Origin of the sequence: Ureibacillus sp. 179-F W5.1 NHS (genome assembly GCF_045369345.1) — a bacterium.
Taxonomy (GTDB): Bacteria; Bacillota; Bacilli; order Bacillales_A; family Planococcaceae; genus Ureibacillus; species Ureibacillus halotolerans.
In genome coordinates this window covers 1-57,146 of sequence record NZ_JBIQFG010000014.1, presented here as the reverse complement: position 1 = coordinate 57,146, position 57,146 = coordinate 1, and the positions used below count along the sequence as shown (strand labels likewise).

The 57,146-nt window shown below is 34.8% G+C and carries 66 protein-coding genes, 1 other RNA gene, 1 pseudogene and 1 other annotated feature (1 of these 69 running past the window's edge); of the genes and pseudogenes, 53 read left to right on the top strand and 15 right to left on the bottom strand.

The annotated features are described in order from the left end of the window. Both ACH0B5_RS08790 and ACH0B5_RS08785 read left to right on the top strand, forming a co-directional pair. Positions 1 to 1,018 carry the 3' portion of an FAD-dependent monooxygenase gene (locus ACH0B5_RS08790; RefSeq protein ID WP_122972725.1) on the top strand. It extends 65 nt beyond the left edge of the window, so 1,018 of the gene's 1,083 nt are visible here — the last part of the coding sequence; its start codon lies off the left edge, out of view; the stop codon is at positions 1,016 to 1,018. A gap of 17 nt (positions 1,019 to 1,035) precedes the next feature. Then, positions 1,036 to 1,587 carry a 5' nucleotidase, NT5C type gene (locus ACH0B5_RS08785; protein ID WP_122972726.1) on the top strand — a complete coding sequence of 184 codons (552 nt, stop codon included), beginning with the start codon at positions 1,036 to 1,038 and terminating at the stop codon, positions 1,585 to 1,587. 75 nt (positions 1,588 to 1,662) lie between these two features. Here ACH0B5_RS08785 and ACH0B5_RS08780 read toward each other — a convergent pair whose 3' ends face one another. Continuing rightward, positions 1,663 to 2,211 carry a biotin transporter BioY gene (locus ACH0B5_RS08780; protein WP_122972727.1) on the bottom strand — a complete coding sequence of 183 codons (549 nt, stop codon included), beginning with the start codon at positions 2,209 to 2,211 and terminating at the stop codon, positions 1,663 to 1,665. A 375-nt stretch (positions 2,212 to 2,586) separates the two neighbouring features. Here ACH0B5_RS08780 and trhO point away from each other — a divergent pair, with 375 nt between their 5' ends. From trhO to ACH0B5_RS08760, 4 genes are all read left to right on the top strand, one after another. Then, entirely contained in the window at positions 2,587 to 3,540 is a 954-nt protein-coding gene (gene trhO / locus ACH0B5_RS08775) for an oxygen-dependent tRNA uridine(34) hydroxylase TrhO (RefSeq protein WP_341362220.1), read from the top strand. Between the two features lie 118 nt (positions 3,541 to 3,658). Then, positions 3,659 to 4,909: a DNA polymerase IV gene (locus ACH0B5_RS08770; protein WP_406927733.1), complete on the top strand. Its 1,251-nt coding sequence runs from the start codon at positions 3,659 to 3,661 to the stop codon at positions 4,907 to 4,909. Between the two features lie 39 nt (positions 4,910 to 4,948). Beyond that, positions 4,949 to 5,887, top strand: coding sequence for a ribonuclease Z (rnz, locus tag ACH0B5_RS08765; protein ID WP_341362218.1), 939 nt, complete (start codon positions 4,949 to 4,951; stop codon positions 5,885 to 5,887). Between the two features lie 83 nt (positions 5,888 to 5,970). Then, positions 5,971 to 6,201: an acyl-phosphate glycerol 3-phosphate acyltransferase gene (locus ACH0B5_RS08760; RefSeq protein ID WP_406927732.1), complete on the top strand. Its 231-nt coding sequence runs from the start codon at positions 5,971 to 5,973 to the stop codon at positions 6,199 to 6,201. A gap of 327 nt (positions 6,202 to 6,528) precedes the next feature. On the opposite strand, the gene proC is transcribed toward ACH0B5_RS08760, so the two are convergent. Next, the gene (gene proC, locus ACH0B5_RS08755; protein ID WP_122972732.1) at positions 6,529 to 7,335 is read right to left on the bottom strand and encodes a pyrroline-5-carboxylate reductase; all 807 of its coding nucleotides are present in this window, start codon (positions 7,333 to 7,335) and stop codon (positions 6,529 to 6,531) included. A gap of 130 nt (positions 7,336 to 7,465) precedes the next feature. Beyond that, positions 7,466 to 7,684, bottom strand: a binding site (T-box leader). A gap of 152 nt (positions 7,685 to 7,836) precedes the next feature. Between proC and ACH0B5_RS08750 the strand changes: the two genes are divergently transcribed. Continuing rightward, positions 7,837 to 8,784: an MBL fold metallo-hydrolase gene (locus ACH0B5_RS08750; RefSeq protein WP_341362216.1), complete on the top strand. Its 948-nt coding sequence runs from the start codon at positions 7,837 to 7,839 to the stop codon at positions 8,782 to 8,784. Positions 8,785 to 8,833: 49 nt separating this feature from the next. On the opposite strand, the gene hmpA is transcribed toward ACH0B5_RS08750, so the two are convergent. Continuing rightward, positions 8,834 to 10,006, bottom strand: a complete 1,173-nt coding sequence (hmpA, locus tag ACH0B5_RS08745; protein ID WP_122972734.1) for an NO-inducible flavohemoprotein — start codon at positions 10,004 to 10,006, stop codon at positions 8,834 to 8,836. A 185-nt stretch (positions 10,007 to 10,191) separates the two neighbouring features. Here hmpA and ACH0B5_RS08740 point away from each other — a divergent pair, with 185 nt between their 5' ends. The 6 genes from ACH0B5_RS08740 to ACH0B5_RS08715 all read left to right on the top strand — a co-directional run bounded on the left by ACH0B5_RS08740 (position 10,192) and on the right by ACH0B5_RS08715 (position 16,311). Next, positions 10,192 to 10,635: an RrF2 family transcriptional regulator gene (locus ACH0B5_RS08740; protein ID WP_122972735.1), complete on the top strand. Its 444-nt coding sequence runs from the start codon at positions 10,192 to 10,194 to the stop codon at positions 10,633 to 10,635. A 94-nt stretch (positions 10,636 to 10,729) separates the two neighbouring features. Then, entirely contained in the window at positions 10,730 to 11,479 is a 750-nt protein-coding gene (locus tag ACH0B5_RS08735; protein WP_406927731.1) for an SDR family NAD(P)-dependent oxidoreductase, read from the top strand. 174 nt (positions 11,480 to 11,653) lie between these two features. After that, on the top strand, positions 11,654 to 12,868 hold the full coding sequence (locus ACH0B5_RS08730) for an argininosuccinate synthase (protein ID WP_406927730.1): 1,215 nt from the start codon (positions 11,654 to 11,656) through the stop codon (positions 12,866 to 12,868). 53 nt (positions 12,869 to 12,921) lie between these two features. Next, complete coding sequence (gene argH, locus ACH0B5_RS08725; protein ID WP_341362215.1) at positions 12,922 to 14,313, top strand: argininosuccinate lyase; 1,392 nt, start codon at positions 12,922 to 12,924, stop codon at positions 14,311 to 14,313. Between the two features lie 367 nt (positions 14,314 to 14,680). Beyond that, complete coding sequence (locus ACH0B5_RS08720; protein ID WP_406927729.1) at positions 14,681 to 15,226, top strand: lysozyme family protein; 546 nt, start codon at positions 14,681 to 14,683, stop codon at positions 15,224 to 15,226. Then, on the top strand, positions 15,202 to 16,311 hold the full coding sequence (locus ACH0B5_RS08715; RefSeq protein ID WP_406927735.1) for an N-acetylmuramoyl-L-alanine amidase: 1,110 nt from the start codon (positions 15,202 to 15,204) through the stop codon (positions 16,309 to 16,311). Before ACH0B5_RS08720 ends, ACH0B5_RS08715 begins: the two co-directional genes overlap by 25 nt. A 53-nt stretch (positions 16,312 to 16,364) precedes the next feature. Here ACH0B5_RS08715 and ACH0B5_RS08710 read toward each other — a convergent pair whose 3' ends face one another. Beyond that, positions 16,365 to 17,822: an aldehyde dehydrogenase family protein gene (locus tag ACH0B5_RS08710; RefSeq protein WP_406927728.1), complete on the bottom strand. Its 1,458-nt coding sequence runs from the start codon at positions 17,820 to 17,822 to the stop codon at positions 16,365 to 16,367. Positions 17,823 to 17,995: 173 nt separating this feature from the next. On the opposite strand from ACH0B5_RS08710, the gene ACH0B5_RS08705 reads away from it, so the two are divergent. Beyond that, the gene (locus tag ACH0B5_RS08705; protein ID WP_241559348.1) at positions 17,996 to 18,346 is read left to right on the top strand and encodes a DUF3889 domain-containing protein; all 351 of its coding nucleotides are present in this window, start codon (positions 17,996 to 17,998) and stop codon (positions 18,344 to 18,346) included. Positions 18,347 to 18,374: 28 nt separating this feature from the next. Here the strand turns inward: ACH0B5_RS08705 and ACH0B5_RS08700 are convergent, their stop codons facing one another. Next, positions 18,375 to 18,863 (bottom strand): hypothetical protein, encoded by a 489-nt coding sequence (locus ACH0B5_RS08700; RefSeq protein ID WP_122972741.1) that lies wholly within the window; start codon positions 18,861 to 18,863, stop codon positions 18,375 to 18,377. Between the two features lie 129 nt (positions 18,864 to 18,992). Between ACH0B5_RS08700 and ACH0B5_RS08695 the strand changes: the two genes are divergently transcribed. Both ACH0B5_RS08695 and ACH0B5_RS08690 read left to right on the top strand, forming a co-directional pair. After that, positions 18,993 to 19,505 (top strand): RNA polymerase sigma factor, encoded by a 513-nt coding sequence (locus ACH0B5_RS08695; protein ID WP_341362211.1) that lies wholly within the window; start codon positions 18,993 to 18,995, stop codon positions 19,503 to 19,505. Further along, positions 19,495 to 20,457: a hypothetical protein gene (locus ACH0B5_RS08690; protein WP_406927727.1), complete on the top strand. Its 963-nt coding sequence runs from the start codon at positions 19,495 to 19,497 to the stop codon at positions 20,455 to 20,457. Before ACH0B5_RS08695 ends, ACH0B5_RS08690 begins: the two co-directional genes overlap by 11 nt. A 45-nt stretch (positions 20,458 to 20,502) precedes the next feature. Here ACH0B5_RS08690 and ACH0B5_RS08685 read toward each other — a convergent pair whose 3' ends face one another. The 3 genes from ACH0B5_RS08685 to ACH0B5_RS08675 all read right to left on the bottom strand — a co-directional run bounded on the left by ACH0B5_RS08685 (position 20,503) and on the right by ACH0B5_RS08675 (position 23,409). After that, positions 20,503 to 21,768 carry a glutamate-5-semialdehyde dehydrogenase gene (locus ACH0B5_RS08685; protein WP_406927726.1) on the bottom strand — a complete coding sequence of 422 codons (1,266 nt, stop codon included), beginning with the start codon at positions 21,766 to 21,768 and terminating at the stop codon, positions 20,503 to 20,505. Positions 21,769 to 21,804: 36 nt separating this feature from the next. Beyond that, positions 21,805 to 22,887, bottom strand: coding sequence for a glutamate 5-kinase (proB, locus tag ACH0B5_RS08680; RefSeq protein WP_122972744.1), 1,083 nt, complete (start codon positions 22,885 to 22,887; stop codon positions 21,805 to 21,807). Between the two features lie 384 nt (positions 22,888 to 23,271). Continuing rightward, on the bottom strand, positions 23,272 to 23,409 hold the full coding sequence (locus tag ACH0B5_RS08675) for a hypothetical protein (RefSeq protein ID WP_174232695.1): 138 nt from the start codon (positions 23,407 to 23,409) through the stop codon (positions 23,272 to 23,274). Between the two features lie 500 nt (positions 23,410 to 23,909). Between ACH0B5_RS08675 and ACH0B5_RS08670 the strand changes: the two genes are divergently transcribed. Beyond that, positions 23,910 to 24,323: an NUDIX hydrolase gene (locus ACH0B5_RS08670; RefSeq protein WP_122972745.1), complete on the top strand. Its 414-nt coding sequence runs from the start codon at positions 23,910 to 23,912 to the stop codon at positions 24,321 to 24,323. A gap of 122 nt (positions 24,324 to 24,445) precedes the next feature. Here the strand turns inward: ACH0B5_RS08670 and ACH0B5_RS08665 are convergent, their stop codons facing one another. Next, entirely contained in the window at positions 24,446 to 24,982 is a 537-nt protein-coding gene (locus ACH0B5_RS08665) for a GNAT family N-acetyltransferase (protein ID WP_341362206.1), read from the bottom strand. Between the two features lie 211 nt (positions 24,983 to 25,193). On the opposite strand from ACH0B5_RS08665, the gene ACH0B5_RS08660 reads away from it, so the two are divergent. The 10 genes from ACH0B5_RS08660 (at position 25,194) to fosM (ending at position 32,556) form a co-directional block, all read left to right on the top strand. Then, entirely contained in the window at positions 25,194 to 25,700 is a 507-nt protein-coding gene (locus ACH0B5_RS08660; RefSeq protein WP_406927725.1) for a MarR family winged helix-turn-helix transcriptional regulator, read from the top strand. A 14-nt stretch (positions 25,701 to 25,714) separates the two neighbouring features. Further along, a complete protein-coding gene (gene hslO, locus ACH0B5_RS08655; RefSeq protein ID WP_122972676.1) occupies positions 25,715 to 26,608 on the top strand; it encodes an Hsp33 family molecular chaperone HslO in 894 nt (297 codons plus the stop codon). Positions 26,609 to 26,792: 184 nt separating this feature from the next. Continuing rightward, positions 26,793 to 27,092: an ArsR/SmtB family transcription factor gene (locus tag ACH0B5_RS08650; RefSeq protein ID WP_122972675.1), complete on the top strand. Its 300-nt coding sequence runs from the start codon at positions 26,793 to 26,795 to the stop codon at positions 27,090 to 27,092. Between the two features lie 99 nt (positions 27,093 to 27,191). Further along, positions 27,192 to 28,283, top strand: a complete 1,092-nt coding sequence (locus ACH0B5_RS08645) for a PQQ-dependent sugar dehydrogenase (protein WP_406927724.1) — start codon at positions 27,192 to 27,194, stop codon at positions 28,281 to 28,283. A gap of 113 nt (positions 28,284 to 28,396) precedes the next feature. After that, entirely contained in the window at positions 28,397 to 28,861 is a 465-nt protein-coding gene (locus tag ACH0B5_RS08640; RefSeq protein WP_122972674.1) for an NUDIX hydrolase, read from the top strand. A 187-nt stretch (positions 28,862 to 29,048) separates the two neighbouring features. Next, positions 29,049 to 29,450 carry a MerR family transcriptional regulator gene (locus ACH0B5_RS08635; RefSeq protein ID WP_406927734.1) on the top strand — a complete coding sequence of 134 codons (402 nt, stop codon included), beginning with the start codon at positions 29,049 to 29,051 and terminating at the stop codon, positions 29,448 to 29,450. 35 nt (positions 29,451 to 29,485) lie between these two features. After that, positions 29,486 to 30,796 carry a hemolysin family protein gene (locus ACH0B5_RS08630; protein WP_122972672.1) on the top strand — a complete coding sequence of 437 codons (1,311 nt, stop codon included), beginning with the start codon at positions 29,486 to 29,488 and terminating at the stop codon, positions 30,794 to 30,796. 127 nt (positions 30,797 to 30,923) lie between these two features. Continuing rightward, entirely contained in the window at positions 30,924 to 31,232 is a 309-nt protein-coding gene (locus tag ACH0B5_RS08625; RefSeq protein ID WP_406927723.1) for a putative quinol monooxygenase, read from the top strand. A 49-nt stretch (positions 31,233 to 31,281) separates the two neighbouring features. Beyond that, entirely contained in the window at positions 31,282 to 32,109 is an 828-nt protein-coding gene (locus ACH0B5_RS08620; RefSeq protein ID WP_406927722.1) for an alpha/beta fold hydrolase, read from the top strand. Between the two features lie 24 nt (positions 32,110 to 32,133). After that, positions 32,134 to 32,556 (top strand): FosM family fosfomycin resistance protein, encoded by a 423-nt coding sequence (gene fosM / locus ACH0B5_RS08615; protein WP_406927721.1) that lies wholly within the window; start codon positions 32,134 to 32,136, stop codon positions 32,554 to 32,556. Positions 32,557 to 32,621: 65 nt separating this feature from the next. On the opposite strand, the gene ACH0B5_RS08610 is transcribed toward fosM, so the two are convergent. Continuing rightward, on the bottom strand, positions 32,622 to 33,083 hold the full coding sequence (locus tag ACH0B5_RS08610) for a DinB family protein (protein WP_406927720.1): 462 nt from the start codon (positions 33,081 to 33,083) through the stop codon (positions 32,622 to 32,624). Between the two features lie 168 nt (positions 33,084 to 33,251). Here ACH0B5_RS08610 and ACH0B5_RS08605 point away from each other — a divergent pair, with 168 nt between their 5' ends. Both ACH0B5_RS08605 and ACH0B5_RS08600 read left to right on the top strand, forming a co-directional pair. After that, entirely contained in the window at positions 33,252 to 33,785 is a 534-nt protein-coding gene (locus ACH0B5_RS08605; protein WP_406927719.1) for a GNAT family N-acetyltransferase, read from the top strand. 52 nt (positions 33,786 to 33,837) lie between these two features. Next, complete coding sequence (locus ACH0B5_RS08600; RefSeq protein WP_406927718.1) at positions 33,838 to 34,758, top strand: PhzF family phenazine biosynthesis isomerase; 921 nt, start codon at positions 33,838 to 33,840, stop codon at positions 34,756 to 34,758. 72 nt (positions 34,759 to 34,830) lie between these two features. Here ACH0B5_RS08600 and ACH0B5_RS08595 read toward each other — a convergent pair whose 3' ends face one another. Further along, positions 34,831 to 35,076 (bottom strand): YkuS family protein, encoded by a 246-nt coding sequence (locus ACH0B5_RS08595; RefSeq protein ID WP_122972666.1) that lies wholly within the window; start codon positions 35,074 to 35,076, stop codon positions 34,831 to 34,833. Positions 35,077 to 35,307: 231 nt separating this feature from the next. On the opposite strand from ACH0B5_RS08595, the gene ACH0B5_RS08590 reads away from it, so the two are divergent. Next, positions 35,308 to 36,075 (top strand): SDR family oxidoreductase, encoded by a 768-nt coding sequence (locus tag ACH0B5_RS08590; RefSeq protein WP_406927717.1) that lies wholly within the window; start codon positions 35,308 to 35,310, stop codon positions 36,073 to 36,075. A gap of 47 nt (positions 36,076 to 36,122) precedes the next feature. Here ACH0B5_RS08590 and ACH0B5_RS08585 read toward each other — a convergent pair whose 3' ends face one another. Further along, a complete protein-coding gene (locus ACH0B5_RS08585) occupies positions 36,123 to 36,899 on the bottom strand; it encodes a 3-hydroxybutyrate dehydrogenase (RefSeq protein ID WP_406927716.1) in 777 nt (258 codons plus the stop codon). A gap of 195 nt (positions 36,900 to 37,094) precedes the next feature. On the opposite strand from ACH0B5_RS08585, the gene ACH0B5_RS08580 reads away from it, so the two are divergent. From ACH0B5_RS08580 to ACH0B5_RS08570, 3 genes are all read left to right on the top strand, one after another. Beyond that, the gene (locus ACH0B5_RS08580; protein ID WP_122972663.1) at positions 37,095 to 37,442 is read left to right on the top strand and encodes a GNAT family N-acetyltransferase; all 348 of its coding nucleotides are present in this window, start codon (positions 37,095 to 37,097) and stop codon (positions 37,440 to 37,442) included. Between the two features lie 208 nt (positions 37,443 to 37,650). Further along, positions 37,651 to 38,430 (top strand): class I SAM-dependent methyltransferase, encoded by a 780-nt coding sequence (locus ACH0B5_RS08575; protein WP_122972662.1) that lies wholly within the window; start codon positions 37,651 to 37,653, stop codon positions 38,428 to 38,430. Positions 38,431 to 38,555: 125 nt separating this feature from the next. Further along, a complete protein-coding gene (locus tag ACH0B5_RS08570) occupies positions 38,556 to 39,371 on the top strand; it encodes a lipid II flippase Amj family protein (protein WP_406927715.1) in 816 nt (271 codons plus the stop codon). Between the two features lie 44 nt (positions 39,372 to 39,415). On the opposite strand, the gene ACH0B5_RS08565 is transcribed toward ACH0B5_RS08570, so the two are convergent. Continuing rightward, entirely contained in the window at positions 39,416 to 40,036 is a 621-nt protein-coding gene (locus tag ACH0B5_RS08565) for a flavin reductase family protein (protein ID WP_406927714.1), read from the bottom strand. Positions 40,037 to 40,132: 96 nt separating this feature from the next. Between ACH0B5_RS08565 and ACH0B5_RS08560 the strand changes: the two genes are divergently transcribed. The 7 genes from ACH0B5_RS08560 (at position 40,133) to ssrS (ending at position 42,874) form a co-directional block, all read left to right on the top strand. Then, positions 40,133 to 40,816 carry an ArsR/SmtB family transcription factor gene (locus ACH0B5_RS08560; RefSeq protein WP_341362195.1) on the top strand — a complete coding sequence of 228 codons (684 nt, stop codon included), beginning with the start codon at positions 40,133 to 40,135 and terminating at the stop codon, positions 40,814 to 40,816. Between the two features lie 43 nt (positions 40,817 to 40,859). Further along, the gene (locus tag ACH0B5_RS08555; RefSeq protein WP_406927713.1) at positions 40,860 to 41,234 is read left to right on the top strand and encodes an HIT family protein; all 375 of its coding nucleotides are present in this window, start codon (positions 40,860 to 40,862) and stop codon (positions 41,232 to 41,234) included. A 21-nt stretch (positions 41,235 to 41,255) separates the two neighbouring features. Next, positions 41,256 to 41,390 carry a hypothetical protein gene (locus ACH0B5_RS08550; protein ID WP_406927712.1) on the top strand — a complete coding sequence of 45 codons (135 nt, stop codon included), beginning with the start codon at positions 41,256 to 41,258 and terminating at the stop codon, positions 41,388 to 41,390. A gap of 24 nt (positions 41,391 to 41,414) precedes the next feature. Then, on the top strand, positions 41,415 to 41,729 hold the full coding sequence (locus tag ACH0B5_RS08545) for a hypothetical protein (RefSeq protein WP_122972657.1): 315 nt from the start codon (positions 41,415 to 41,417) through the stop codon (positions 41,727 to 41,729). Positions 41,730 to 41,791: 62 nt separating this feature from the next. Further along, positions 41,792 to 42,241: an NUDIX domain-containing protein gene (locus ACH0B5_RS08540; protein WP_241559341.1), complete on the top strand. Its 450-nt coding sequence runs from the start codon at positions 41,792 to 41,794 to the stop codon at positions 42,239 to 42,241. A 136-nt stretch (positions 42,242 to 42,377) separates the two neighbouring features. Continuing rightward, entirely contained in the window at positions 42,378 to 42,527 is a 150-nt protein-coding gene (locus tag ACH0B5_RS08535) for a YfhE family protein (protein WP_122972655.1), read from the top strand. 157 nt (positions 42,528 to 42,684) lie between these two features. Then, positions 42,685 to 42,874, top strand: a non-coding RNA gene (ssrS, locus tag ACH0B5_RS08530) — 6S RNA. A gap of 208 nt (positions 42,875 to 43,082) precedes the next feature. On the opposite strand, the gene pdxR is transcribed toward ssrS, so the two are convergent. Beyond that, complete coding sequence (pdxR, locus tag ACH0B5_RS08525) at positions 43,083 to 44,474, bottom strand: MocR-like pyridoxine biosynthesis transcription factor PdxR (RefSeq protein ID WP_341362194.1); 1,392 nt, start codon at positions 44,472 to 44,474, stop codon at positions 43,083 to 43,085. 105 nt (positions 44,475 to 44,579) lie between these two features. Between pdxR and ACH0B5_RS08520 the strand changes: the two genes are divergently transcribed. The 3 genes from ACH0B5_RS08520 to ACH0B5_RS08510 all read left to right on the top strand — a co-directional run bounded on the left by ACH0B5_RS08520 (position 44,580) and on the right by ACH0B5_RS08510 (position 47,414). Continuing rightward, on the top strand, positions 44,580 to 45,122 hold the full coding sequence (locus ACH0B5_RS08520) for a pyridoxamine 5'-phosphate oxidase family protein (RefSeq protein ID WP_122972653.1): 543 nt from the start codon (positions 44,580 to 44,582) through the stop codon (positions 45,120 to 45,122). Between the two features lie 77 nt (positions 45,123 to 45,199). Next, a complete protein-coding gene (locus tag ACH0B5_RS08515; RefSeq protein ID WP_406927711.1) occupies positions 45,200 to 45,892 on the top strand; it encodes an AIM24 family protein in 693 nt (230 codons plus the stop codon). Positions 45,893 to 46,487: 595 nt separating this feature from the next. Beyond that, positions 46,488 to 47,414: a DUF1835 domain-containing protein gene (locus ACH0B5_RS08510; RefSeq protein ID WP_406927710.1), complete on the top strand. Its 927-nt coding sequence runs from the start codon at positions 46,488 to 46,490 to the stop codon at positions 47,412 to 47,414. 71 nt (positions 47,415 to 47,485) lie between these two features. Here ACH0B5_RS08510 and ACH0B5_RS08505 read toward each other — a convergent pair whose 3' ends face one another. After that, positions 47,486 to 48,094: a LysE/ArgO family amino acid transporter gene (locus ACH0B5_RS08505; RefSeq protein ID WP_122972647.1), complete on the bottom strand. Its 609-nt coding sequence runs from the start codon at positions 48,092 to 48,094 to the stop codon at positions 47,486 to 47,488. Between the two features lie 98 nt (positions 48,095 to 48,192). On the opposite strand from ACH0B5_RS08505, the gene ACH0B5_RS08500 reads away from it, so the two are divergent. The 10 genes and pseudogenes from ACH0B5_RS08500 to ACH0B5_RS08455 all read left to right on the top strand — a co-directional run bounded on the left by ACH0B5_RS08500 (position 48,193) and on the right by ACH0B5_RS08455 (position 56,998). Then, positions 48,193 to 49,620 (top strand): aminotransferase-like domain-containing protein, encoded by a 1,428-nt coding sequence (locus tag ACH0B5_RS08500; protein WP_341362192.1) that lies wholly within the window; start codon positions 48,193 to 48,195, stop codon positions 49,618 to 49,620. A gap of 458 nt (positions 49,621 to 50,078) precedes the next feature. Next, positions 50,079 to 50,939, top strand: coding sequence for a RhaT/GlcU family sugar-proton symporter (locus tag ACH0B5_RS08495; RefSeq protein ID WP_122972645.1), 861 nt, complete (start codon positions 50,079 to 50,081; stop codon positions 50,937 to 50,939). 18 nt (positions 50,940 to 50,957) lie between these two features. After that, the gene (locus ACH0B5_RS08490; RefSeq protein WP_122972644.1) at positions 50,958 to 51,743 is read left to right on the top strand and encodes a glucose 1-dehydrogenase; all 786 of its coding nucleotides are present in this window, start codon (positions 50,958 to 50,960) and stop codon (positions 51,741 to 51,743) included. Between the two features lie 157 nt (positions 51,744 to 51,900). After that, positions 51,901 to 52,338 (top strand): GNAT family N-acetyltransferase, encoded by a 438-nt coding sequence (locus ACH0B5_RS08485; protein WP_241559338.1) that lies wholly within the window; start codon positions 51,901 to 51,903, stop codon positions 52,336 to 52,338. Positions 52,339 to 52,366: 28 nt separating this feature from the next. Continuing rightward, positions 52,367 to 52,906 carry a DUF1572 family protein gene (locus ACH0B5_RS08480; protein ID WP_406927709.1) on the top strand — a complete coding sequence of 180 codons (540 nt, stop codon included), beginning with the start codon at positions 52,367 to 52,369 and terminating at the stop codon, positions 52,904 to 52,906. A gap of 266 nt (positions 52,907 to 53,172) precedes the next feature. Next, on the top strand, positions 53,173 to 53,586 hold the full coding sequence (locus ACH0B5_RS08475; RefSeq protein WP_122972642.1) for a hypothetical protein: 414 nt from the start codon (positions 53,173 to 53,175) through the stop codon (positions 53,584 to 53,586). A gap of 178 nt (positions 53,587 to 53,764) precedes the next feature. Further along, on the top strand, positions 53,765 to 54,166 hold the full coding sequence (locus ACH0B5_RS08470; RefSeq protein WP_122972641.1) for a retropepsin-like aspartic protease: 402 nt from the start codon (positions 53,765 to 53,767) through the stop codon (positions 54,164 to 54,166). A gap of 26 nt (positions 54,167 to 54,192) precedes the next feature. Further along, positions 54,193 to 55,049 (top strand): annotated as a pseudogene (locus ACH0B5_RS08465) (alpha/beta fold hydrolase). A 46-nt stretch (positions 55,050 to 55,095) separates the two neighbouring features. Beyond that, positions 55,096 to 55,767, top strand: a complete 672-nt coding sequence (locus ACH0B5_RS08460; protein WP_341362191.1) for a GNAT family N-acetyltransferase — start codon at positions 55,096 to 55,098, stop codon at positions 55,765 to 55,767. A 166-nt stretch (positions 55,768 to 55,933) separates the two neighbouring features. Further along, positions 55,934 to 56,998 (top strand): branched-chain amino acid aminotransferase, encoded by a 1,065-nt coding sequence (locus ACH0B5_RS08455; protein ID WP_341362190.1) that lies wholly within the window; start codon positions 55,934 to 55,936, stop codon positions 56,996 to 56,998. Positions 56,999 to 57,146: the final 148 nt, after the last annotated feature.

Here is a 57,146-nt window from a genome sequence, read left to right as displayed (position 1 = left end):
ATTGGCCAAACAAAATATATCTGTCATTCTTTTAGAACGTTTTAAAGAAATAGCAAAGGAATTTCGCGGGGAACATTTAAATGAAGAAGGCGAAGAAATACTAAAAAAGTACGGTTTATTTGAGAAAGTGGAAGAACTTGGGATGCTCCGAATGGAAAGATTGGAATATTGGGAAGATGGCAAACTGTTTAAAACGGTATTGCCTGATCCGACTATTGGACATTTAGGTATCCATGTTCCACAATCTAACCTTCTAACGGTGCTTATCAATGAAGCGAAAACATTTGAGCAATTTTCATTAATGACTAGTACAACAGTAATCGATTTAATAAAAGATGAAGAAGGCGCCATTAAAGGAGTAAAAGCAAATCAGAATGGCAAAGAGATTTTAATCGAAAGTAACCTCGTAATTGGGGCAGATGGACGTTATTCAATCGTTCGCAAAAAGGCGGGCATTGATGTTACAGTTCGAAAGCATGGTTATGATTTATTATGGGCAAAAATTCCAGCACCTACCAATTGGGAGCCTACTATTAAAATGGCTTTAATCGATGGAATGCAGCTTTCTCTTTTTACCCAGACAAATGGTTTTATCCAAATCGGCTGGAACATCCAACAAGGTTCGTTTCCAATGCTAAGAAAACAACCCTTTACTCCATTTATCGAAAAATTAATCAAAGCATTCCCCCAATTAGAAAGGACTGTTCGGAGTCATATTCAATCGTGGAGCGATTTTGTATTACTTGATGTGTATAGTAATTATGCAGAACAGTGGGGAAAAAAGGGTGTTGCGTTAATTGGAGATGCGGTCCATACGATGACACCAACAGGGGCCTTTGGATTAAATAGTGCTATGAAAGATGCGGATACGTTAGCATCGATACTAACCGAGGAAACGATGTCTGAATTAGAATTAATCCAATGTTCAAAACAACGAAAAAAAGAAGTAGCGAGACTTCAAGAAATTCAAATTGAAAAAGAACAAACATTTGCGAAGCAATTTGTTATTTATTCATAAGGAAAGTAGGAGCTTTTGTGAGATTTGGTTTTGATATAGATGATACACTGATTAATTTAAGGGAACATGCCTTTCATATTTATAATAGAAAATTAAATGTAAATGTTGGATTGGAAGTGTTCCGTGAATTAAAAACTGTAGAAATACACGAAGCCTTTGGTTTAGATAAAGAAACAGGCAGCCAAATGTGGGGGAGTCTTTTAGAAGAAATCTATTTTACCGATTGCCCTGCTTTTGAAGGTGCCATTGAATTATTAAATCAACTTGAACAAGAAGGGCATGAAATATTTTATATTACTTCTCGTCCGAAAGAATTTTGTTCCAGAACAAGACAGTGGGTCAAAGCAAAGGGATTCCCTGTACATGATGAAAATTTCTTCTGCGGCATGCAAGATCAAGAGAAAATTGACATTATAAAAGAATTGAACCTGGATTATTATTTTGATGATAAGCCAGCTGTACTTGACACATTAAAGGATATTTCCACTAAAGTATTTGTAAAGGATCAATCTTACAATCAACATGTTAATATTCCAAGAGTTACAACATGGAAGGGATTTTCTTATTAAGCAAATAAAAAGTCGAGCTATTCGTCTATATGCGAATAGCTCGTTTTAAATAAAAAGAAGCGATTTTATAAAATGTTATGTAAGCTGTGGTAGAAGATGGGCACTTTCTAAACGTTTACGAACTAGTACCCCAAGCCAAGCTGCCATCAATGCTTTTATAATCCCTACAATGATAAATGGAGCTGCTCCTCCCATAAATGCTGCAGTCCAAGATAAATCACCGACAAATTTTAACCAAGAAGTACCGAAAGCTAACGTTATAACCATCCCAATAATATTCGAAATAATTGCATGAAGATAGGATGTTCTAAATTTGTCCATATATATTCCCATGATATAGGCTTGAACTAAGAAACCAATAATATAGCCTCCTGTAGGGCCTACTAAAACGCCAAATCCACCGGAAAAACCTGAAAAAACAGGTAAACCGATTGCACCAAGTAAAATATATAATAATACGGATAGAGTGCCATATTTAGTACCTAGTATGGTCACAATCAGACCGACGGCTAGAGTTTGTCCTGTAATTGGAATAAGAGGCAGTGGAATTGTGATTTGAGCTAATACGGCAATAATTGCTGCACCAAATGCGGTGATAACGTAAGAATAGGTTTTTGATTTCAAATGGATACCCCCTTTTTGTGTTAACTTATTTTTAATTTTAGTTTACACAAAGAGATTAGTATACTATGCGATAAATGTCAACATAGTTCGTTTAAAAAAACTGAAAATAATAAACCTTAAGTTTGTGTAGACTTTCGTATGAGTTGAGAATATCACAATTCAGACTTATGTATGAGGAAGTAACCATTACTTTTATGGTATATTATAAATTATGTGATTAATTAATCATTTTTTACTTTATAAAAATCTTCTTTAGCGTTTTTGTATGTTATAATCCGCCTAAAGATGCAAGTTTAAAATGTTAACTGATTACTTAAACGAAAAAGATATACTATCAATATATCTTGCAAATATACATGATAGGTGGAAAAAAAGATGGATTACAGAGTATTACTTTATTATTATTACACAACGATTGAGGATCCAGCAGCATTTGCCGCTGAGCATTTGGCCGCTTGTAAAGAATTAAATTTAAAAGGTCGTATTTTAGTAGCAAATGAAGGAATTAACGGTACTGTTTCAGGTACTGTTGAAGATACGAATGCGTATATGGAAATGATGCAAAATTCTCCTTTATTTAAAGATATCGTCTTTAAAATTGATGAAGCAGAAGGTCATGTATTCAAAAAAATGCATGTACGCCCTCGTCCAGAGCTTGTAAATTTAAGCTTAGAAGACGATATAAACCCAAAAGAAATTACTGGTCGCTATCTTTCACCTGCTGAATTTATGGAAGAAATGCAACGGGAAGATACGGTTGTGTTAGATGTGCGTAACACTTATGAATACGATGTCGGTCATTTCCGTGGGGCGATTCGTCCTGAAGTCGAAACATTCCGGGACACTCCAGCATGGGTACGGGCAAATAAAGAATTATTCGAAGGAAAACGGGTATTAACTTATTGTACAGGCGGTATCCGTTGTGAAAAATTCTCCGGCTGGTTAAAACGAGAAGGAATCGGGGAAGATGTTGGTCAATTACATGGTGGTGTTGCAACATATAGTAAAGACCCTGTTGCAAAAGGCCAACTTTGGGACGGACAAATGTACGTTTTCGATGAACGTTTAACAGTTCCAATTAACCAAGTTGAACACAATATCGTTGGTAAAGACCATTTTGACGGAACACCATGTGAACGTTACATTAACTGTTCAAATCCAGAATGTAATAAACAAATTTTATGTTCAGAAGAAAATGAATTAAAACATTTAGGTGGTTGTACACTAGAATGTTCTAAACATGAACGTAATCGTTTTATTGAAAAACATGGATTGTCTGAAGAATTCGTTCAACAACAATTAAAATGGCTTGAAGAAATGTATGCATAATAATGAATTGGGAGAAGGAATAAATCATCCTTCTCCTTTTTTATTGCACTAAATAGGATAGAACAGTAAGAATATGATAATATTTTAATGAATTGATTTTATTGATGGAGGTGAGAGTATGACGAAGGGTAGAATTATTTTACATGTTGATATGAATAGTTTTTATGCATCGGTAGAACAGTCCCATCGACCAGAATTGAAGGGGAAAGCGATAGCTATTGCAGGAAATCCAAAAGAACGTCGTGGAATAATTGTCACAAGCTCTTATGAAGCGCGGGCAAAGGGTATTTATACAACGATGAATGTTGGGGAAGCCATGAGAAAATGTCCTGAGTTGATACTCTTACCGCCTGATTTTCCAAAATATCGAAATGCATCGAAGGCAATGTTTACAATTTTACGAAGTTATACATCACTAGTAGAACCAGTATCGATTGATGAAGGATATATAGATATAACTGAAATTTCTTCTGAACGGCATCCTTTGGAAATCGCTCAAGAAATACAAATGAGAATTTATAATGAACTGGATTTACCTTGTTCCATTGGTGTTGCCCCGAATAAATTTTTAGCAAAGACGGCATCGGATATGAAAAAACCGATGGGAATCACGATACTTAGAAAAAGAGATGTCTCTTCCAAACTATGGCCTCTGCCAGTCATTGAAATGCATGGTGTGGGGGAAAGTACGGCGAAAAAACTGGAATCGTTGAAAATATATACGATTGGTGACTTAGCCCATGTTGAAGAATATATGATTCGACAAGCTCTTGGTAAAAATGGAGTACGTTTAAGGGCACGTGCGAATGGGGAAGATGGTCGAAAGGTAGACCCAAATTCAATATATGAGACGAAGAGTGTAGGGAATTCCACAACTTTACCGACAGATGAAACGGATATTCAAGCTTTGGAAAAAACCTTTGAGACTATATGTGGAAAAGTGGCGGAACGTTTGGATGCGAAAAAATTATGTGGATCAACTTTAAGTATACAAATACGGGATGCAGATTGGCATAATCATTCAAAAAGTAAAACCTTCCAAAATCCAATCTATAATAAAAACGTGATTTATGAAGAAGCAATCAAATTATTTCATCAATTATGGGATGGTACACCAATTCGACTTCTTGGAGTGACCGTTTCCAATGTGTTTGATCGAAAACAATCGGTGGAACAGCTATCTATTTTTAATTTTGAACAATACGCAAAACAAGAACCGATTTATGAATTAATTGATAATATTGAACGGAAATTCGGTAAAGGAGCCATTCAAAAAGGGATGGAAGTGGGTAAACAAACCTACGCCTCCAAAACGAGTTTTAGTAAAGATTTTTTGGAAGATTTAAAGGATATCGACTCCGTCGAGTAAAATGTCCCTGTAAATAAATAGGAAAAATGGAGGCTAGAAATGGAACTGCAATTTTTAGGAACTGGGGCAGGAATGCCTTCTAAGGAAAGAAATACTAGTTCCCTGGCATTAAAACTTTTAGAGGAGCGTGGAACAATCTGGCTTTTTGATTGCGGTGAGGCGACACAGCATCAAATTTTACATACAACAATTCGCCCTAGAAAAGTCGAAAAAATTTTTATTACCCATTTACACGGTGACCATATATTTGGGTTACCTGGGTTTTTAAGTTCGCGATCCTTTTTAGGTGGTGAAGATACATTAACGATTTACGGTCCTAAAGGTTTAAAGGAATGGATTAATAGTAGCTTTGAAGTTTCAAAAACCCACTTAACCTATCCGATTGAATTTGTTGAGGTAGAAGAAGGAGTCATATTTGAGGACGATCAATTCATAGTAACTGCAAAATTGTTGGAGCATGTTATACCTTGCTATGGTTTTCGTATTGAGCAAAAACCGTTGTTAGGAGAATTGTTAATGGAAAAAGCAAACCGATTAGGAGTTCCAAAAGGTCCTTTGTTAGGGAAACTAAAAAATGGTGAAGATGTAACATTAAATGATGGAACAACAGTTTTCAGTAAAGATGTAACGGCGCCTCCGAAAAAAGGTTTTATTGTTACCATTTTAGGCGATACAAAGTATTGTGAAAACGCAAAAATACTTAGTCAAGAGGCGGATATTATTGTGCATGAAGCAACCTTTGATCATACAACGGGACATTTAGCAGCAAGTTATGGCCACTCGACTAATGTGGAAGCTGCAAAAATTGCCCGAGAATCAAAGGGGAAAAATTTAATTTTGAATCATATAAGTGCTCGATTTTTACCCTATGATTTACAAAAAATATTAAGTGAAGCAAAAGAGATCTTTCCTAATGTATCTATAGCAAACGATTTTACCTTATACCAATGGAGAAACAATCAATTAACGTTGGAGTAAATCAGGAGACTAATTCTACTAAAATAAGAAAAAAGTAGAATAATCGAGATGATTTATGTATCATAGAGCGAGGAGGGGATGTTATGAATCAAACTAAAATTAATCCTGCTGTATTACGTTTACTTGTCATATTTCCAAACGTATTAAGCTACATGTTACTTTTAGGGGTCATTATTTACATCATTACAAATTTCGCAGCATTAAAAGCAGCAAATGGGTTAACATTTTGGCTCATTCTCGTTATAATCCTTGGCCCTATGGCGATTTATACAACGTATTCCATTGTTAAAAGAATAAAAGCAGGAGTTTTATAAAAAACGCGTACGCAAATTTCAACAATTGCGAACGCGTTTTTTCTCGAAATACATAAAGAATTGTAATAATATGATGAAGGAAATAGGAAAAATGGCACCTTTCGACAAATAGGAAATAGTAAAAAACAACATTTCCTAGGAAATATTACGATTAAAACAGGAATTTTTTAATAAATATTTACTATATACATTGGTAAAACTACTAAACGTTGATCTATTCAAAATGGAAAAAGGTAGAATTAAGATTATGTTATATTTCAAATGAGGTAATGAAGCTTTTCAAGAATTGGTGTGTAACATATTTTCAATAACGATCAAATAGAAGAATTAATCGCCTTTTGCTAATTCTCTAGAGCGGGCTTCTGCGCTTTTTATGCAGGCAAAAATTGCGTCATGAAAGTGAAAATTTTCGAGGGCGCGAATGCCTGCTTCCGTAGTCCCCCCTGGACTAGTAACTTTTTTCCGAAGTGTGTTTGGTTCTTCTTTTACAGATTGTAGCATTGCAGCTGAACCAGCAATAGTTTGTACCATGAGTTTACGAACTACTTCCTTTGATAATCCAAACTCAGTCCCCACATTTTCCCATGCCTCTAATAAATAATAAAGGTAGGCTGGACCGCTGCCGGAAAGCGCTGTAACTGCATGTAATTTATCTTCTTCTACTTCAATCACAATACCAACGGCTTCTAACAATTGTAAGTATATCGTTTTTTGCACTTCGGACACTTCCTTATTAAAGGCAATGCCACTGGCAGACATTCCGATTGTAGCAGAAGTATTTGGCATAACCCGAGCAATAGGACGACTTCCCAAGCCATCTTCGATTGTTTGAATAGATATGCCAGCTAATACTGAAAGAATGGCAGTAGTTGGAGCAATGAATGGTTGGAATTGTTCAATAACCGAATAGACATCCTTTGGTTTAGTGGCAAGTATAATTAAATCCATTTCTTTAATTTTCTCAGTATTTGTCAAAATTTGAACGCCATATTTTTTTTCTAATTCTTCCAAACGTTCATAATTTGAACGATTGGTGATATACAAAGAATCATTTGTTACAACGTTTTGCGTTATCCAACCGTGAATAAGGGCTTCTGACATCGAACCTGCACCGATAAATAGTATTTTTTGCATAAGTATCCCTCCATTTAATGATATTTATGTGAAAATAATGCTATTATTCAAAATACGAGTTGAAAACCATTAATTTGTTCTTCTAGTGAACCGTGAAGCTCATCGAAAATAAAAAAACGTTTTCGCCCTTATGAAGGACGAAAACGCTTGAATGCTTTTCCGCGGTACCACCTTAGTTTGTCTATAGACTAGACACAGCTTGAATCCCCATTATCGCAGAGGCTACGGTCATGTTTGCATGACTGCTCCGAAGTAGGTTCGATGAACATAGTGGGTTATGCTACTTGCACCGAATGTAGCACTCTCTTAAACCATAAATTCATCTACTTGTCTTCATCATCACATTTGATAATTTTAAATTATGAAAATTATAGGCACACTTTTAAAATATGTCAACTTACTTACGTGACGAAAAAGAAAAAAAGAGATAAAATGGGTGAATAGTGATTCATTATAGGGAGAAAATAATTTTGCTTGTAATGAGGTTAGAGGGGGATTTCCATGAACATACATAAGATTGTTATTCCAACACCATATCCAGAAGGCGATGTGAATGCTTTTTTAGTGAAGGGCGATGCATTAACCCTTTTTGATGCCGGACCAAAGACGAAAGAAGCATATGAAGCATTAAAATCGGGAATCCATGAAGCAGGGTATGAAATGAATGAAGTAGAACAAGTCGTGTTAACCCATCATCATCCTGATCATTGCGGGTGGGTTGATGCATTCCCAGAAGCAGAAATTATAGCTCATGAATATGTAGACCATTGGTTGAGAAAAACGGATGAATTTTTATCCTATCGCAGTGATTTCTATAGAGAGCAATTACAATTGCAAGGGGTTCCTGAAAGTTATATTGATAACATAGTTCGTAATAAAGGGGAGATGGAGTTATTCGGTTCAAGGCCGTTAACCCAATTGATTAATGATGGTGATGAGGTGCCAGGTCATCCGAATTTAAAAGCTTACTATACCCCGGGCCATGCTCAAAGTCATTTAATTTTTGTTGAGGAAAAAACAAAAGAAGTAATAGGCGGAGATTTATTATTAGAAAAAATCACTCCTAATCCATTAGTGGAACCTCCAATTGATTTATCCAATATTCGACCAAAATCATTAATTCAACAGCAACAATCATTAAAATTATTACGTGAATTAAATGTAGAGAAAGTATTTTCTGGTCATGGCCATGATATTGTAAAGGTAAACGAATTAATTGATATTCGTTTAGAAAAAGATCAAATGCGTATGGAACAGCTATTACAATTAATGGATGGCCAACAAGCCGTAATTGAATTAACGATGCGCTTATATCCAACGGTTTATCAAAAACAAATGGGATTAACGTTATCAAAAACATTAGGCTATTTAGATTGTTTAGTTCGCGATGGATTAGTTCAAGTGGAATTAGTAAATGGTGTGCATTTTTATTCCCTTAAAACAAAGTAAATAAATCCCCCAAACAAAGGAAATCTTTCTCCTAATTTGGGGGATTTTTTTAATTTGCGTTTGCTAACGCTTCCAAAGACATAGCAGGACCAAAGAATTCAAAATGAATTTGTTCCCCAGGAACTCCTAAGTCTCGAGCAATGGAAATAACTGTTTCCATAAACGGTGCAGGACCACAAATATAAATTTCTGTATCTTTATTAATAAACGGTGCTAAATCTTCTTTTTTAACGTATCCAGTTTCTTCTGAATATAGGACACGATAAGAACCATTTAATTCTTCAACTTTTTTCTCAATTTTTTCTTTAAATGCAACCGATTGTTCGTTACGGGCACATTGTACAAAGGATACTTGTCGTCCGAGTTCCATCGTTTGTAGCATTGTATTTAATGGTGTTACACCAATACCACCACTCACAAATAACACTGGGTTGCCGCTTTCTTCTAAAGTAAATAAGCCAGCAGGAGCACTTACTTCAATTGTATCGCCTACGTTCACTTGCTTATGCAGATAATTCGAAACAACACCTTTTGGATCACATTCATCTTCTACTTTCACAGAAATACGGAATTCATTATTGTTAGAAGGCTGTGAAAGGGTATAATGACGATTTGATGTATATTCATCACCAGGAACTTTTACACGAACTGTAATATATTGACCTGGTTGAAACTCAGGCAGTTGTTCACCATCAACAGGTTCTAGATAAAATGAAGTAACAATGTCGTTTTCTGGCACTTTTTTTGCTACTATGAAGGTTTTAAATAAACGCCAACCTCCATCTTTTTCAGCTGCTTTATATAAATCTTCTTCTACGGAAATAAATACATCTGCAATTACACCATAGGCTTCTGCCCATGCATTAATAATGGCATCAGTTGCTGCATCACCTAATACTTCTTTAATAGCGGCCAATAAGTTTTCACCAACGATAGGGTAATGTTCAGGTAGAATTCCTAATCCACGGTGTTTGTGGGCAATTTGCATAACGGCAGGGACAATGGCTTGTAAATTATCAATATGGGCAGCCGCTGCATAAACAGTGTTTGCCAATGCTGTTTGTTGTCGTCCTCTTACTTGGTTTGCATGGTTAAAATAATTTAATAATTCAGGATGTTTTTCAAAAAGGTTTTTGTAAAAAGTTTTTGTAATGGTCACGCCATGTTGTTCTAATACTGGAACGGTTGATTTAATAATGTCAATTGTTTGTTGTGATAACATATTCTTCACGTCCTTTCAACGTCATCATACGCCTCGCCATATTTAAAAGCAATATATCAAATATATGTTTAACAAATTAGACACATATGATGTATATAGAATACATCTTTAATTTAGGCAAAATTTTCATTGTATATAAATTTATAATGGTATAATACAGAAAGAGAAAGAGTGGTGTATAAACAGTGCGCTTAACTTTATATACAGATTATTCTTTAAGAGTTTTATTATATCTAGGTATAAAAGGGAAGGATCGTTTATCAACAATACAAGAAATAGCGGACAATTATCATATTTCGAAGAATCATTTAATGAAAGTAACTTATGATTTAGGACAATTAGGATTGATCGAAACGATACGCGGCCGTGGAGGCGGTATTCGATTACATATTGATCCAAAGGACATTAATATTGGACAAGTAGTACGTCATACAGAAGAAGACTTCCATCTCGTTGAATGTTTTGATGAGGAGAATAATATGTGTAAAATTTCACCAGCATGTCAATTGAAATTCGCTTTAAGAGAAGCGCTTAATGCTTACCTGGAAGTATTAGATAAATATACGTTAGCGGATTTTCTCCTATCGAAAGACGAAATGTATAGACTACTTGGAATCGATCAGTCTTAAAAGGGTATAGATGATGCATCTATACTCTTTTTAAATTTTCCTTCAATATACATTAAAGATAGTATGAGTTGATAGAAAGGAATTATACAAATTAATGAATAATAAAACGGTTTTTATTACTGGGGCAACAAGTGGAATTGGCCGACTTATTACAGAAAAATGTATAAAAAATGGATTTACAGTTTATGCAACCGGTCGGAATGAATCTTCCTTACAAACATTATTGGAACTTGGTGCAACTGTATTTCAAGCAGATATGACGAATCGACAAGATATTGAAAAAATATGTAGTCAATTACCTTCTATCGATATTGCGATTATAAATGCGGGGGTAGGTATATTTGACAACGTGTTTGATTTATCTGATGAACAGATCGATGACATGATTGATGTAAATGTAAAAGCTCCGATATATTTGACGAAAAGGCTTGCAAAACAAATGGTTCATCGTAAATCTGGGCACTTTATTTTTATTGGATCACAGGCAGGAAAAGTGGCGACTAAAAAAGCGAGTGTTTATGCTGCATCTAAACATGCTATTACAGGGCTTGCTAATGGCATAAGACTGGAACTTTCCCCATTTAATATACAAGTAACAGCTATTTTTCCTGGACCAATTGATACTCCCTTTTTACAAAAAGCTGATTCCACTAATAGTTATCGAAACTCTATTGAAAAGTATTTACTTAAGCCGGAGAAAGTAGCGATAGAAGTAATGAAAACGATAAATCGACCGGTTCGGGAAGTGAATTTGCCGCGTATTATGGCGTTAACGAGTAAACTTTATGCATTAGCTCCCACAATAGTGGAAAGATTGGGTAGTGGTTTTTTTAATAAAAAATAAGCTTAAATATAGAAAATGAGACGCCGAATGACTAGGCGTCTTTTTATTTCTATAAAAATATAAAAATTTATAAAAATACACTTGTATTTATTTTTATTCCGTGGTACCATTCGTGTATAAACTTTTATCTCAATGTATAAAAATACACAAATGAACTATCGGAGGCGCTAATTTATGGCAAATAAAAAAGTGGTTTTAGCTTATTCAGGTGGACTTGACACTTCTGTGGCAATTCCTTGGTTAAAGGAACAAGGTTGGGATGTCATCGCCGTTTGCATAGATGTTGGGGAAGGAAAGGACCTTGAATTTATAAAAAACAAAGCACTTCAAGTAGGTGCTATTGAATCATATATGGTCGATGCTAAGGATGAATTCGCAGAAGAATACGCCCTTATTTCATTACAAGCCCATACATGGTATGAACAAAAATATCCATTATTATCTGCGCTATCCCGTCCGCTTATTTCAAAAAAATTGGTTGAGATTGCTAATAGTACAGGAGCAGATGCTGTTGCTCATGGATGTACAGGGAAAGGAAATGACCAAGTACGATTTGAAGTTTCAATTAAAGCGTTAAATCCTAATCTTGAAGTTTTAGCTCCTGTCCGTGAATGGGGATGGAGCCGTGACGAGGAGATTGAATATGCACAAAAGCATGGGGTACCTGTACCAGCAACTATTGATTCACCATTTTCAATAGATCAAAACCTGTGGGGACGTGCTAATGAAGCTGGAGTTATGGAAGACCCTTGGGTAGCTCCACCGGAAGAAGCATATGGTTTAACGGTTTCAATTGAAAACGCACCGGATACACCAGAATACGTTGAAATTGAATTCGTAGAAGGAAAACCGGTTGCATTAAATGGTAAGGAAATGAAGTTAGCTGATTTAATACAGACGTTAAATAAAATTGCTGGAGCCCACGGTGTTGGTCGAATTGACCATGTGGAAAATCGACTTGTCGGCATAAAATCCCGTGAAGTTTATGAAATTCCAGGTGCGAAAGTGTTGCTAACTGCCCATAAGGAATTAGAAGATATAACCCTTGTAAAAGAAATGGCCCATTTTAAACCGGTCATCGAGAAAAAACTATCAGAAATCATTTATGACGGTTTATGGTTTAACCCAGTCCGTCCTGCTTTAGAAGCATTTTTAAAAGAAACTCAAAAATTTGTAAACGGTACTGTCCGTGTAAAATTATTTAAAGGTCACGCTATTGTAGAAGGACGTAAATCTCCAAATTCACTTTATAGTGAAAAACTTGCGACATACTCAAAAGCAGATCAGTTTAATCATGCTTCTGCTGTTGGATTCATTGAACTTTGGGGACTTCCCACAGTAGTAGCTGCTGAAGTAAATAAAGAAAAAGAAGCTGTATTGAAACAGTAATTTTGTAAATTCGTAAGCGTTCGTCAAACGGCTCTTACAAAGTAGGTGAAATGATGACGAAATTATGGGGTGGACGTTTCCAAAAGTCCGCAGAAAGTTGGGTTGACGAATTTGGAGCTTCCATAGGCTTTGACCAACAGTTAGTTATGGAGGATATCGAAGGTAGTATTGCGCACGTAACAATGTTAGGTGATCAGGGAATTTTAGACTCTAAAGATGTAGAGCAAATTCTAGGTGGCTTAGCAGAGTTAAAATCAAAGGCAGAGGCTGGAGAACTCGAGTTTACGGTTGCAAACGAAGATATTCATTTAAATTTAGAGAAAATGTTAACGGACTTAATTGGGCCTGTTGGAGGTAAACTGCATACAGGACGCAGTCGAAATGATCAAGTTGCGACAGATGTCCACTTGTTTTTGAAAAAAAGAGTAATAGAAGTTGTGGAGCTTATTGAAATTTTCCAAAAAACAATCGTCGAAAAAGCTGAAGAACATGTGGAAACAATAGCTCCGGGTTATACTCATTTACAACGGGCTCAACCTATAAGCTTTGCCCATCACTTAATGGCATATTTTTGGATGCTTGAGCGGGACAAAGAACGATTTACTGAATCGATGAAACGAATCGACATACTACCTTTAGGGGCAGGGGCGATGGCAGGAACTACTTTCCCAATTGACCGTGAAAAATCCGCTCAATTATTAGGCTTTAGTAATGTCTATGCCAATTCTATGGATGCGGTTAGCGATCGAGATTTTATAGTAGAGTTTTTAGCAAATGCCTCCTTATTAATGACCCACTTATCTCGTTTTGCTGAGGAGATTATTATATGGTCAACTGATGAATTTAAATTTATTGAATTAGATGATGCCTTTTCAACAGGTTCATCCATCATGCCTCAGAAGAAAAATCCTGATATGGCAGAACTTATACGAGGCAAGACAGGTCGTGTATATGGTAACCTAATCGGACTATTAACGGTGTTGAAGGGCACACCATTAACTTATAACAAAGATATGCAAGAAGATAAGGAAGGAATGTTTGACACAGTTCATACAATCCTTGGTGCATTGAAAATTTTCGAAGGTATGGTTCGCACAATGACTGTAAATACAGAAAGGCTTAATGCGGCAGTGCATAGTGATTTCTCCAATGCAACTGAATTGGCAGACTACTTGGCTACGAAGGGCATGCCATTCCGTGAAGCTCATGAAGTTACAGGAAAACTTGTCTTTACATGTATTCAAAAGGGAATATTTTTATTAGATTTACCTTTGGAAGAGATGAAATTAGAAAGCGATTTAATTGAAGAAGATGTTTATATCGTACTGAAGCCACACGCGGCAGTAAGTCGTCGTAACTCCCTTGGAGGTACTGGCTTTGACCAAGTTCGATTGCAACTTGAAAAGGCAAAAGCATGTTTAAATCATTTTTTCATGCAATCCTAATTTAAGGATTTAGCATATAGGTCTATTTATTAATGTTGTACAGAGATGCACAATAAATAGCCGACTTTTATCAAAGAAGCCAGAGGGCAACTTGATAGAAGGAAACTTTATAAGGAACGACTACTTTTATAAAGTAGGAGTGAACATATAAAGTTACATAAACCGTCTCGGAGTCGCGAGACGGTTTTTTTGTTCTTTTATAAGGACTTATTTCATAATTTGTAATTTTGTATTCGGTATTATTAAAGATTATGTTGAAAGTACAGGTATATAGCGCTGTTTTTATAAAAGAGGAAGGTCTATCTCTATCTTTTACAGAATACTATTTTCATTTTACCTTAATGAAAATAAGAGGAGGGGATAGAAAGTGCGCTTTTTCACTAGTAAAATTTTAAAAAGCGTGATCGGTTTTATTTCAATGGTAGCATTAATAGTGGGTTCTTTTGTTATTTTTCAATCGAACAATGAGCGAATTAGAGCTGCATCTAATTCAGAAGAACTTCAACAAGCTTTTAAAAAAGCTGCAGAAGAATTTGATGTTCCATTAGAAATTTTAATGGCAGTATCCTATCATCAATCCCGTTGGAATGAACATGATGGTCATAGTGAAGTCGGCGGCTACGGTGTTATGAATTTAATCGATTTGGATTTGAACAATGATGCAAAAGGAAAAAATGAGGCAAATTTACAATCTACAGCCGATCTCTCAAAGGACTCTTTAGGTATGGCAGCACAGTTGCTTGGTATTGATGAAAAAAAATTAAAAACGAATACCGAACAAAATATAAGGGGCGGAGCTGCTCTTTTGGCACAATATGCAACAGAAACAGTAGGGAAAATACCAGTTGAGATTGGTGATTGGTATGGTGCCGTTATGTTATTTAGTGGATCAAAAGACCTGACGATGGGTTAGATATTCGTTACATTATTATTCATGATATCGAAGGTAGCAGTGAATCGGCAATTAATCATTTCCAAGCCCAATCATATGTAAGTGCCCACTACGTACTTGATTCGGATGATGGAACGATTACCCAAATGGTTCGACCGAAAGATGTGGCTTGGCATGCAGGAAACTGGTATTTTAATGCCCATTCCATTGGGTTTGAGCATGAAGGTTTTGCTGTTGAAGGCGCGGATTGGTATAGTGAACAAATGTACCGATCATCTGCTAAATTAGTAAAATATTTAGCAGAGACATATAATATCCCCCTTGATAGACAACATATTATTGGTCATGATGATGTGCCAGGATTGACACCGGCAAGACAAGCGGCGATGCACTGGGATCCAGGAGCTTATTGGGATTGGTCCCATTTCTTTAATCTGTTAGGAGAACCAATTAATCCTTCAGATGGTGATCACAACAGCAATATGATAACGATTCGACCTAATTATCATACGAATAAGCCTATTTTTACTTACGGCTCTACTATTCTTGAACCGAAATCTTCTAGTTTGATCCCCCTTTATACGCAGCCTAGTTTTGAATCCCCCCTTGTAAAAGATCCTCTTTTAAGTAATGGGGGAACGAATCGGATTAATGATTGGGGAAATAAAGCGGCAATTGGTCAAACTTATTATAAGTTAGCTCAACAAAATGATTGGACTGCGATTTACTATGGAGGACAAGTCGCATGGTTTTATAATCCCCATGAAAAAAATTCGATACCGGGTAATGGAATTTTAATAACGCCTAAAGAAGGTAAAGAAAGTATCCCAGTATATGGAGCAGCATATCCAGAAGCTGCAGCATACGAAGGGACAGGGATTGGAGAAGGTTCAAGAGGAGTTACAACACCACTTTATCAATTACCAGCAGGAGATATGTACGTTGCAAGTGGTCCAATTGCATCTTCCTATTACTATGCGAAAGATTATAATGATCCAACATCTTATAAAGTAGTGATTGGAGAGGATAAATACTATCAAATTTACTTTAATCACCGTTTAGGTTTCGTAAAAAAAGAAGACGTTCAAATAGTTAATCTTCAGTAAATAGGAACAGCCACTAAAGAATGGAGAGCCATTCTAATAGTGGCTTTTTTTACTTAAAACGGATATTCCCTTGGTTTTGTTTGTACGGAGATCCATTTTGTTACAGTGAATTCATCGACAATCCACGGATTACCAAAGCGTCCTACACCACTGTCACGCATACCTCCAAAGGGTGCTCTCGGTTCATCGTTTACCGTTTGGTCATTTAAATGGGTCATCCCAAACTCGATATCAAGGGCATATTCTCGTGCCCGATCCAAATCTCCTGCAAAAATGGCAGAACTTAACCCATAAATGGTATGGTTCGCAAATTCAATTGCCTCATCATCGGAAGAAGCTTTAATAATGGGAACGATGGGACCAAATAATTCTGTTTGAGCAAGTTCACTATCATTTCGTACGTTTCCAAAAATAGTAGGTGTTAACACATTACCGATTAACTGGCCGTCTAAAAGAACTTCTGTACCTTGTGCCTTTGCTTTTTCGATATTTTGTAAAGAAAAATCGATTTGTTTTTTATTTATGATAGGTCCGATAATGACTTCATGGTCTCTTGGGTCCCCGTATTTTAAACTTTTTACCCGTTCTACAAATTTTTGTACAAATGCGTCATATAGTTTTTCGTGAACAATGATACGATTTGTAATCATACAAATTTGTCCTTGGTGAAGGAACTTTCCGAAAACTGCTGCCTTAACTGCCTGTTCTAAATCAGCATCTGATAAGACGACAAAGGGAGCATTACCGCCAAGTTCTAATGCTACCCGTTTAAATAAGCCACCTGCTACTGTACCTATATGCCTTCCTACTTCTGTAGACCCAGTAAAACTTACTAAACGAGCGACAGGGTGTTCCACCATTAAATCTCCAATGATTGAAGTTTTAGTAAGTACACTTTGAAAGACTCCTGAAGGAATACCACCTTCCTCAAACGCTTTTGCTATTAATGAGCCGGAAGACAAACTCACTTGTAAATCCGCTTTGTGTACGACTGCATTCCCTAATGCAAGGGCAGGAGCAATTGTACGCATAGATAAATAAAGGGGGAAATTGAAGGGAGCGATGGATGATACGACACCTAAAGGTAATCGGTGGATTTCATTTATTTTATTTGGTACTACAGATTGCTCTGTACGCACTTCATAAACTTTATCAATTGTTGTTAATGCTTCTTTCATTACTGAAACGGTACTCCCATATTCGACCGTTGCTTTAATAAAGCTACTGCCTGATTCTATGATTAGTAAATCAATAATGGCCTCTTTATTTTTTTCAAAAAACGAAATGGCTTTTTCAATTACTTTTCGCCGTAGTTCACGGTTTTTTCCCCATTTTCTTTGAGCTTTATGGGCATCATAAAAGGCAAGGTCGACTTGCTCCTTTGAAGCCATTTGGACAGTAGCTAACACTTCATCATCAAAGGGATTCGTAATATCAAAACTGCTTCCTGAATCCCCATCTACCCATTTGCCGTTTAAATAACTTTGATTTAATGTTGTAAATTGGTTCAATGAATATTCCTCCGTAATTTTGAACGTCTGGATCGTTCAAATTAATTTTTCCTGTTTATTTTGCACCAAAAATTAAAATGATATTATTGTGCACATTGCTAATTAATACATACAAATTATAGGAATATGTTCATTCGATTAGAAAAGACTAACGAAAAGGAGGCGAGGAGCAGTTGAAAACAAAAATTGCGATTTCGGTATTCGTAATACTAAGTACGATTGCAATCGGAAAGATTTTGACAGTACCTCCAAATGACAATATGACGAGCGCAGAAGAAATAGTTCCTTCTTATGCCAAATGGGGAAGAATAGCGATGCAAAAAGTAATGGAGAAATATCCTTCTGCGGATGTAATTGACTATTTGCATATAGGTAAAGAAGTCGGAACGGTTCATTCTGTAGAGAAATTTAAACTTTGGTTAAGGGCGGTAGATAATCGTGAATTTGGAGTATTTGTTGACATATCGATAAATAATGAAACAGAAGAAATAGTTGACATTCAATTTACAGAAACGGATCGATAAAAAACGCAAGGCTTTTATGCCTTGCGTTTTATTTTACCTCCATTTTAAAAATGTATGAGCTATCACCACTTGAGTTTCTATCATCTTTTTCCCAAACACCATAGTAAGTTACGACATATGTACCTCGTACAATTGGGGCTGAAAAGGTGTCTTTATCCAGTTTCAACTGTTCCGTTTGTCCCGAGCTATCTGTTACGGTAACGTTTTGGGAACTAGGTTTACGTTCGATGTGTAACATTATTTTTTCATTTCGTGAAACTTTTATACCCTTTATACTATCCATCATTTCAGTAGATGTGACCATATCTACACATTCGGATACTTTGTCTGTATTCCAACAGTAGGAGCCTTGGAAAGTTGGATAAATTTCATTATCGATTTCAATTTCAACTTTTGGAGGAGTAGTTAGTTTTGAACTGGATGTTGGCATCTCCAATTCGTATTCCGAATTCGAACAACCAATTAGAAAAAAGGGAAAAAGAAATATTAAAAAGGTAATATACTTTAAATTATTCAAAGCATTCCTCCATTACAAAGAAGTATATGTCTTACTATGTATATGGCAATTTTATGTTAATTATCATTTTTTTGTAGCCTACTGAGTCGTTTCACTATCATAATCGTCTATATAGGTGGAGGTGAGATTTTGACTTTCAATTTCGAAAAGGAATATGAGGTACATAGTGACCGTATTTATCAATACATATATTTTTTAGTCGGACATACCGAAACGGCTGAAGATTTAACGCAAGAAACCTTTATAAAAGCAATGCAATATTCTACTTCGTTTCGTCAAGAGGCTAGTACTTTCACTTGGTTAATGAAAATTGCGCGGAATTTAACTTATGACTATTTTCGTCGAAAACGTCTCATTCAGTTTTTACCTTTCCGAAAGGAGTATGACAATAGAGAAACTGTATTTACACCAGAAAAGTGGCTAGAAAATCATGAAGAATCCAAACGATTATACGAGGCATTACATCAATTGAAATTGGACTATCGAGAAGCCATTGTACTAAGAAAAATAGAAGGCTTTTCAATAAAGGAATCAGCAGAAATCCTTGGATGGAAAGAAGCGAAAGTTAAAAATTGTACAGAGCGAGGAATGAAGGCATTAAAACAAATTCTATTGAAAGGGGGAGAGGAGCATGAATCTTGATGATAAATTAAGGGAAATGGTTCGACCATATCGAGATGGGACAACGAAAGATAATTCAAAACAAGCTATTATGAAAAAAGTGAAAAAGGAAAGCATTCGAAATCGTTGGATATATCGATTGGTACTTGTCAGTACATGTGGGATTGCTATTTTATTATTTGCGTCATTCTTTGCTTCTACTTCGATTCAGCAAGGTGTAACGGCGCCCCCTTTTGGAAACGTTAATGAACATACAAAAATAGAAAAAGTGATTATTTTAGAAAATGAAAATCCACAGCGTCAGTTAAACTTAAAGTCCATTTTCTATCCTTTCAAGGAATCTATCACAACAAGTGAAGTTTTTGATGACATTATTCCTATTTTATTGTCAGCGAGGGAACGGGCAATACCATGGGATGGAACTTTTGAAGAAGAAGTCATTGAAGATATTCATTTTACTTTTTCGAATGGGGAAGAACTTTATTTAAAGCAGTCTTTTGAAGGGGAAGTTTCTGAACATGTTAATTTTTTGTACGATCCAAATGCGAACATGAAATATGCCTTATCCAATGAAGAGTGGAGAACAATTACTGCACTAACCGATGAAATTCATAGTCAACATCAATTCACAAGATGGACATTTATCTGGAAATTTTTATTGGTGATTATCATTATAGGAATATCCATTGTCATTAATAAAAAGGAACAAAAGAAATTTAAGATTGAGCCTAAAAAGAAACAATCTTCTATCGTAAATATTCTACTTACATTAGTAAGTGTTTATATAATTAATAAAATAATTAATTATTTTGGAACGATTCATTTCGGAGTGGGTATTTTAATACTAATTTCTGTTTTTATCATTGAGGAACTAATAAGTTATAGAAGAACAAAACAACCGATTCATTGGAAATTTTTAAGTTTAAATTTGTTCATTGCTTTGATATTTTTAATATTATTAACTTATTTTTAAATGAGAAGGTACTTTAAACCGTAGTAGTTTAAAGTACCTTTATGTTTATTCCCTTACTTGACCATTTCCATAAACAAAGTATTTAGCTGAAGTAAGGGCAGGTAAACCCATTGGTCCTCTGGCATGAAGTTTTTGAGTACTAATGCCGATTTCAGCGCCATAGCCAAATTCAAATCCATCTGTAAAACGGGTAGAAGCATTATGATAAACAGCAGCTGAGTCAACACTAGTTAAAAAGGTTTGTGCTGCTATTGGATCTTCCGTAATAATGGATTCGGAATGATTTGTGCTGTACGTATTGACATGATTAATGGCTTCATACAAATTTTCAACTACTTTGACACTTATAGTTAAGCTTAAATACTCCGTTGCGTAATCCTCTTCTGATGCAACGGTTGCATGTGGGAATACTTCACACACCTTTGAATCACCAATAATACGAATATTTGCTTCATGTAGATGTTGTAATAACTGTTTACCGTTTCGTTCAAACCAATCCTGTTGAATGAGTAAACTTTCTGCGGCATTACAAACAGAAGGGCGTTGGATTTTGGCATTTAGAATGATCTTTAATGCCATCGTATAATTAGCCGTCGTATCAACATACACATGACAATTACCAGCTCCTGTTTCTAAAACGGGAACAGTTGCTTCTTTCACAACTAAATCAATTAAATTTTTACCTCCACGCGGAATCAACACATCTAAATATTCCTTTAAATGGAATAGTTCCTTTGCAGTTTCGTGACGCGTATCTTCGATTAATTGTACAGCATCTAATGGAAGGGTGGTGTTATGTAATGCGCGGTGAATTGTATCCACAAGTACTTTATTTGAATGTTTAGCAGAAGAGCTTCCTCGTAATATAACGGCATTACCTGTTTTCAAACTAAGAGTGGCTGCATCAATTGTTACATTCGGACGAGCTTCATAAATCATGCCGATTACACCAAGGGGAACACGACGCTTTTCTATTAATAAACCATTTTCTTTCGTTGTTGATTCAAGAAGTTCACCAACTGGGTCATGTAATTGAACAAGGTCATGAATCGCTTTAGCCATTAGTTCGATACGACTTTCATTTAACATAATTCGATCTAATGTTGAGTCGGGAATATTATTTTGCTTTCCTACCACTAAATCTTGTTCATTTGCTGATAGGATGACATCTTTATCAATTAGTAGCTGTTCGGCGATTTTTAATAATGCTTCATTTTTTTCAGCAGTTGTTTTAACATTCATTATATAACTTGCCTTTTTAGCTAATTTCCCTTTTGCTTGAACTTCACTGTCAATTATCGCTTTTGTCATGAATACTCCTCCTTACAAATAATTTAGCTATGTCGATTATGCTTTGATCCATTTATCCCGGTGAATGACCTCAGTGGAAGTTACATCAATTTCATTCGTTCTTTTTCCAAGTGCTTGTAACAATTCTTCACTAGAATAAAGGACTTCACCTCGACCTAACAAATTCGATTCACCATATACTTCGACAACATCCCCTTTACAAAATTCGCCTTCAATTTTATATACACCTGCGGGTAAAAGACTTTTGCCGTTCATTAGAATAGCTTTTTCTGCCCCTTTATCAATAAACAACTTTCCAGATACCTCTGTAATGGATAACCATTGCTTTTGATTAGCTAGGACAGTCAAATCCTTTCCAATATAAGTACCATCACCATACCCATTTAAAATTTCGAGTAACTTTGTTGGACCTTTTCCAGTTCCAATAAAAACTTGAACACCTGCTTGTAAGGCAGTACGAGCTGCCATTAGTTTCGATTGCATCCCGCCAGTACCAACCTTCGAACCACTATCCGTTGCTAAAGTTAGCATGTCATCTGTAATTTCATTTAAGTGATGAATACGATTAGCATTTGGATTTTTAAAAGGATTGTCATCATAAAAACCGTTGATGTCCGTTAAGATAATAAGGTGATCCGCATGGACAAGCCCACTTACTAGAGCAGATAACATATCATTATCTCCAAAAGTTAGTTCTGTTATGGATACTGTATCATTTTCATTAATAATGGGAAGGACGCCTCGTTGAAGTAACTCCGTAAAGGTGGCATAGGCGTTTTTATATCGTTCTTTCTTTGAGAAATCTGTTCGTGTTAATAAAATTTGCGCTGCTGTTATTTGATGATCGTGGAATGATTCTGAGTAGTATTGGATAAGTAAACTTTGACCAACAGCAGCCGCTGCTTGTTTTCCTTTTAAAGTAACTGGTCGAGAAGGGTAGCCCAACTTACGAAATCCAGCAGCAACTGCACCTGAGGAAACGAGTAATACATCATGACCTTCCTGTTTTAAAATTGCTAGTGCTCCGATATGATCTTGTAGTTTTTCGTGGTCAATTTCTCCTTTCGCATTTGTAAGGGAGCTACTTCCAATTTTCACAACAATTCTTTTTTTCTTCATCGATATACCTCCTTATCCTTTTGTATCTTTCAATAATAAAAAGCCTTTTTCACCCTGAAAATTAGGGCGAAAAAGGCTACTTTTCCGTGGTACCACCTAGCTTGGATTGCCATTGCAAATCCCACTTTGTGCTCATAACGCTAGAGTCTGCGTCTAGTTTTCTAGAAGCTGGCGAAGTAGGTTCCGTGATCCTTTTTGTACGATGTTTTGCAGCCGGTGAACATCGCTCTCTTTCCAATAGGGTTTCACATACTAGTCTTCGTTACGCTGATTTTTCTTTTTGAATAAATATGCAACAATTTAAAATATTTGTCAATAACATTGTATCTTTGAATTGATGAAATGGATAATGTTTCGCTTAAGGATTTCGACTCGTGGTGTTATTTATGCAACTAAAGTTAAATTCGTATATGAAAGGATAGCTGGTGATTTCATTTTTCCAAGTACTTGAACGGCTTCTTCCTTTGTTTCAAATTCAAAGATTCGGTAAGTGTTTTGTTCAAAAATTGTTAGAACCCACATTTTAGGGTCGCCTCCTAGAATTTTAATTTTTTATCCAAAATCAGGAACTTTATTTTCACAAAATTGATCGAGTTACTTTGTAAAGGAAAGAATGGCGGATTGTTGTTCCTTTAGTACAAGTTTTGCTTCCAATTCATTTTCAAATTCAAACATTCGATACGAATTGTTTTCGAAGACTGTTAACACCCACATTCGAGGATCTCCTCCATTATGAAATTTTCTTGTTATAACACAATCCATTGACTTCTTGAATTATTGTTATACCAATTTGAGACCATTGTACATGGAAAATTAGTAAAAGAAAATGGATAGTGAACTATTTCACATATTGTTCATTTTGATTCCGGTTTCATAAAATTTTACAAAAATGTCATGCATATTTTAGTGACAATATATAAACTGAATGAAAGTTTTATATAATAAAAGAAATAGATTTTGTAATTTTCAATAATTATATTATGTAAACTAAATGTTATAAAGGGAAATTTGGAGGAGTAAAAATGGAAATTAAAAAGGCATACGGATATGTAATAAGAATGAAAGAAGGTGCCCCTCAAGTACTAGTATTTCAGCACATCAATTTGGAAGCGGGTATACAAATACCAAAAGGAACAGTTAATGCAAATGAAACACCCCTTGAAGGTGTAATTCGAGAAATGAAAGAAGAAACGGGTCTAACCGAATTTGTTGTTGATCGTATGGTAGCTGAAGATTTTTGGGAAAACGATGATGGGGTCATTCATCACCGATACTTTTATAAAATTTTAGTAGAAGATGCTCCTGATGAGTGGGACTATCAGCCAACTGGTGGGGGAACAGAAGAGGGACTCACTTTTCATTTTTTCTGGATAAATGATCAACAGGAAGTTGAGTTAGTTAGGGGCCACGGAGACTATTTAGATTATATTTTTTAATATCGAAATAAAACCATAATTTGAGAGTTCAGACATAAATAAAGCGTGACGGCTCTACGTAGTATGCTTAAAGCAACATACTAGTTAACTGTCACGCAAGTACTAGTTTTCAAATATAAATTTTAACTTCTATTTTCCCATTCTTCTCGAAGCATCCCCATTCGAATGGAGTCATAATATACTCCATTATATAAACGAACTTTACGAATACGGGCTTCTAATTGCATACCAAGTTTTTCACCAACTCGAATCATTCTTTCATTTCCAGACCATGTTGTAAAGCCAACTCTTACGATGGGCAATGTTTGAAAGAGATGATGGATCCATAGTTTCATTGCTCGAGTACCAAGTCCTTTCCCCCAAGTTCCTGCTTCATGAAAAACAATCCCCATTTCAAGCCATTTAGAAGGCTCATGTTCCCAATAGTAACTAATGATCCCCTTTACTTCACAGTTCACTTCGATTACCCAAAAATCATGTCGATCAATCCATGACTTTCCTTTAGGTAAAAATTCTTCATAGCTCATTGAATGATGGGGGAAGTAAGGAGCATCCCATTTTTTCCATTCAGGTTGGTCCTCTTTGTAAATCAATTCCCATAATTTCGTTAAATCTTGTTCTTTAATAGGTCTTATTGTTAATTCATTATCGGTATACATATTTGTCCTCATTTCAAAGTTAATTTAGATTTTATTGATTGAAAAGAGACATAATTACACGCTACTTTTCAATCCCTCTATTTGTGTTTTTCATTTCAATCATTCCTTTCGATAGTGATAGTTTCATTATACATTTTATTCTGAATTTATCGTCATTTCATTTTGCTTGCATTCTGCAATTTTTCATCATATATTATGGAGGGCTCAATAATTGACAGCTCAAATATTGATGGGTCAAAGAAAATGGATGTTTATTTGTCATGAGCGTGACAATCAGGGAGGTGTACGAATGGGATATTCGGTTTCTGAACAAGAACAGTTGTTATTTTTATTCAAAACCGTTAGTAATCAACTAGGCCCAAAATTTGAAAAAAATACGCAGTTTAGTTTATCTCGTTTTGAACTTTTATATCAACTTGTTCAATTTGAAGAAATCTCCCAATCGGCTTTACAAAAAGTCGTGAATATTGACCATGCAGCAATTACACGTCATTTAAAGCAATTGGAGATAGATGGTTATGTTGCGAGGAGAAAAAATCCAAATGATAACCGGGAAACCATTGTCCATTTAACGGAAGAAGGGCGAGAACAAATTTTCAATTGTCAAAAAGATAAACAAAGTTTTACAAATCAAATGTTTCATCATTTTAACGATAAGGAACTAAAATCGTTAATCGATATGTTGCAACGTATTCAAGAAAATATTAAAGATATATAAGGAGTTATATTAATATGAAAGATTATTTAGTAAGAGCTATTGCTTATAATGGTCAAGTACGTGCTTTTGCAGCACGTACAACAGATACTGTGGGAGAAGCACAACGACGCCACCATACATGGCCAGTAGTTTCCGCTGCCTTAGGCCGTACGATGACAGCGAGTGTTATAATGGGGGCTATGTTAAAAGGGGACGATAAAATTTCTGTTAAAGTGCAAGGGAATGGTCCTATTGGTGCAATCGTTGTAGATACAGACGCAAAGGGGAATGTACGTGGATTTGTATCAAATGGGCAAGTGCATTTTGATTTAAACGAACAAGGAAAATTAGATGTGCGTGCTGGAGTTGGTGAAGAGGGTACGTTAACCGTTGTAAAAGATTTAGGTATGAAAGAAATGTTCTCCAGTCAAGTACCAATCGTTTCAGGCGAAATTGCGGAAGATTTTACTTATTATTATGCAACAAGTGAGCAAGTACCTTCATCCGTAGGTTTAGGAGTTCTCGTAAATCCAGATAATACGATTTTAGCTGCTGGCGGATTTATTATTCAATTAATGCCTGGTTGTGAAGAGTCAACAATTGCTGCGTTAGAACAGCGTTTAACAACAATTGAACCGGTCTCTAAAATGATTGAAAAAGGGTTAACACCAGAAGAAATTTTAGAAGCAGTTTTAGGAAAAGAAAGTGATGTTCAAATTTTAAGCACAATGCCAGTTCAATTTCAATGTGACTGTTCAAAGGAACGCTATAGTCGTGCATTAGTAGGATTAGGAGCTAAAGAATTAGAAGAAATGATCGAAGAAGAAGGCCAAATTGAAACCCAATGTCATTTCTGCTTAGAAACATATGATTTTACACAAGAAGAATTACAAAGTTTAGTTGATGAAATTAAATCTTTTGTTCATTAATCACAAGCCTGTTTTGAACCGATATGTTCAAAGCAGGCTTTTTTCTTTTTTAATAAAGTTCAGTAAAAATTAATGGTAAAATATCACTAAAGTGATATCCTTTTTCTTTTCATTTCGTTGTATTATTAGATTTATTTTTTTACATAAGCAATTTCTTATACAAAGTGATTTCAGAGGTGAAATGATGGGTATTCCATTTTTAGAAAAGCAACTAAAAGCATTGGCCGATAAAAATCGGCTTGCCATTTTAAGTTGCTTAAAATCAGGCGAAGTATGTGTTTGTGATTTAGTGGAAGTATTAGGACTTTCCCAACCTGCCGTCAGTCAGCAGCTAAAAAAACTGGAGCAAGCAGATATCGTTACGTCACGAAAGGTTGGCACTTGGAAACATTATCGAATTGTAGATGAACCATCAGCTGTTTTGCTAGCGACATTATCCCAATTGGAAAGTAGATCGGTTTGTCACCGTCAAACTTGTCCTTAAAACATTATCATAATTTAACATTTTCTATTATTAAAATCCATTTTTTTGTTAAAACTTATAGTAGATTTGGAAATTTATTCATAATAGGAGTGTAACTGATTGAAAAAAATTATAACTGTTTATGTCATGATGATGATGGTTCTTGTTGGTTGCTCAATATTTAATGAATCGGAAATGAAGGAAAAACAAGATAATACCGTTCTTGAAGTTACGAACGTCTTGAATGACAATGCGACTGTCATAGCAGATCAATTAAATATTCCTTGGTCCATTGATAAGATAAACGATACTTTTTATTTGTCTGAACGAACGGGCAGTATAGTAAAAATTGAAAATGGGGAAGTTGAAAGGCAAAAGGTAGAATTAAAGAAGGACTTAGCTACAGCATCGGAAGCAGGCTTATTAGGTTTTGTTCTTGCACCCGATTTTCAACAATCTAACTTAGCATATGTTTACTATACGTATGAAGATCAATCGGGGCAATTTAATCGAATTGTTACGGTGCGTCAACAAGGAGATACTTGGCAGGAAGAACATTTACTCTTAGACAAAATACCAAGCGGAGCTTATCATCATGGTGGTAGATTGGAGATTGGTCCTGATGGAAAACTTTTTGCAACAGCAGGGGATGCTGCTCAATCATCCATTGCCCAAGATGTAAACTCATTAGGTGGGAAAATTTTAAGGATGAATTTAGATGGTTCGATACCTGCTGACAACCCGTTTCCGAATTCTTATGTTTATAGTTATGGTCATCGAAACCCACAAGGTATTACTTGGTCGGCTGATGGAGAAATGTATGCAAGTGAACACGGGAACAATGCAAATGATGAAATTAATTTAATTGAGGCAGGACAAAATTATGGATGGCCAACAATCGAAGGAACACAGCAGCAACAGGGGTTAATAACTCCACTATTCACGTCTGGATCCGATACAACTTGGGCTCCATCTGGAATGGATTATATAGACGGGAAATTATATGTTGCGGCATTAAGGGGGCAAGCTGTTATTGAATTTAACTTATCAACAGGTTCCCATAGAAATGTTGTAACAGATATAGGAAGAATACGAGATGTTTTCATTGATGGCGATCAATTGTACTTTATTAGTAATAATACGGACGGTCGAGGAGATGCCCTTGAAAACGACGATAAACTATATCAATTAAATCTTTCCCAACTCCAATAAACCGCTTATTTACTTACGATAGAAAATGTCGTAAGTTTTTTTAATTTTTAAATCACCTATATGAAGGAAATGAACTACCTATCGTGGAAATAATGATTAGGAGGTGGATGGAAATGGACGCCGTTTTTAAAACTGAAAATATAATCTTTAATTATCGTGTAGCTGGAGTTTGGCTATACAAAAAACATGTCTTATTACATAGAGAGGCAAAAGATTTTCATTGGTCGTTACCTGGAGGAAGAGTGAAAGTTGGAGAAGATTCCCAAACTGCTATTCAAAGAGAGTTTGAAGAAGAATTAGGGTTAAAGGCAAATGTAGGGAAACTAATTTGGTCTGTTGAAAATTTTTTCGAATACAATAGGAATAAGTATCATGAAATTGGATTTTACTATTACATATTAAATGTTCCAGAAGTTTTTAACAGTACTGGTTTTTATGGAAAGGAAGGAGAGCGGCTAATTTATCAATGGACACCTATTGAAGAACTTCCTTCAATGGAACTTTATCCTGAAATTTTAAAAACGGAAATTAAAATCTTACCAAATGAAAGTAACCATTTCATTGTAAAGGACGTTTAAATCAATTTTAATTGCCCCCACCATCTACATAATGTGTTCCTATACGAACTACCCTCAAAAAAGTTTCACAATGAAATAATATAATTTTTGGATTATGAAATGTTTATGACATGGTATCTGATTAATAGAATATTCATTAAGAAGAGTGTATAATATAAACCATAACGTGATGGTTGGAGGGGAATAAATTGGGAACGAGAAATTAAAAATCGGAGAGTTAGCTAAAATGACTGGGATTACAAAACGTACGATTGATTACTATACAAATCTTGGTTTGCTAAAAGCAGAACGTTCTACTTCGAATTATCGTTTCTATACTTCTGAAGCAATCGAACGAATTCATGAAATAGAAGCTATGAAAGCACAAGGAATGTGCTTACAAGATATTAAAAAATCATTGGACGATGAATGTAATCCTAAAGAAAACATACAAGAAATTTGTTTGCATATGCAAACATTACAATCTGAAGTGTCAACATTGATTGAAAGTATGAATCATCAAGAACAATCAACAAAAGAAACAATAAAAAATAAAGTGTTACCAGAAAGTGTTACATTAATTCAATCTTTATTAAGACTAATAACCTAGGAGGTGAAGTCTTACTTTTTTAAGTAAGACGATTTTTGACCGCATTAAATTTAACCATTTTTGCTATATTAATAGCTTTAACCGCATTTTTCGTGGCAACGGAATTTGCCATTGTAAAGGTGAGGCAATCGAGAATTGACCAATTGGTTGCTGAAGGAAAAAAAGGTGCTCTATCTGCCAAGCATGTAACGACCCACTTAGACGAATATTTATCCGCCTGTCAATTAGGTATTACCGTTACAGCCCTTGGTATTGGTATGGTTGGGGAATCAACCTTTGAATTTATTTTACATCCGATGTTCGAATCAATCGGAATTGGTGAACAATATATTCATTTCTTCACTATCGGGGCAGCTTTTATTATTGCAACATTCTTACACGTTGTAGTAGGGGAATTGGCACCAAAAACAGCAGCGATTCAAAAGGCAGAAAATATTACCCTTTTATTTGCAAGACCAATTATGATTTTCTATAAAATTTTATATCCATTCATTTGGTTCTTAAATGGTTCAGCGCGTATTTTAGTCGGCATTTTCGGTATGAAACCTGCTTCTGAGCATGAACTTTCCCATACAGAAGAAGAGTTACGATTATTAATGACCGAGAGTTATAAAAACGGGGAAATTAATCAAACTGAATTAAAATACGTGAATAATGTATTTGAGTTTGATGATCGCATTGCCCGTGAAATTATGGTTCCTCGAACAGATATTATCGCCTTTGAGAAAAATACTACCTTTGAAGAAGTATTAAAAACGATTCAAGAGGAGCGCTATACACGATATCCAGTTTACGAAGAGGACCGGGATAACATCATTGGTTTTATTAATATAAAGGATTTCTTAACTCAAGGAATGAGCAATCGAATTACGGCTGAAAATTTCGCTTTAGAGCAATTTATTAACCCAGTTATTAATACAATTGACACGATACCGATTCAAGAATTATTAACGAAGATGCAAAAGCAACGGACACATATCGCCATTCTTTTAGATGAATATGGTGGTACGTCAGGTCTAGTTACGGTTGAAGACATTTTAGAAGAATTAGTTGGTGAAATTCGAGATGAGTTTGACGACGATGAAATTCCTGAAATCCGAAAGCTAAAAGAAGGTCACTACATTGTCTACTCTAAAATGTTATTAGAAGATGTAGCAAAACTTTTACAAATTGAAATGGATAATCCAGATGTCGATACCCTTGGTGGTTGGTACTATTCACAAGATATGGATTTAAAACGTGATCACAGTATAGAGCATGAAGGCTATACTTTCTCTATTCATGAAATTGATGGAGTTCAATTACGCTACATTGAAATTAAACAAACTTCAAACATAACTGTTTGATGATTCTAAACACTTCACCTTGTAATAGGTGGGGTGTTTTTTATTTGAGGAATTATAATCGGAATATAGGAAAATGGTGTGGTGATGGAGAAATAGTATTGGAAAACTTATTTTGGAGGGGAATAATATGGAGAAATTTAGTTTATTCGTTAAGTTTACAGTTCAAGAGGGAAAACGGGAAAATTTAGTAGAAATATTGTTAGAGGCGGCAAAGTCAATGGTGCAATTAGAAGATTGTGAGATATATCTTGTGAATATTGTAGAAAAAGAACTGAACGCTGTTTATGTTTATGAAGTGTGGAGCAATGAAAAAGCCCATCAAAATTCCCTTGTATTAGAAACAACACAAACTTTAATAAACAGGGCAAAAGCAATTATTACAGGAGCGGAGAAAATGGGGACGTTTATAACAAAAGGTGGCAAAGGGATTTCTTAGGAAATTTAAAATACAATTCAAATCTATTTAGTTAGGAGGGTAAATGACTATGTGGGAAAAGCATGTAATTGAAACAAGTAGAGGTCAATTTGAGTTGTTTAAAAAAGGGGAAGGGGAACCTCTTTGTGTTACCCATTTGTATAGTGAATTTAACCAAAATGGAAATTTATTTGCGAGTTTTAGTCATAAATATTCGGTTTATTTAATTAATCTAACTGGTTGTGGAAACTCAACAGAGGGTAAAGGAAACGATAAATATAGTATGGATGCTTCCGTAAAGGATTTGGAGGCGATTAGGGAATCATTAGGTTATCAAGTTTGGAGTTTTGCTGGTCATTCAACAGGAGGAATGTTAGGTTTAAAAAATGCCATACAATCACAGGCAAGTTTAAAAAGAATCGTTGTCGGTGGGTTATGTGCTTCAGCTGATTATATGAGGCATCCGGGAAGTATTTATTGTGTAGAAAATCCGAACAATAAGAGATTACGTGAAATATTTGCAGTTCTTAAAGATCCAAAGGCAACTATTGATGAACGTAAAACCGTTAGTAAAGAATGGACAATGATGTCTTCATATAATAAGGCAGCTTATGATGAAATGATTACCCGTCCAAATAGCGGAAAGACTGTATCGAAACGTTTAGATTATTATTCAAATAAAGAACTCCCCAATTATGATTTAAAGCCTTTATTAAGCTTTATAAAAGTACCAACATACATTTATGCAGGTTTTTATGATGCCCAATGTCCTTATGAATTCGGTGTTGAAGCAGCTGAATTAGTTAAGACATCGACATTTAAAGTTTTTCATCAAAGTAATCATTATCCGTTTATAGAAGAAGAAGGATTTAAACATTTTGTTGATTCAATTGTTTAACAAAGTAAAAATGAGGTGTATTAAATGACAGTAAAAGGATTAAATCATTTATTATTTTCTGTTTCTAATTTAAAAAAATCCATCGCATTTTATAAAAATATCTTCGATGCAAAGTTGTTAGTAGAAGGTAGAACTACCGCCTACTTTGATTTAAATGGTATTTGGCTTGCCTTAAATGAGGAAAAGGAAATCCCTCGTACGGAAATTCATAAATCATATACCCATATCGCTTTTACAATCGAAGAAGCTGAATACGATCAAATGTACCGTAAACTTAAAAACTTAAATGTCAACATCTTAACAGGTCGTCCAAGGGATGAACAGGATAAAAAGTCGATTTATTTTACGGACCCAGATGGTCATAAATTTGAATTTCACACCGGTTCTTTACAAGATCGATTGGATTATTATAAAAAAGACAAAACACATATGCAGTTTTATATTTAAAAAAATTATCTACATATTTAATAAGAGCGCAATTCCATTCAATAATGAATGTGCGCCTAAGTACACTATTTTATTAGTTTTTTCATATCGAGGATCGTTTGTAAGTGTAAGCCTTCATGAAAAATTGTACGAATTAAAACTTGTTCGATTGTATTCATTCCCATTTCAGTAGGTGGAAATTCTTCTTCCAATCGTTCTCCATATCGTTCTTTAATAAGCTTTGGTTGGTTTTTTAATAATTCTTTTAGTTTTTCAAAGTTAGGAGTTTCATCGGTAAAATCCGATGGAGAAGTGCCAAATCCAAACCAATCATGAAATGTTTTTGGTACATTTTCTTTTTCTTTCGTCAAAGCTTCAATCCATAAATATTGATCCAAATATATATGCCCCATATTCCATCGAATATTATTACGAAATCCTGTTGGAATCATTTCTGCTTTTTCTTCTGTAACATCCTTTAATACTTCCAATAACTCACTTCTATAACTTTCTAATTGGTTAAATAAAATTTTATGACGATATTTCATTCAAAATTCTCCTTTCTTTCAAATTTATGTATTTGACAAAGAAGACAATTTCTCCTTTTGATAAAACAGAAATATGGATTAAATTAGAATTTTTATTAAAAAAAGGTTTACAACAAAACTTGTTCCTTTATAGTAGAACTTAATCAATTTTTATGTGGAGGGGAGTATATGTTTAAGTACAAGTTAAATCATGAGTTGGAATTACGGTTGTTAGAAATTCGACATGCTGAAGAACTTTTTCATTTAACAAATCAATCGAGAACCTATCTTCGTGAATGGTTACCATGGGTTGATTTTACGAAAGACGTAGATGATTCAAAAGCTTTTATTGAAAGTACATTAAAGCAATTTGGCAATAATGATGGTTTCCAAGCGGGTATTTGGTATAAAGGGAACTTAGCAGGAGTAATAGGATTGCATCATATAAACTGGGCTAATCGCTCAACATCAATTGGCTACTGGTTAGGGGAAGGATTCCAAGGAAATGGCATTATGACAAATGCTTGTCAAGCTGTAATCGACTATTGTTTTAACGAATTGAATTTAAAGCGAATTGAAATCCGCGTTGCTACTGAAAATCATAAAAGTTTAGCGATACCAGAAAGACTAGGGTTTGAAAAAGAAGGGTGTCTTCGGAGCGTAGAATGGTTATACGATCATTTCGTTGATCATGTAGTATTCGGTCTAATTAATAATAACTGACTATTTTAAATAATGATTATAAATATGAAAAAATGAAATGGGGGACAGTTTCATGAAATCCATTACAGTTCATCATTATGATGTATTTAGTAATCAACCGAACAAGGGAAATCCTGCTGGTGTTGTTTTAAACGGAAATGATCTAACCGATGAAGAAATGCAACAAATCGCCTATAAAGTAGGATTTAATGAAACTTCCTTTCCAATTAAGTCCAATATAGCAGATATAAATATCCGCTTTTTTACGCCTGGTCATGAAATGAATTTATGTGGACACGCTACGATGGCAACGATTTATGCTTTAAAAACAAAAGGACTATTGGGAGACAAAAGTCCATTATCGATTGAAACGAAGGCAGGTGTTTTACCTGTATCGATTGAAACATCTGATGAAAATGAATTATTAATTACGATGAAACAGGCTACGCCAACATTTGAACCGTTTAACGGCTCAAGAGCACAATTAGCCCAATCAATTGGACTGGAAGAATCGGATCTCCATGAAACTTTACCGATTTTATATGGAAGTACGGGAATATGGACATTATTAATCCCGATAAAGGAGTTAAAAGCCTTTAAAAAAATGAAACCGAACACTAAAGAGTTTCCTGCTATATTAAAGGAAATGCCAAAAGCATCTATACATCCATTTTGTATGGAAACTTTTGATCCGAAAGCAACGATGCATGCCCGCCATTTCTCTTCTCCATTTTCTGGTACTATTGAAGATGCTGTAACAGGGACTGCTTCAGGAGTAATGGGAGCATATTATGGGAAGCATATAATGAATAATGAGTGTGATTCGTTTCATCTCGTAGTTGAACAAGGGCAAGAGTTAGGAAAAGATGGTCGTGTTTTTGTGAAGGTTTCGAAACATAATGAAACCTGGGATGTGGAGATTACAGGAAATGCAGTACATGTTCAAGCTTTCGAAGTGTTGTTAGAAAAAGAAGAAGGTTTTCTAAAGGAATAGATTACATAGTTTGAATAGGAAAAAGGTGCTGTTCTATACGTTAATTAGTTTAGAATAGCACCTTTCGCTGTTTTAATGGAACATTTTGTCTACACGTTCACACACTTCATCAGCAGATAAGCCTCGAGCATCAATAACCGATCCTTTTGTTACGGTATCGCTTATTCCCATAACGTTTTCATCTTGGCCTGTGATCACACAACAATCACAATTTTTTGCATCTTCTTCACTGCGAAGTTGAATAACTTCATAACCCTTTGCTTTTAATGCAGCTTCAACATTCGATAAGGATTGTTCAACACCAATTATGTTAGGCATTTTCCTTCCACCTCCTATAAGTAATGTGTCATTTATGTCTGCTAATTATTCATAGTGGAAGTATTTTTGTAATGAATATATCCTTTAATGAAAGTTGAAGAAAAATTGGCCTTTGAAATTTTATGGTTAAGTAACTAATAAATTTGAAAATGTATATCACTGTCATTCGTGGAATGAATTTGTTATGATATGTAAACATTTTAATAACATTCAAACTTGGAGTGATAACAAATGAATTTATCAGGAAATACCATTTTAATAACTGGTGGAGCTTCTGGTATAGGGCTTGCCTTTGCAGAAAATTTTATGAAAGCAGGAAATAAAGTAATCATCGTAGGGCGTCGAGAAAGGAAACTAGCTGAAGCAAAGGAAAAGTTCCCTGAATTACATACGAGAGTTTGTGATGTTTCGGTTGAAGAGGAACGAATCCAATTAATTGATTGGGTAACGGAAAATTTCCCGGATCTTAATATGTTAGTCAATAATGCGGGCATCCAGCAGAGAGTTAATTTGCTCAATGATAAGAAAGAATGGAGCTATTATCAAAATGAAATTGCGATTAATGTTGAAGCCCCAATTCATCTTTCTATGCTTTTAATTCCTCATTTCTTAAAGCAAAAACAGGCAACAATCCTTAACGTAACATCTGGACTCGCGATTCAACCAGGAGTTTGGGTACCGATTTATAGTGCCACAAAGGCAGCAATGCACTCATTTACAGTAACATTACGCCAACAATTAGAAAATACAAATGTAGAAGTAATAGAAGTATTACCTCCTGCCGTTAATACCGATTTAGGTGGTGCTGGTCTTCATACGTTTGGTGCTCCATTAAATGATTTTATAAATGCCATCTTTGAAGGGTTGAAAAATGAACAGCTAGAAATTGGTTATGGCGGCACTGAAAAGCGGCTATTTGCTTCGAAAGAGGAGCTTGAACAAGGAATGAAAAATGCTTGGGAAAACTTTTTAAAAAGAAATCCTGATTTTCAAAATTAATTATAAAAACAAAAAGTCCGTCTCCAAATGGCGGACTTTTAATATATTTATTGTGCTGTATAGCCGCCATCAATAACAACGGCTTGTCCTGTTATACTTTTCCCTTTATCACTGGCAAGGAATAAGGCGTAATCGGCAATTTCACTTACGTCTAATAATTTCTTTTGAGGTACTTGAGCAAGGATAATTTCTTCAAGCGCCCGCTCTTCAGGGATATGACGCGTTTTTGCTAAGTCCGCAATTTGACCACGTACAAGGGGAGTATCAACGTATCCTGGACATAAAGCATTAACGGTAATACCGTCTAGAGCTCCTTCCAATGCGGCTACTTTTGTTAGTCCGATAACACCATGTTTTGCACTATTATAGGCAGCCTTACCAGCAAATCCGATTAACCCATTAATAGATGCGATATTAATTATGCGTCCCCATTTTTGCTTTTTCATAATAGGGAATACTTCTCTTGTAAGGATGAAAGGCGCAATCAACATTATTCTATTCAATAACTCAAACTTAGCAGTTGAAAATTCTTCAATTGGTGCGACATGTTGCATACCCGCATTATTAATGACGATGTCAATGGAACCAAATGTCTTCTGAGTTTCCGTAACTAAATTTTTCAAATCTTCTTCATTCGTAACGTCTGCTTTTACTCCAATTGCCTCATATCCAGCACCATTAAGGGATTGAACAGATTCTTGTAATAAATCGACATTAACATCAGATAAAACAACCTTTGCCCCTTCTTTTGCAAAGTGTTCTCCAATTTTAAATCCAATTCCTCGGGCAGAACCAGTCACAATCACCACTTTATCCTTTACCATACATAACGCCTCCATATTATAAAATTTTCCTCTTATTTTATTCTATTCTCTATCTGCTATAAAACATGTCTATATTTATAGTGTTTGTTCTAATCAGTTTAAAAGGTAAGTAGTTTCTAATATTGGAAAACGCTAAGGAGGAAAATAATTAGTTTTAAGGAATTAATGGTATAAGTAGACAAAGGAGGATAATAGATGAAAATAAATGTTGTATCAGCCAAAGGAGAAGATTTTAATGCGGTGAATGTGATTGTGAAAGAAGGACAAGATCAACATGCAGAAGCGCTTCCTAAAATTTTTAAAAAAGTGGAACAAGTGATGCCAGAAAGTTATTTTCAACAGTTGTTAGCAGAGTCGAATTGTGACATTTTAATTGCGAAAGAAAATCAAACTGTTATTGGTTTTGCTGTGGTAGAGATAAAAAAATCTCCAGCCTTTGAATCGATGGTCGAGAGAAAATATGCTTATATAAACGATTTTGGTGTGAAATCTAATTATAAAAGGGGAGGGGTTGGAACGGCATTATTTAATGCATGTGTATAGTGGTCGAAAGAAAAAGGGGCACAATCGTTGGAATTAAACGTTTGGGAATTCAACGAACAAGCCATTTCCTTTTATGAGCGTTTTGGAATGAAAACGATGAGCAGAAAAATGACCTTAAATTTATAAATTATAATGAGCCGTTATGTAGACATATGATTTTTCTAAAGAGCTAAGGAGATGTAGGATGATTTAAACGGGAGGGGTCCTTATGGGAATTGATTTTCACGAGAAGAAAAACCGTAATTCGTATACAACTCGAAAGGCTAACCAATCTTGGATTCAAATGGTGAAAGAACTCGTACCGATTAACAATACGACGCACGCGGTAGATATTGGATGCGGAGGAGGAATTTATTGTAAAGCACTAGCGGATATGGGAGTGGCAACTGTAACAGGTGTTGATTTTTCAAAAGTGATGATTGAGGGGGCAATTATTAATTGTGAGAACTATCCAAACATTTCTTTTCAAAAAGGAAATGCTTTTGAAACGGGTTTAAAGGGAAATTACTATGATTTATTGCTTGAAAGGGCATTAATCCATCATATCGAGGATTTAGAAAGCTGTTTTAAAGAAGCATATCGAGTGCTCAAAAAAGGCGGTTATTTAATTATTCAAGATCGTACGCCTGCTGATTGTCTTTTACCTGGTGATGAACAACATATTCGAGGATACTTTTTCGAACTTTTCCCAAAGTTAGGGGAAAAGGAAATTCAACGAAGACATTCAAGTAATTTGGTTATGGAAACTTTGACAAAGGCTGGATTTAAAGAAATAGAAGAAGTGAAATTGTGGGAAATTCGAAACATCTATGATAATAAAGTTCAGTTACTAGATGATTTGAAGGAAAGAACGGGTAGAAGTATTTTACATGAACTTGACGATAAAGAGTTAAACTTATTAATTCACTCTATCGATGATGCCGTATCAAAAAGGACAAACATCATAGAAAAAGATAGATGGACAATTTGGAAAGCGGTGAAACGATAGATGAATAAATTTAGTCGCTTTTTTGCTTATCCAGCGGTTGTCTTTTCACCCCCTTCTATATATTGTTTCCAAAAATTTTAAAAGGTCCTGTATAATATAGAGAAATAATTTGTTGGAGGCTTTATATGGAGTACATAACAAATAAAATCGTTGTGGTGGCAATATTTATATTAATCGTAACGATGATTGAGACGTTGGCTTATTCAACGAGAATATCTGGAGCAAGGGTGAAATTAATAGCTACTGCCTTATCTTTGTTTAGCACGTTAGTCATCGTTTCAAGATTTTCTACAATGATTCAACAGCCTCTTACTGCAAAACTGATTGCCGAAGCACCAGATAGCAATAAACTAAATTTTATAGAGGATCAATATCGAATATTAATAGGGGTTACTTCTGTTGGCGTATTACTTGGAATAATGCTTTTTCCAACTTTCATCAACATTTTTTCAAGGGCCATTATCCAATTATCAAATGAAAGAGGTTCGATTATTTCCACAATAGGAAAACAATTGAATCCAACAGGAATGAAGAAAATAATTATTTGTTTTCGTTTCCCAAATTTGAAGTTTTTACAGGGGATTACATTCAAAACGATACCTAAACGCTTATTTGTAGTAAATGTGATCGTTTCTGCTATATTTACCATCGGTGTATTATCCTCTTTATATGCTTCTATGTTAGTTCCAGAAGATTATGCTCAAGCGGCATTAATGTCATCGGGAGTCATTAATGGAATTGCGACGATTTTATTAACACTGTTTATCGATCCGAAAGCTTCCGTTTTAGCCGATCGAGTGATGAAAAATCAATGTGATTACGTTTATTTAAAAAGTTACTCATTGACGATGATTAGCTCGAAATTTGTAGGTACTATAGTAGCACAACTATTGTTTATACCAGCTGCCTATTATGTTGCATGGTTTGCAGAATGGATTTAATTTAGAAAAAGCTTAGGGAATCTCCTTAAGCTTTTTTGCCGTTACTAAATTTCTGCTCGAAACGTTTTTCCAAGATGTTCCCCTAAACTAAAATAATGGCGGAAATTATATATAAGCGGACTCCATTGGGTAGGATCGATATGGTTTTCGCCAATCAAAATGTCTTTATGGGCGTGTACTTGAATCGATTGGGTTTCTACAATGGCAAATTGGGGTGAATAATCTGGTATTCGAATATGTTTCACCTTCGCTTCAATTTGTATAGGACATTCCGAAATTCTTGTAGGTTTTACGAATGTTGATGCAATGGGAGTTAACCCACTCGCATGATATTTGTCTTTTTCATAACGAAATCCACTATTTATTTTATAATCCGGAACTGGATGTTTCCCTGTAAAATGAGCCAATCGTTCAACGTTTTCCCATAATGAAGGATCTGAGACGTTTATAACACATTCTGCATGTCTAGTTAAATTTTCTAATGCTTTGCCGTCAACTCCAAGGCCGAGGATGATACAATCTCCTAAAGCCCATGATGATGAGATGGGGCTTATATTCACCGTTTCATCTTCATTCAGTGTATTTAATAAAATAACTGGTGTTCCGTAGTATAAAATTTTTGGTTGAATTATTGCTGTATTTGTAGTTTCCGCAATCTTTTTCATATTATTTCCTCCTTGAGTCGTTTTCATCTCCCATTGTAGAACATAATTATTTCCACTATAATCGAAATATGGAATACATAGGAGATGATCGTAAAAATGAATGCAAATGCGAATCCGAACGTAGCAATCATCGCTTCCCTTGTGAGTGAACCTTCCCGCGCGGCAATTTTAACCGTTTTACTCGATGGTAGATTTCATACGGCAGGAGAATTAGCGTATGCGGCAGGAATTAAACCACAAACGGCAAGTTTTCATTTAGCCAAAATGGTAGATGCGAACGTTGTCTGTGTTAATAAACAAGGAAGACACCGATACTTTGGAATTCAGGATCAAGAAGTAGCACACACAATGGAAACGCTACTCTCGTTAGCACCACCTTTGAAAGTGAAATCGTTTAAACAATCTACAGAAGATAAGGCTTTACGGTTTGCAAGAACATGTTATGATCATATTGCGGGGAATTTAGGTGTTCAATTAGCAGATTCCTTAAAAAATTTGGGTATTCTGTCAGAAGAATTTATCGTTACGGAAGAAGGAGAGCATTTCTTTCAATTATTTGAAATAGATCTTAATCAAATTAAGAGAAAACGTCGATCATTTTGTCATAAATGTTTAGACTGGAGTGAAAGGCGTCATCACATTGGTGGCGCATTAGGGAATGCGTTGTTAGAAAGACTTTTAGAGTTAAATTGGATTGAACGGATTCCGAAAACTCGTGCGATTAAAATAACGCCAAAAGGAAAGCAAGGTTTTAAAGAAACGTTTTTAATTGATATTTAATATAGATTAATTTAAAGCCGTAATGATGAAACGGCTTTTTTTAATGGGAAATAATCGAAAAGATAACAAATGGACGAGGGGGAAGGTAATTGAGAGTTATCACTTTATCGAATGGGAAAAAGTGGAAGTATACTGTTTAAGTTGTGCTATTACAAGCGGGCTTATGGCGCCTGACGGAAGGATAGTATTTGAATCAGAACATTTCCATGTCCATCAAGATGTTGCTTACCCAATTAAAGGATTAATGATTGTAGTTTCTAAACGTCATGTGAAATGTTTAGATGAATTAACTGAAAGTGAAAAGTTCGATTATATAAATGTTATAACTAAAATAAGACAGGCTCAAAGAAAAGTTTTAGGAATAAAATATGTTTACTACTTCTACAATGAAGATGCAATCCATCATTTTCATACATGAATGGTACCAAGATATGACTGGATGTATGAAATTGGCCGTTCGGTAGAATCTGTTCGACCGATTTTACTCCATGCAAGACATCATATAAATACTAAAGAAAATATGCTAGAAGTGATAGCAGCAATCGACTCTCTAAAAAAAGAACTAAGCCGTTAAAATCCGTTGAAGGGAGATGAGAAAATGAAGTTTTCCCGTTTTAGCCCTTTGAAAAATATTTCCCTTTGGTTTTATTTATGTTCGTTGGTTCTTTATTTTATAAGTTTTATCGGTGCTTTTACAGTTGGATTATATATTATTTTTGGCGCAATCGTATCTTTATTATTTGGATTATCCGTTTCATTAAAAATTTTGACGAAGGAAAGAAATCCTTCTATGATCCTTACAATTTCCATTTTCATCGTTGCGATTTCTTTTATCCTTTGGTATTTGTTAGTCCATTATATAGATGATGTTTATATTTTCTATCCCTTTTCTTTGTTTAATGGGGTAAATTAACAAAGAAAGATTTCCTTGTTAAAATTATGATAAGAAGGATTACACGTGATGGGGGTAGAAAATTGGAACAGACATATCATAATCAGTTTGAATTTCTTGAATTTATTTCGATTGGAGAAGAAGCATTAACTCAATTTTATCCTTTGGCTGGTTCATATGCTGTAGTTAAGTGTGATAACAAACTTTTATTATGTTACAACATTTGGAGAAAACAATGGGAAATACCTGCAGGAAAAAGGGAAGCCAATGAAACTGCTAAGGAATGTGCAATAAGAGAACTTTTTGAAGAAACTGGTCAACTGGTTTATGATATGGAATTTAAAGGTTTATTAAAGGTGAAAAATAAAATGAATGATCATTTGAAGTATAATCCCGTATACATGGTAACAGTACAAACATTGCAACCATTTATTCCGAATAATGAAACCTCAGCTATTTTGTTATGGGATGTATCCAAAAAAATTGGTTCGGTTGACGAAGTGGATTTAAATGTAGTTAATTTTTTGATATGAAGTCTTTTTTATCTTGTGCATTTTTATAGATAGAATTCAAAATTTCTCGAAATAAAAACCCCTTCAAAATCAAATGGAATATCTATCTCTACATCGGAAAAACTGATAAAGACTAAAAAAGAGAGGAGTGTTCCATATGGGTAATGAAAAGGCGCCCCACGAACAGTTGACAACGAAAGATAACGGGCTAACATCGACTCAAGAAGTCCTATATCGAAAAGAATTTAAGCGGGCAGATAAAGCAAATGAAAAAAATAATAATAATCAATCGAAAAAGTTAAATTAATTTTAATTTTCCCCTGAGAGGTAACTTCTTTACTTCTTAGGGGATTATCATTGAAAGAGAAAATACAATCAATTCCTTCTTTACAAGTAATAAATAGTTGACATTTTTCTTTGTAGGTACTTACTTGTGCAATCGAAAAAAGTAATATAATATATCATTAAAGCTGCGTTGTACGTAAAATATTAAGTTTTAACCTTTGAACTGTAAAAGGGAGTTTTATATCGAAGATGGAATGGCGAGCATCACACTTTTAGTGAATGATGATATACAGGATATCTTTTGCGAACACCCACTTTGAGGAGTGGTGGTTTAAAACTTTCTAATCATTACGGCAAGGTGGCTTTGCATACATAAGTTGTATAGCAAGGCTCAAGAACACTCTTACATTTATTGTAAGAGTGTTTTTAAATTTTCATTTTCATTCATTTTACTTTTCCAAAAAATATTATCCAGTCAACTTATATGGATGCCTATGGGATGCATGCAGTCCCATGATGTGCTGTAAAGCCCAACACTGTCTTGAAACCTTATTATAGTGCTTCCATTTACTTTTAGCTATGAACTTTCTCGACTACAAAGATCCCCAATTACTTTAATTCCTTCTATAATTTGTTGTTCAGTTAGATTCCCAAATCCAAGCATAATGTAGGGGACAGTCTCATTGTTAAACCAATGTTGAAGCGGAGAATAGATACGAATTCCTTCTTTGGAAGCTTGTTGAATTACTTCCTCTGGAGTACTCCCTTTTAGGTGAAGCAAAATATGTAACCCAGCTTTTTGGCCAATTATTTCCACATTTTCTCCAATATAGTTGTTAACTGCTTCAATTAAAGCTTTATGTTTAGCTTGATATGCGACTTTCATTCGACGAACATGCTTTTCAAAAAATCCCTCTCTCATAAAGATAGCTAGAGCCCTTTGAATAATGGGAGAACAACTTTGACTCGACTGTTCTATCGTATTTTCCCCTTTTGAAACTAAATTTTCCGGGAGAATGATGTAGCTGCACCGAGCTGCCGGAAGAAAATTTTTAGAAAATGTACCGCAGTAAATGACTCTGTCAAATTCGTCTAAAGACTTTAATGATGGTATTAGTTGACCAATATAGCGGAATTCGCTGTCATAATCATCTTCCACGATAAAACTGGAATGTTCTTTCGCCCATGTTAAAAGTTTTAATCTTTTATTGATTGGGAGTACCATACCTAATGGAAATTGATGTGAAGGAGTCACATAAACTGCTTTTGCTTTACTTTTTTGCAATTCCTCAATTGATATTCCATCTTCCTCAAGGGAAATGGGAGTCAGTTGACAATTGTATTTTTCTAAAACCGAGCGAACTTCCGAATAACCAGGATTTTCTATCGCAACTTGTTGGTCATGTAGCTCTAGTATTTGGGAAATTAAATTGATTGACTGCTGCGTACCGCTACATATGAAAATTTGTTCAGTAGAACATTGAATTCCTCGAGCTTTTGAAACATATTTTCTAATTTCTTCACGTAATATGATATCGCCTTGACGATCTCCATAAAAATAAACCTCATTCAAAGAACTTTCCAATGCATCACTTATACACCGTTTCCATGTTTTCAGTGGAAATTTAGTTTTATCGATTGCTCCGTAATAAAAATCGACCAAGAATTTTGATTTGAAATCGGTTGTTATTCTAGATGAATGTGGGGCTGTTATGGTTTGAGAAATCTCTTCCATCGGTAAAAGGAAAAGTCCACTTCTTGGACGGCTCTCCACATAGCCTTCTGCTAATAACTGTTGATAGGCAGAGTCAATTGTTTGTTTACTAACCTTTAATTCAAATGCGAGGGAACGAATGGAAGGAAGCTTTTCTCCTACTTTTAACCGACCGGATTTAATTTCTAACTTTAAATACTCGTAAAGTTGGATGTAAAGCGCTTTTGATTCATCATTTTTAAAAAAGAATGCCAATGGAGATCCCTCTCTTCTGACCATGTATATTTTTTATAATCTGTCACTTATTGTTAGGACAGATTTTGTTTACGATCATTTTAACATGGTTTAGGAGGAATTAAGATGAGAATGAAACAAATGATTTGTCAAGACGAGGAAAAAATAAATACATTTCTATCTGAAGTAGAGACCGGTTATTTAGGATTATCGATACAAGACAATCCCTATATTGTCCCTTTAAATTATGTTTGGCATGAAGGTTGTATTTACTTCCACGGTGCAAGTGAAGGGAAAAAGATTGATATGATAAAGGAAAATTCGAACGCTACTTTTGTTGTGAGCGAAAATCATGGAACGATTGCCAACCCTATTCCTGCAAAAACAGATACAGCCTATTTAAGTGTTATGTTGTTTGGACATGTGGAGCTTGTCGATGACTTAACAGAAGCTACAACAGCAATGCAATATCTTTTAAATAAGTATGTACCAGGGTATTATCCGACAGCATTATCTCAAAACCATGTGGATCGATATCGATCTTCCATGGGAAGTAAAACGACTGTATTTAAATTAGTGGTAAAAACGATTACTGCGAAGGAAAATGTCATGGTAGAAGAGAAAAAGTATTATAAGGGAAGGGAAATGGCTATGGATATAAAAAAGTAGTGAAGGAAATTAATCTTTGAAACCTACCTACTAGTTATACCGTATATGAAGAATATGGAAGGATGTGTTTGTGTATTATGAATAAATACTCGATTGCTGAATTTATTAAAAATACAGAGCAGGAAGATAAAGGGGAAGGTTTTTTTGAATTAGAAACACCACGTTTGCTCGAAGTAAATCTAGATGGTCTTGTTTGGGCAAAAGCTGGCTCAATGGTTGCTTATCATGGAAAGATTAAATTTGAGCGGGAAGGTATTTTAGAACATGGTATTGGAACGATGTTCAAAAAAGCCTTTACAGGTGAAGGGGCTTCCCTTATGAAAGCAAATGGACAAGGAAAGTTGTATTTAGCTGACAGTGGGAAGAAGATTATTATACTACACTTACAAAACGAAGCGATTTATGTAAATGGCAATGACCTCCTTGCCTTCGAACCTTCGATTAAGCATCAAATAAAATTAATGAGGAAAGTGGCAGGAATGATGGCAGGTGGATTGTTTAATATTCGATGCGAAGGAACAGGTATGATCGCCATCACCTCCCATTATGAACCGTTGACATTACGTGTAACACCAGGCAATCCTGTAGTAACGGATCCAAATGCAACAGTCGCCTGGTCAGGTAATCTTCAACCTGAATTTCAAACAGATGTTACACTTAAAACCTTCTTCGGAAGAGGGAGTGGTGAATCGATTCAAATGAGATTCGAAGGGGAAGGTTTCGTTATCGTACAGCCTTATGAAGAAGTATATATGCAAGCACAAAGTTAATAGTAGAAACCAATCGAAGGGGATATTATCTCCCTTTATGCATTAGCATTAATCAAAAAAAGGATTAATGCTTTTTTTATGGAAATTATAAAGTAAGTTCATATTCACAACATCTATGATGAATATAAGATTATTAAAGTAGGGGAGATTCGTATTTTACAGAGAAAAATTATTACAGCATCGATTTCAGGATTTTTATTTGCAATTTTATTCGGTTTAACATTCCCTTATATTTTTGTTGAAGACATCAATTCGGTAGCTGATTATATTTCAGCTTTCATTTCCAATATGCCTCTTTATTTAATGTATAGTTTTCCAGTCATTTTAATCTATGGTGTCGTAACATCCATTTTAAGTGATAAAATCGGGGAATTATTATCTAAAAAAGAGAAATATCCAAAAGTTGAATGGATTGTATCGGGAATTTTCCATATCATGTTTGGCTTCATATTACTTTATATTATTTTACTTGCCGCTATTCTCTTTTTTATAGCTGATAGAATACTAAAAAATATAATAAAAGGTTTCATTGGAAACAAGCTGTTAAAAGTCTGGCTATTCCAGTTGGCCTTTGGATTATTTTTATGGGGAAATATTGGCTATAATTCGTTTTCAACTGATTCAAAATGATTGGAGTGATGGACAAGTGGCAGAAGAACGAAACATACATATGCAAAATATGGAACATTTGATGGCACTGGAAAATCGCAACGGTGTTGTCCATATTTGTACTTCAGAAGAGGTAGCTGGTGCTTTAAGATTTGCTCTTCAAAGTCCTAAGATTGTTATAGGATTTCCAGATTCTTTTTCGGTAGGACCGTTGTGGTCATTGAACGATAAAATCGGTCAAAATTTCCGAAAACAATGGCTATTCGATTGTTTTATTAATGAGGAAAAAGAGATTGACTATGAAAAAAATTTCACCAATACATTGTGTCAGATTAATTCGATACCAAAACATGTTCCAATTTATATTTGGTACAGTAACAACGCTTGCGAACAAACGGGACTTCGTTATTATCTTTATTTAATGAGAGAAAAGCAAAATAAAGTCTTCCTGTTGAACTGTAGCGAACTAAATGATAATCCGAAACAAACTTTTCACTATACCGATAGACTAGATTCAATTGTATTGAAGGATATTTTTGAAAAGAGCAAAGAAATTGAAGCTTTATGTGACGAACAACACTATCAATTACAAAGAGAGTGGGAAAAGCTCTCCGAAACAAAAGAAGTTTTACGTATTTGGATAAATAATGGTATACAAAGTGTTCCAGAAAATTATTATGATTTACTAATCATTGAAACAATTGAAAAGCTCCATCAACAACAAAGGGTGAAAGATTATATTTTGTGTGGAATATTAGTCGGAGAAATATTATCAAAAATGGTCGAAACGGCGGATGGCACGATGGACGATCGTTTTTTAGAATATCGGATTCGACAACTAATAAACAATGGGGTATTTGAATCAAATGGAGATCCTAAATCAATGAGACATTACAGTGTTAAAATACGGTAATGTCTCTATGAGAAAGATAGTGTAACAAAGTGAAAAAATAATTTCACTCTGTTACATTTGTTTTGTAATTTCTAAGATATTAAACCAACGGCAATATAAATCGCGGTTCCCCAAATGAAGAGGGCAGAGCATTTGTTAAATAAATTCATTAGTCTCCCAGAATCGTCTAGCTTTTTTAATACTGAGCCTGCGAATGTTAAGCCAATGAACCATATCCAAGATACCGCAATACATGCTGCAGTAAATAAAATTTGATCTTTTCCGATATACGTTAAAGCACTTGTCCCAATCACCCCTACAATATCTAAAATAGCATGGGGATTTAAAAAGGAAACGGATAAAGCAAAAACAATTTGTTTATGTATTGGTAAAGCTTGCTTCCCTTCTGTTGGTGAAGATGGTTCAGTACGCCAAATGGAATAACCCATGTATAATAGAAAGACAACGCCAACAATAATTAGACTAAACCGCAACCATTCAAATTGTAAAACAATCACTGATAAACCGAAGATTGCTAATAAAATTAACAAAGTATCACAAACTGCAGCTGTAATAGTAGCTGGCAGTGCTCGAAGTAGATTTGGTTGAGTGGCCCCTTGGGAAAAGACAAATACGTTTTGTACGCCTAATGGTAAAATAAGACCAAATGCTAAAACAACTCCATGAAGAATGACTTCCATATAATCAACTCCTTTCCAACTCTATGATACTATGGTACAACTAAAAGAAAACAACCAATTGGATGGATTATTATCCACCCAATTTAAAAGGTGATGCAATGAAGTGGAAACCAAACCGTCATTCCCATTTAACGATTCATGAACAAATTGTTGATTGGATGAAAAGTCGTATAGAAAATGGAGATTGGTCTATCGGCACAAAAATACCAACCCAGCGGGAACTTGCGACCCAATTTCAAGTAAATCGAAGCACGATCCAACTGGCATTGGATGAATTGAAGGCTGATGGATTAATCGAATCAAGGGTCGGTTCAGGTATCTATGTGGCTAACAATTCTTGGAATGTATTACTAAACAATTCCCAACCCAATTGGCAACAACATATTGACGGTAGTATTCATAAACCAAACTACCATACGATTCAACTCATTAATGAATATGAGCAACTACATCATATCATCCGTCTTGGTACAGGGGAAATAGCCCCTGAATTACTTCCAACAAAACAGCTCGAACATTCATTAAAGGAACTGGCATTAGATGCAAGATCAATTGGTTATTCATCTCCCTTAGGAAATGAAACATTACGGGCTAATTTATGTGAATATTTAAAAAAACATGGAATTCAAACAAGTTCCGAAAATATTTTAATCGTATCAGGAGCACTTCAAGCGCTACAGCTTATTGCGGTAGGGTTATTGGAAGCAGGTTCAGTTGTTTTCCATGAACAACCGTCCTATTTAAATTCAGTACATCCTTTTCAATCAGCTGGAATGCGTATGATTGCTGTTTCGAAAAATAATCATCTGATACAACAATTAAAAGCATACAAGAGAAACAGACAATCCTTATTTTACACCGTTCCAACATTACATAATCCGACTGGATATAGTTTGTCTTTAAAAGAAAAAGAAGATTTATTTCATGTTTGTAAAGAACTTCAAATACCGATTATTGAAGATGATGTTTACCACGAATTATTATTTGAAACGACTTCACCTGCTATGAAATCCTTTGATAAAACGGGACAAGTATTGTATATCGGGAGTGTATCTAAAACATTAAGTCCTGGACTACGCATTGGATGGGTTGTAGGACCTTCAAAGGTTATTGAACGATTAGCTGATATAAAAATGCAGACGGATTATGGTTCAAGTGCCATTTCTCAATTAATCGTCTCCCATTGGATTGCTACTGGATTATATGAAAAACATTTAGTGGAACTTCGTCAACAATTAAAGTGGAGAGCAACATTTGTCGAACATATACTAAATCAACAATTTAAAGACATCGCGACATGGACAAAGCCAGAAGGTGGTTTTTATATATGGCTTAAATTCCATAAACCGATTGTCAATAAAGCATTGTTTCTAAGGTTATTGAAAGAAAATGTACTTATAAATCCAGGGTATATATATGATTCCAGTGATTTACATCATATTAGGCTTTCTTATGCCTATGCATCCTTTGAACAATTAAAAGTTGGATTAAATACACTATTTGAAATGATTCAACACAACAAGTAAAGAAAATGGGAAGGAGAATAATAATTGGTTTGGAATATAATATTTTTATTCCTTATGATTGCCCTAATCCTATCATCTGTTGTATTAATTAAAAAAAGGAAAAAGGGTAGGATTACTGGGGTTAAAAGTACATTACCTTCAATCTGTTTTATATTGATTGCCATATTAAACATAGTCGCCATTTGGTTTGATTGGTTAGGTTTAATAAGCTGGATGATTACTGTTATTTTGTTAATAGTTGGTGCATATTTCACGAAATATTTGACAATTAATAAAAAATTTATTTAGTTATGAGGACGTTAATCCATCATCGTTATGGATTAACGTTTTTTTAGGTAATGTATAAATTTTAGTTTCTAAAACAATATAAGATGTACAATTTCACTTTCCTTTTCGTTGTTTGTTGAGCTATGAAAGTAATGAAAATCTGACATCATTTAAACAGGAAGGTTTTGATCATGGATATTTTCTTAGCAGTTTTACCGGCCGTATTTTGGGGAAGTATCGTACTATTTAACGTAAAACTTGGGGGAGGACCTTATAGTCAAACCCTTGGTACAACGTTAGGTGCTTTAATTTTTTCCATTGGGGTTTTTATTTTTACACAACCTAGCATTACACCTTTTGTTTTTATCATTGGTGTTGTTTCGGGATTATTTTGGGCACTTGGTCAAGCAAATCAGCTAAAAAGTATTGATTTAATTGGCGTTTCGAAAACAATGCCTATCTCAACGGGGCTTCAATTAGTTTCCACTACTTTGTTTGGGGTAATTGTTTTTAAAGAATGGTCTACAACGACATCCATTATCCTAGGTGTTCTAGCTATTATTTTCATCATTATCGGGATTATTTTAACATCCCTTCAAAGTAAAGAAGAACAAGCCGCTGAAGAAACGAAAGGAAATTTTAAAAAAGGGATTGTCATTTTATTAATTTCTACTTTTGGTTACTTAGTTTATGTAGTCGTTATTCGTCTATTTAATGTGGACGGATGGACAGCTTTACTTCCTCAAGCGATTGGTATGGTCATCGGGGGGATATTGCTAACTTTTAAACATAAACCATTCAACAAATATGCAATCCGCAACATTATCCCAGGTCTTATTTGGGCTGCAGGGAATATGTTTTTATTCATTTCACAACCTCGAGTAGGTGTTGCGACAAGTTTTTCCCTTTCTCAAATGGGGATCGTCATTTCAACTTTAGGCGGTATTATCATTTTAGGTGAACGAAAAACGAAGCGTCAGCTAATAGGAATTGTTATTGGAATTATACTAATTATCATAGCTGGAGTTATGTTAGGTCTCGCAAAAGTTTAACTAGGAGGGTATTTCAAAATGTACAAAGATTTAGAAGGAAAAGTAGTTGTTATAACAGGTTCTTCTACAGGTTTAGGAAAAGCGATGGCAATTCGTTTTGCAATGGAAAAAGCAAAGGTAGTTGTCAATTATCGCTCTAAAGAAGATGAAGCTAACAGTGTTTTGGAAGAAATTAAAAACATCGGTGGAGAAGCAATTGCTGTAAAAGCTGATGTTACTGTAGAGTCTGAGGTAATCGATTTAGTTCAATCTGCTATACAACATTTTGGAAAACTTGATGTAATGATTAATAATGCGGGATTAGAAAATCCAGTTCCGTCCCATGAGATGACTTTAAGTGATTGGAATCGCGTAATTGATACGAACTTAACAGGAGCATTTATCGGAAGCCGGGAAGCGATTAAATATTTTGTTGAAAACAATGTAAAAGGAAACGTTATTAATATGTCGAGCGTTCATGAGAAAATTCCATGGCCTTTATTTGTTCACTATGCAGCAAGTAAAGGTGGGATCAAGTTAATGACTCAAACATTGGCTATGGAATATGCACCAAAAGGAATTCGAGTAAATAACATTGGACCAGGTGCGATTAATACGCCGATTAATGCAGAAAAATTTGCTGACCCAGTACAACGAGCTGATGTAGAAAGTATGATTCCAATGGGATACATCGGAAAGCCGGAGGAAATAGCAGCTGTCGCAGCATGGCTTGCTTCTTCTGAATCAAGCTATGTAACCGGAATAACGCTCTTTGCTGATGGTGGTATGACATTGTATCCATCATTCCAAGCGGGACGTGGATAATATAATTTAATGATAAAGATAAAACTAGTGGAGAAAAGAAATACTTTTTCTCCACTTTTTTTGTTTAAAGAAAAAAGGATAAGTACCATAAATTATCGAAATATATTCTTACATACGATACATATAAAATTTTACTCAAATGAAGGAGTATCATAAAATGGCCATTGAAATAAGAACAGTGATGCCTATAGATTATGAACAATTAGTCGAATTAATGGGGGATCTAGGTTATCCAACAACTTTTGAAAAACTAATGAAGCGATTTGAAGTTATAGAAAAACACGAAGATTATAAAGCGCTTGTTGCTGTTGAAGGAAATAACGTTGTAGGTTTTGCGGGGATGTGTAAAGCCCTTGCCTTTGAGTTTGATGGTATATATGTACGGTTGCTTGCCTTTGTTGTGAAGTCTAATCAACGGGAAAAAGGAGTAGGCAAAATGCTTCTAAACGCTTGTGAACAATGGGCAATTGAAATAGGTGCAAAAACAATCACTTTAAATAGCGGTAATCGGGAAGAACGGGAAGTAGCCCATTTATTTTATAAAAGAAATGGATTTGAAGGGAAAAGTACAGGTTTCATTAAAAAATTAAATTAGATGTATTTTCTGAATGGAGGAAACAATATTGACAATAGGAAACGAATATTTGAAAAGTGTCATTGGAAAATTTAACAGTGTAAAAAAATTAGGAGACGATACAATCCGACAACTGACTGAAGAAGACATGCATTGGGCTTATAATACAGAATCTAATAGCATTGCTATCATTGTAAAACATATGAGCGGAAACATGGTATCTAGATGGACAGACTTTTTAACAACAGATGGAGAAAAGGATTATCGAAATCGTGATGACGAATTTACCGACGATATTTCTTCATTAGCTGAACTAAAATCAATTTGGGAAAAAGGGTGGAATACGTTACTCGATACATTAACAAGTTTAACTGAACAAGATCTATTGAGAACAATTTATATTCGTGGTGAAGGGCACACAGTGATTGATGCGATTGAAAGACAATTATCCCATTACTCTTATCACATCGGCCAAATTGTCTTTATTGGAAAACTGGTCAGAGGGGAGCAATGGAATAGTCTAAGCATACCTAAGGGAAAATCTAAGGAGTACTTAATGGAAATGCTTGAGAAACATCAAGGAAAGTAACAGTTTCATACGAAGCGGAGCGTTAATCTATAAAGATTAACGTTTTTTTATTGAAAAAATTAAGGTTGTCCCTTTTTCTATTCCATTTTATTGAAAGGGCAATAATAAAACTTATTGCATCATATGTTAAATTACACCTTAGAATGTGAAATTTACCATTATTTGATGTGGAGAGTGCTAGTAAAGAAAATTGAATGTATTCTGTTAAATAAAGTGCCCTATTAGTCAAATAAATGAGTTTTTAAAGGTAAAAAGGAGGAAATCCATTGAAACATCTTTTGAAACTTTTTTCTTTCATTTTGTTAGTGATGATTATAGTTGCCTGTTCCGATGATAGTCGTTATTTAATTCGGGCTGACGTACAAATTGTAAATGAAGATGAAAGCCTTGAAGAAGAGGAAATGATATTGGATATCATTACGTTAGATTCCATTAAAAGTATCATGCATGAGGTAGATTGGGAACAGGAATCCGATGAAGAGATGGTTCGAAAGGAAGATGTTTTAATTACCCTTTTTTATAAAGAAGATGAAGATTCTCCGGAACAACTTTTTCTTTACCGCATTTGGTTTCATGAAGATCAATCCGTTACAATTATTAGCAATAATGAAGAAGAGGGTTATGGAACATTAGATGAAGAATACGGTATTAAATTAAAAAATATATTAACGAACGGATAAAATAATTAAGAAAGTTAAGAAGAATAGTGTTGATTCTACTAAAACAATCATATATTGGTGAAACAAGAAACGGGTATAAAACATATCCGTTTTTTAATTTTTTCTATTAATGGTTATAACTAGTAATACCTTACAAAACTATTTACATTAAAGTTCGACATAGGGGTAGGTGTTCATAGTGAAAAAATTAATCCTTGATGAAGGACTATTGTTGACGGATATGGAATTAACCTATAAAGGAAAATCAATTCATCTTCAAAGAGTATTAGTTGATACTGGTTCTGCTACTACAATTATTTGTTCTGATTTTGCTGAAGAGATTGGAATTGTTGCGGAGGAAAATGATATGATTTATCGGATTTGCGGTGTAGGCGGTTCAGAACTAGTTTTCTCCAAAACAATCGATGGCATTAAAATAGGGAATATGATTGCGAAGTCTTTTCCTATAGAAATCGGCGCAATGAACTATGATTTTCAATTGGATGGCATTATTGGCTTAAATTTATTAAAAGAATTAAAGGCGATGATTAATATGGGAAATTTGTCATTGCAATTAGAAAACTCGGCGATTCTCGATTAGAAATAAAAGAGGAGGAGGTTATTTACTTGTGGGTTCGACAATTTATAGAAACAACTCGTGGAACTTTTGAGATTTTCGTAAAAGGTGAGGGAGAACCACTTGCTGTGACCCATTTGTATTCGGAGTATGATGAGAGAGGAACGATCGCTGCCAATCCTTATACAGATTATTATAAAGTATATTTAATTAATCTTCGTGGAGCAGGAAATTCAGTAAAAGCTTCCAATATACATCAATATAGTATGGAGGAGTCGGTTCTTGATTTAGAGTCAATAAGGGAGACTTTAAAATTACAAAGATGGGGATTTGCTGGCCATTCAACAGGAGGAATGCTCGCTTTAAAGTATGGTATTAACTTCCCGTCATCTTTAACAAAACTTATTGTTGGGGGAGCTGCTGCTAGTTATGAATACGCCCAGCATCCGAAGTGTATTTATTGTACCGAAAATGCGAATTATAAAAGAATAATAGAAATTATGGATCGATTAAATAGTAAGGAAACAACGATTGAGGAAAGAAAAAGTTTAAGCTATGAGTGGTCATTAATGTCATTTTATAAAGAAGAAAAATTAAAACAATTGTTGACCCAACCAAATAGCGGAAAAACAATTGGAGAAAGATTGCAATATTTTAGAAAATAGAATACCCTACATACGATGTTAGAGATGCATTAAAACTTGTGAATATACCTAGTTATATATATGTTGGATAATATGATAGCCAATGTCCTTTAAAATTTAGTGAAGAAATTGCAGCTCTAATTCCTCAAGCAAATTTAACGATATTCGAAGAAAGTAACCATTATCCATATTTTGAAGAAGCAGAGGAGTTTGAAGAATTTGTTATTAGCACTTTAAGTGAAATAAAAACGACATCTTCATAACAGAAATAAACACGATCATTCATTTACTATGAAAAGGAGAAGGAACATGGAATATATTCGAATCACAAACTTACATGACCCATTATTTAAAAAAATGCATACACTTTTAGGAGAAGTTTTCCCTCCCGAAGAAGTATTGGAGTTTAATCTTTGGAAAGAGCCATTGGAGGATCCAAGTATTCATGTATACGTTGCAGACCATGACGGGGAAGTAGTAGGCGCAACAGAATACCGTTATTATCCCCAATGGAATGTCGCAATGACAGATTTTACAATTATTGGACAACCTGGACTAGCTATTGGACGTTTCCTTGCTGAAAAACGACAAGAGGATTTACATAGGTTAGCCGAGGAAAATGGAAAAGTATTATATGGAGGATTTGCTGAAATTTATAATCCATATTTAAGGAAAGATGTTGAATTTGGTGGAGTCATCCCTATGAATCCTTATGTTCGAAGAGAAGTTTTATCACATCTTGGGTATAAGCGGCTCGATTTCCCTTATGTTCATCCTTCTTGGAAAAATGATGGAGAACCTGTACTTGGTCTAGATTTTTGCTTTATGCCAACGGACGATCATATTACAGAAATTTCTACGGATTTAGTTGTTGATTTTTTAATGGATTATTATTCCGTATTATCAAATAAGCCTAAAATGTGGTATGAGATGTTGGATTTTTTAAAAGCACAAAAAAAGGTAAAATTGCTTCCGTTGTAGAAGAAACGATTTACTTTTACTAGAATAATTAATTTTTTAAAAATTGTTGAGGAATAAATGAAAAAGTTTTACTAGATTGTTTATCAAAAAAGTGTAATATTAATATCTATAGAAGTTTTATAGTGTAAAATTTCGGAACATTCAATTTTCAATGGAGGCAATGACAATGTTAGACATCAAAATAGAATTAACAACAAAACCAAAGGAAAAACCGGCTCCAGACGAATTAGGATTCGGTCATTATTTTACGGACCATATGTTCGTCTTAGATTATACAGAAGGTATTGGATGGCACGATGGTCGCATTGTACCTTATCAACCCCTTTCTTTAGATCCATCTGCAATGATTTTCCATTATGGTCAATCAGTCTTTGAAGGATTAAAAGCATATGTAACGGTAAATAATGAGGCGCTTTTATTCCGTGCGGATCGTAATTTTAAACGTTTAAATAATTCAAATGCTCGTTTATGTATTCCTGAAATTGATGAACAGTATGCATTAGAGGCGTTAAAACAATTAGTATCTATTGATCGTGAATGGATTCCGAGCGCACCCGGAACGTCCCTTTATATTCGACCATTTATTATTGCAACGGAACCGAATTTAGGAGTTCACCCTTCGAAAAACTATCAATTTATTATCATCATGTCTCCATCGGGTTCGTACTATAAGGAAGGAATCAATCCAGTAAAAATTATGGTTGAAGAACAATTTGTTCGTGCTGTCAAAGGGGGTACTGGTGAAGCAAAAACCGGTGGTAACTATGCAAGTGCCTTAAAAGGACAACAAATTGCAGATAAAGAAGGATATTCCCAAACGCTTTGGTTAGATGGGAAGGAAAATAAATATGTAGAAGAAGTAGGAAGTATGAATATCTTCTTTAAAATTAATGGGACTGTCATTACTCCTGCCTTAAACGGTAGTATTTTACCTGGTATTACTCGAGACTCCATGATTCAAGTATTAAAATCGAAACAAATTCCGGTTGAAGAACGTCGCATATCTATTGATGAAGTAGTGGAAGCTGCCCATCAAGGAACGCTAGAAGAAGTATTTGGAACTGGTACTGCTGCCGTTATTTCTCCTGTAGGTGAGTTAAAGTATTTAGATGAAAAAATTGTTATCAATCATGGTGAAATCGGAGAAGTGTCCCAAATGCTTTATGATACATTAACTGGTATTCAAAACGGTTCAATTGAAGATGACTTTGGTTGGACAATTCGTTTATAAATTTCATAGATATTCCTGGATTTTATGGAAGGCTAGTTATTAGACACCCTAACAAATATTTGTTAGGGTTGTTTTATTAATTCTTTTAAAACCACGTGCTCTGCACGTGTGAAAATATACTTTTAGAGTGGTAATGGAGATGGAATTA

Coding starts and splice junctions, on each gene's coding strand:
- ACH0B5_RS08515 (WP_406927711.1), top strand. CDS start 45,200: ATGAATAAATACTCGATTGCTGAATTTATTAAAAATACAGAGCAGGAA.
- trhO (WP_341362220.1), top strand. CDS start 2,587: ATGGATTACAGAGTATTACTTTATTATTATTACACAACGATTGAGGAT.
- ACH0B5_RS08535 (WP_122972655.1), top strand. CDS start 42,378: ATGGGTAATGAAAAGGCGCCCCACGAACAGTTGACAACGAAAGATAAC.
- ACH0B5_RS08500 (WP_341362192.1), top strand. CDS start 48,193: ATGAAGTGGAAACCAAACCGTCATTCCCATTTAACGATTCATGAACAA.
- ACH0B5_RS08595 (WP_122972666.1), bottom strand. CDS start 35,076: ATGCCTAACATAATTGGTGTTGAACAATCCTTATCGAATGTTGAAGCT.
- proC (WP_122972732.1), bottom strand. CDS start 7,335: ATGCAAAAAATACTATTTATCGGTGCAGGTTCGATGTCAGAAGCCCTT.
- rnz (WP_341362218.1), top strand. CDS start 4,949: ATGGAACTGCAATTTTTAGGAACTGGGGCAGGAATGCCTTCTAAGGAA.
- ACH0B5_RS08590 (WP_406927717.1), top strand. CDS start 35,308: ATGAATTTATCAGGAAATACCATTTTAATAACTGGTGGAGCTTCTGGT.
- ACH0B5_RS08670 (WP_122972745.1), top strand. CDS start 23,910: ATGGAAATTAAAAAGGCATACGGATATGTAATAAGAATGAAAGAAGGT.
- ACH0B5_RS08560 (WP_341362195.1), top strand. CDS start 40,133: ATGAATGCAAATGCGAATCCGAACGTAGCAATCATCGCTTCCCTTGTG.
- ACH0B5_RS08520 (WP_122972653.1), top strand. CDS start 44,580: ATGAGAATGAAACAAATGATTTGTCAAGACGAGGAAAAAATAAATACA.
- ACH0B5_RS08570 (WP_406927715.1), top strand. CDS start 38,556: ATGGAGTACATAACAAATAAAATCGTTGTGGTGGCAATATTTATATTA.
- ACH0B5_RS08455 (WP_341362190.1), top strand. CDS start 55,934: ATGTTAGACATCAAAATAGAATTAACAACAAAACCAAAGGAAAAACCG.
- ACH0B5_RS08565 (WP_406927714.1), bottom strand. CDS start 40,036: ATGAAAAAGATTGCGGAAACTACAAATACAGCAATAATTCAACCAAAA.
- ACH0B5_RS08580 (WP_122972663.1), top strand. CDS start 37,095: ATGAAAATAAATGTTGTATCAGCCAAAGGAGAAGATTTTAATGCGGTG.
- ACH0B5_RS08675 (WP_174232695.1), bottom strand. CDS start 23,409: ATGTGGGTTCTAACAATTTTTGAACAAAACACTTACCGAATCTTTGAA.
- ACH0B5_RS08730 (WP_406927730.1), top strand. CDS start 11,654: ATGGCAAATAAAAAAGTGGTTTTAGCTTATTCAGGTGGACTTGACACT.
- ACH0B5_RS08605 (WP_406927719.1), top strand. CDS start 33,252: ATGTTTAAGTACAAGTTAAATCATGAGTTGGAATTACGGTTGTTAGAA.
- ACH0B5_RS08625 (WP_406927723.1), top strand. CDS start 30,924: ATGGAGAAATTTAGTTTATTCGTTAAGTTTACAGTTCAAGAGGGAAAA.
- ACH0B5_RS08735 (WP_406927731.1), top strand. CDS start 10,730: ATGAATAATAAAACGGTTTTTATTACTGGGGCAACAAGTGGAATTGGC.
- ACH0B5_RS08640 (WP_122972674.1), top strand. CDS start 28,397: ATGGACGCCGTTTTTAAAACTGAAAATATAATCTTTAATTATCGTGTA.
- ACH0B5_RS08505 (WP_122972647.1), bottom strand. CDS start 48,094: ATGGAAGTCATTCTTCATGGAGTTGTTTTAGCATTTGGTCTTATTTTA.
- hslO (WP_122972676.1), top strand. CDS start 25,715: ATGAAAGATTATTTAGTAAGAGCTATTGCTTATAATGGTCAAGTACGT.
- proB (WP_122972744.1), bottom strand. CDS start 22,887: ATGAAGAAAAAAAGAATTGTTGTGAAAATTGGAAGTAGCTCCCTTACA.
- ACH0B5_RS08490 (WP_122972644.1), top strand. CDS start 50,958: ATGTACAAAGATTTAGAAGGAAAAGTAGTTGTTATAACAGGTTCTTCT.
- ACH0B5_RS08665 (WP_341362206.1), bottom strand. CDS start 24,982: ATGTATACCGATAATGAATTAACAATAAGACCTATTAAAGAACAAGAT.
- ACH0B5_RS08770 (WP_406927733.1), top strand. CDS start 3,659: ATGACGAAGGGTAGAATTATTTTACATGTTGATATGAATAGTTTTTAT.
- ACH0B5_RS08600 (WP_406927718.1), top strand. CDS start 33,838: ATGAAATCCATTACAGTTCATCATTATGATGTATTTAGTAATCAACCG.
- ACH0B5_RS08460 (WP_341362191.1), top strand. CDS start 55,096: ATGGAATATATTCGAATCACAAACTTACATGACCCATTATTTAAAAAA.
- fosM (WP_406927721.1), top strand. CDS start 32,134: ATGACAGTAAAAGGATTAAATCATTTATTATTTTCTGTTTCTAATTTA.
- ACH0B5_RS08620 (WP_406927722.1), top strand. CDS start 31,282: ATGTGGGAAAAGCATGTAATTGAAACAAGTAGAGGTCAATTTGAGTTG.
- ACH0B5_RS08685 (WP_406927726.1), bottom strand. CDS start 21,768: ATGACAAAAGCGATAATTGACAGTGAAGTTCAAGCAAAAGGGAAATTA.
- ACH0B5_RS08760 (WP_406927732.1), top strand. CDS start 5,971: ATGAATCAAACTAAAATTAATCCTGCTGTATTACGTTTACTTGTCATA.
- ACH0B5_RS08690 (WP_406927727.1), top strand. CDS start 19,495: ATGAATCTTGATGATAAATTAAGGGAAATGGTTCGACCATATCGAGAT.
- ACH0B5_RS08585 (WP_406927716.1), bottom strand. CDS start 36,899: ATGGTAAAGGATAAAGTGGTGATTGTGACTGGTTCTGCCCGAGGAATT.
- hmpA (WP_122972734.1), bottom strand. CDS start 10,006: ATGTTATCACAACAAACAATTGACATTATTAAATCAACCGTTCCAGTA.
- argH (WP_341362215.1), top strand. CDS start 12,922: ATGACGAAATTATGGGGTGGACGTTTCCAAAAGTCCGCAGAAAGTTGG.
- ACH0B5_RS08575 (WP_122972662.1), top strand. CDS start 37,651: ATGGGAATTGATTTTCACGAGAAGAAAAACCGTAATTCGTATACAACT.
- ACH0B5_RS08495 (WP_122972645.1), top strand. CDS start 50,079: ATGGATATTTTCTTAGCAGTTTTACCGGCCGTATTTTGGGGAAGTATC.
- ACH0B5_RS08610 (WP_406927720.1), bottom strand. CDS start 33,083: ATGAAATATCGTCATAAAATTTTATTTAACCAATTAGAAAGTTATAGA.
- ACH0B5_RS08550 (WP_406927712.1), top strand. CDS start 41,256: ATGTATGAAATTGGCCGTTCGGTAGAATCTGTTCGACCGATTTTACTC.
- ACH0B5_RS08650 (WP_122972675.1), top strand. CDS start 26,793: ATGGGTATTCCATTTTTAGAAAAGCAACTAAAAGCATTGGCCGATAAA.
- ACH0B5_RS08545 (WP_122972657.1), top strand. CDS start 41,415: ATGAAGTTTTCCCGTTTTAGCCCTTTGAAAAATATTTCCCTTTGGTTT.
- ACH0B5_RS08555 (WP_406927713.1), top strand. CDS start 40,860: ATGGGAAATAATCGAAAAGATAACAAATGGACGAGGGGGAAGGTAATT.
- ACH0B5_RS08485 (WP_241559338.1), top strand. CDS start 51,901: ATGGCCATTGAAATAAGAACAGTGATGCCTATAGATTATGAACAATTA.
- ACH0B5_RS08750 (WP_341362216.1), top strand. CDS start 7,837: ATGAACATACATAAGATTGTTATTCCAACACCATATCCAGAAGGCGAT.